The 55210-nt window shown below is 64.5% G+C and carries 59 protein-coding genes and 1 pseudogene (2 of these 60 only partly in view); 26 read left to right on the forward strand and 34 right to left on the reverse strand.

The genetic code is table 11. From position 1 onward, the window contains the following. Window positions 1-212: the final stretch of a pyrimidine 5'-nucleotidase gene (locus tag FJ471_RS02140; protein WP_140801529.1), read on the forward strand. The gene continues 496 nt to the left of window position 1, outside the view; only the last 212 of its 708 coding nucleotides appear in the window; its start codon lies beyond the left edge, outside the window; the stop codon is at window positions 210-212. A 267-nt stretch (window positions 213-479) separates the two neighbouring features. Here the strand turns inward: FJ471_RS02140 and FJ471_RS34695 are convergent, their stop codons facing one another. The 3 genes from FJ471_RS34695 to FJ471_RS02155 form a co-directional block, all read right to left on the reverse strand. Continuing rightward, the gene (locus FJ471_RS34695) at window positions 480-974 is read right to left on the reverse strand and encodes a hypothetical protein (protein WP_181179098.1); all 495 of its coding nucleotides are present in this window, start codon (window positions 972-974) and stop codon (window positions 480-482) included. Next, a complete protein-coding gene (locus FJ471_RS02150) occupies window positions 974-1426 on the reverse strand; it encodes a hypothetical protein (protein ID WP_140801530.1) in 453 nt (150 codons plus the stop codon). The genes FJ471_RS34695 and FJ471_RS02150 overlap by 1 nt, the downstream gene beginning before the upstream one ends. 195 nt (window positions 1427-1621) lie before the next feature. After that, a complete protein-coding gene (locus FJ471_RS02155) occupies window positions 1622-1921 on the reverse strand; it encodes a hypothetical protein (protein WP_181179100.1) in 300 nt (99 codons plus the stop codon). A gap of 295 nt (window positions 1922-2216) precedes the next feature. Here FJ471_RS02155 and FJ471_RS02160 point away from each other — a divergent pair, with 295 nt between their 5' ends. Both FJ471_RS02160 and FJ471_RS02165 read left to right on the forward strand, forming a co-directional pair. Continuing rightward, window positions 2217-2882 (forward strand): sensor histidine kinase, encoded by a 666-nt coding sequence (locus FJ471_RS02160; protein WP_140801531.1) that lies wholly within the window; start codon window positions 2217-2219, stop codon window positions 2880-2882. 296 nt (window positions 2883-3178) lie between these two features. Next, window positions 3179-3802, forward strand: coding sequence for a response regulator transcription factor (locus FJ471_RS02165; protein WP_246684573.1), 624 nt, complete (start codon window positions 3179-3181; stop codon window positions 3800-3802). Window positions 3803-3930: 128 nt separating this feature from the next. Here FJ471_RS02165 and FJ471_RS02170 read toward each other — a convergent pair whose 3' ends face one another. Continuing rightward, entirely contained in the window at window positions 3931-4776 is an 846-nt protein-coding gene (locus FJ471_RS02170) for an LOG family protein (protein ID WP_140801532.1), read from the reverse strand. Between the two features lie 144 nt (window positions 4777-4920). Between FJ471_RS02170 and dapD the strand changes: the two genes are divergently transcribed. The 3 genes from dapD to FJ471_RS02185 all read left to right on the forward strand — a co-directional run bounded on the left by dapD (window position 4921) and on the right by FJ471_RS02185 (window position 6984). Then, window positions 4921-5775, forward strand: coding sequence for a 2,3,4,5-tetrahydropyridine-2,6-dicarboxylate N-succinyltransferase (gene dapD, locus FJ471_RS02175; protein WP_140801533.1), 855 nt, complete (start codon window positions 4921-4923; stop codon window positions 5773-5775). 128 nt (window positions 5776-5903) lie between these two features. Beyond that, entirely contained in the window at window positions 5904-6275 is a 372-nt protein-coding gene (locus FJ471_RS02180) for a DUF805 domain-containing protein (RefSeq protein ID WP_181179101.1), read from the forward strand. A 7-nt stretch (window positions 6276-6282) separates the two neighbouring features. Next, complete coding sequence (locus FJ471_RS02185) at window positions 6283-6984, forward strand: hypothetical protein (RefSeq protein ID WP_140801535.1); 702 nt, start codon at window positions 6283-6285, stop codon at window positions 6982-6984. A gap of 101 nt (window positions 6985-7085) precedes the next feature. Here FJ471_RS02185 and FJ471_RS02190 read toward each other — a convergent pair whose 3' ends face one another. Next, complete coding sequence (locus tag FJ471_RS02190) at window positions 7086-8120, reverse strand: 2-dehydropantoate 2-reductase (RefSeq protein ID WP_140801536.1); 1035 nt, start codon at window positions 8118-8120, stop codon at window positions 7086-7088. Between the two features lie 177 nt (window positions 8121-8297). On the opposite strand from FJ471_RS02190, the gene dapE reads away from it, so the two are divergent. Continuing rightward, window positions 8298-9497, forward strand: coding sequence for a succinyl-diaminopimelate desuccinylase (gene dapE, locus FJ471_RS02195; protein ID WP_140801537.1), 1200 nt, complete (start codon window positions 8298-8300; stop codon window positions 9495-9497). 2 nt (window positions 9498-9499) lie between these two features. Next, on the forward strand, window positions 9500-10105 hold the full coding sequence (locus tag FJ471_RS02200) for a transporter (RefSeq protein WP_140801619.1): 606 nt from the start codon (window positions 9500-9502) through the stop codon (window positions 10103-10105). Here the strand turns inward: FJ471_RS02200 and truA are convergent. From truA to def, 4 genes are read right to left on the reverse strand one after another with little or no spacing between them, the layout of a single operon-like run. Next, on the reverse strand, window positions 10102-10893 hold the full coding sequence (gene truA / locus FJ471_RS02205) for a tRNA pseudouridine(38-40) synthase TruA (RefSeq protein ID WP_140801538.1): 792 nt from the start codon (window positions 10891-10893) through the stop codon (window positions 10102-10104). The genes FJ471_RS02200 and truA overlap by 4 nt on opposite strands. 24 nt (window positions 10894-10917) lie before the next feature. Beyond that, the gene (locus tag FJ471_RS02210) at window positions 10918-11424 is read right to left on the reverse strand and encodes an N-acetyltransferase (RefSeq protein ID WP_140801539.1); all 507 of its coding nucleotides are present in this window, start codon (window positions 11422-11424) and stop codon (window positions 10918-10920) included. Beyond that, on the reverse strand, window positions 11421-12356 hold the full coding sequence (fmt, locus tag FJ471_RS02215) for a methionyl-tRNA formyltransferase (RefSeq protein ID WP_140801540.1): 936 nt from the start codon (window positions 12354-12356) through the stop codon (window positions 11421-11423). The genes FJ471_RS02210 and fmt overlap by 4 nt, the downstream gene beginning before the upstream one ends. Before the next feature lie 58 nt (window positions 12357-12414). Next, window positions 12415-12945, reverse strand: coding sequence for a peptide deformylase (gene def / locus FJ471_RS02220; RefSeq protein ID WP_140801541.1), 531 nt, complete (start codon window positions 12943-12945; stop codon window positions 12415-12417). A 103-nt stretch (window positions 12946-13048) separates the two neighbouring features. On the opposite strand from def, the gene FJ471_RS02225 reads away from it, so the two are divergent. Continuing rightward, window positions 13049-14302, forward strand: a complete 1254-nt coding sequence (locus FJ471_RS02225) for a DNA recombination protein RmuC (protein ID WP_140801542.1) — start codon at window positions 13049-13051, stop codon at window positions 14300-14302. A 17-nt stretch (window positions 14303-14319) separates the two neighbouring features. Here the strand turns inward: FJ471_RS02225 and FJ471_RS02230 are convergent, their stop codons facing one another. Together FJ471_RS02230 and FJ471_RS02235 are read right to left on the reverse strand one after the other, a co-directional pair. Then, window positions 14320-14724, reverse strand: a complete 405-nt coding sequence (locus FJ471_RS02230) for a GFA family protein (RefSeq protein ID WP_140801543.1) — start codon at window positions 14722-14724, stop codon at window positions 14320-14322. Between the two features lie 35 nt (window positions 14725-14759). Next, window positions 14760-15719: a cation diffusion facilitator family transporter gene (locus FJ471_RS02235; RefSeq protein ID WP_140801544.1), complete on the reverse strand. Its 960-nt coding sequence runs from the start codon at window positions 15717-15719 to the stop codon at window positions 14760-14762. 207 nt (window positions 15720-15926) lie between these two features. Between FJ471_RS02235 and FJ471_RS35495 the strand changes: the two genes are divergently transcribed. Further along, the gene (locus tag FJ471_RS35495; protein WP_095819016.1) at window positions 15927-16052 is read left to right on the forward strand and encodes a hypothetical protein; all 126 of its coding nucleotides are present in this window, start codon (window positions 15927-15929) and stop codon (window positions 16050-16052) included. A gap of 195 nt (window positions 16053-16247) precedes the next feature. Continuing rightward, window positions 16248-16562, forward strand: coding sequence for a quaternary ammonium compound efflux SMR transporter SugE (sugE, locus tag FJ471_RS02245; RefSeq protein WP_140801545.1), 315 nt, complete (start codon window positions 16248-16250; stop codon window positions 16560-16562). A 156-nt stretch (window positions 16563-16718) separates the two neighbouring features. Here the strand turns inward: sugE and FJ471_RS02250 are convergent, their stop codons facing one another. Next, window positions 16719-17147 (reverse strand): DUF6481 family protein, encoded by a 429-nt coding sequence (locus FJ471_RS02250; protein WP_140801546.1) that lies wholly within the window; start codon window positions 17145-17147, stop codon window positions 16719-16721. Between the two features lie 224 nt (window positions 17148-17371). Between FJ471_RS02250 and FJ471_RS02255 the strand changes: the two are divergent. Continuing rightward, window positions 17372-18430, forward strand: a pseudogene (locus FJ471_RS02255) (LLM class flavin-dependent oxidoreductase). 78 nt (window positions 18431-18508) lie between these two features. Here the strand turns inward: FJ471_RS02255 and FJ471_RS02260 are convergent. Both FJ471_RS02260 and FJ471_RS02265 read right to left on the reverse strand, forming a co-directional pair. Then, window positions 18509-19309, reverse strand: a complete 801-nt coding sequence (locus FJ471_RS02260; protein ID WP_140801547.1) for a helix-turn-helix transcriptional regulator — start codon at window positions 19307-19309, stop codon at window positions 18509-18511. A 164-nt stretch (window positions 19310-19473) separates the two neighbouring features. Next, on the reverse strand, window positions 19474-20037 hold the full coding sequence (locus tag FJ471_RS02265) for a carboxymuconolactone decarboxylase family protein (RefSeq protein WP_140801548.1): 564 nt from the start codon (window positions 20035-20037) through the stop codon (window positions 19474-19476). Between the two features lie 251 nt (window positions 20038-20288). Here FJ471_RS02265 and FJ471_RS02270 point away from each other — a divergent pair, with 251 nt between their 5' ends. From FJ471_RS02270 to FJ471_RS02285, 4 genes are all read left to right on the forward strand, one after another. After that, complete coding sequence (locus FJ471_RS02270; RefSeq protein WP_140801549.1) at window positions 20289-21458, forward strand: AI-2E family transporter; 1170 nt, start codon at window positions 20289-20291, stop codon at window positions 21456-21458. A 90-nt stretch (window positions 21459-21548) separates the two neighbouring features. Then, window positions 21549-22370, forward strand: a complete 822-nt coding sequence (locus FJ471_RS02275) for an arylamine N-acetyltransferase (protein ID WP_140801550.1) — start codon at window positions 21549-21551, stop codon at window positions 22368-22370. Between the two features lie 3 nt (window positions 22371-22373). Then, entirely contained in the window at window positions 22374-23372 is a 999-nt protein-coding gene (locus FJ471_RS02280) for an LLM class flavin-dependent oxidoreductase (protein WP_140801551.1), read from the forward strand. A 74-nt stretch (window positions 23373-23446) separates the two neighbouring features. After that, the gene (locus FJ471_RS02285; RefSeq protein WP_140801552.1) at window positions 23447-24247 is read left to right on the forward strand and encodes an inositol monophosphatase family protein; all 801 of its coding nucleotides are present in this window, start codon (window positions 23447-23449) and stop codon (window positions 24245-24247) included. Here FJ471_RS02285 and FJ471_RS02290 read toward each other — a convergent pair. Next, window positions 24237-25256 carry a LacI family DNA-binding transcriptional regulator gene (locus tag FJ471_RS02290; protein WP_140801553.1) on the reverse strand — a complete coding sequence of 340 codons (1020 nt, stop codon included), beginning with the start codon at window positions 25254-25256 and terminating at the stop codon, window positions 24237-24239. The two genes, FJ471_RS02285 and FJ471_RS02290, sit on opposite strands and share 11 nt — an antisense overlap. A gap of 218 nt (window positions 25257-25474) precedes the next feature. On the opposite strand from FJ471_RS02290, the gene FJ471_RS02295 reads away from it, so the two are divergent. The 9 genes from FJ471_RS02295 to FJ471_RS02335 all read left to right on the forward strand — a co-directional run bounded on the left by FJ471_RS02295 (window position 25475) and on the right by FJ471_RS02335 (window position 36048). Next, window positions 25475-27085, forward strand: coding sequence for a sugar ABC transporter ATP-binding protein (locus FJ471_RS02295; RefSeq protein ID WP_140801554.1), 1611 nt, complete (start codon window positions 25475-25477; stop codon window positions 27083-27085). After that, the gene (locus FJ471_RS02300) at window positions 27082-28377 is read left to right on the forward strand and encodes an ABC transporter permease (protein WP_140801555.1); all 1296 of its coding nucleotides are present in this window, start codon (window positions 27082-27084) and stop codon (window positions 28375-28377) included. The genes FJ471_RS02295 and FJ471_RS02300 overlap by 4 nt, the downstream gene beginning before the upstream one ends. A gap of 18 nt (window positions 28378-28395) precedes the next feature. After that, a complete protein-coding gene (locus tag FJ471_RS02305; protein ID WP_140801556.1) occupies window positions 28396-29364 on the forward strand; it encodes a substrate-binding domain-containing protein in 969 nt (322 codons plus the stop codon). 522 nt (window positions 29365-29886) lie between these two features. After that, window positions 29887-31803 carry a molecular chaperone DnaK gene (dnaK, locus tag FJ471_RS02310; protein WP_140801557.1) on the forward strand — a complete coding sequence of 639 codons (1917 nt, stop codon included), beginning with the start codon at window positions 29887-29889 and terminating at the stop codon, window positions 31801-31803. 223 nt (window positions 31804-32026) lie between these two features. Beyond that, on the forward strand, window positions 32027-33157 hold the full coding sequence (gene dnaJ, locus FJ471_RS02315; protein ID WP_140801558.1) for a molecular chaperone DnaJ: 1131 nt from the start codon (window positions 32027-32029) through the stop codon (window positions 33155-33157). Window positions 33158-33346: 189 nt separating this feature from the next. Then, window positions 33347-33952, forward strand: coding sequence for a phospholipid N-methyltransferase PmtA (pmtA, locus tag FJ471_RS02320; protein ID WP_140801559.1), 606 nt, complete (start codon window positions 33347-33349; stop codon window positions 33950-33952). Window positions 33953-34184: 232 nt separating this feature from the next. Beyond that, window positions 34185-34781, forward strand: a complete 597-nt coding sequence (locus FJ471_RS02325) for an NADPH-dependent FMN reductase (protein ID WP_140801560.1) — start codon at window positions 34185-34187, stop codon at window positions 34779-34781. Next, complete coding sequence (gene pyrF / locus FJ471_RS02330; RefSeq protein WP_140801561.1) at window positions 34778-35488, forward strand: orotidine-5'-phosphate decarboxylase; 711 nt, start codon at window positions 34778-34780, stop codon at window positions 35486-35488. Before FJ471_RS02325 ends, pyrF begins: the two co-directional genes overlap by 4 nt. A 272-nt stretch (window positions 35489-35760) precedes the next feature. Further along, entirely contained in the window at window positions 35761-36048 is a 288-nt protein-coding gene (locus tag FJ471_RS02335; RefSeq protein WP_040986451.1) for a DUF1330 domain-containing protein, read from the forward strand. A gap of 14 nt (window positions 36049-36062) precedes the next feature. Here the strand turns inward: FJ471_RS02335 and FJ471_RS02340 are convergent, their stop codons facing one another. The 10 genes from FJ471_RS02340 to FJ471_RS02385 all read right to left on the reverse strand — a co-directional run bounded on the left by FJ471_RS02340 (window position 36063) and on the right by FJ471_RS02385 (window position 46357). Further along, window positions 36063-37331 carry a low temperature requirement protein A gene (locus tag FJ471_RS02340; protein WP_210241991.1) on the reverse strand — a complete coding sequence of 423 codons (1269 nt, stop codon included), beginning with the start codon at window positions 37329-37331 and terminating at the stop codon, window positions 36063-36065. 515 nt (window positions 37332-37846) lie between these two features. After that, complete coding sequence (locus FJ471_RS02345; protein ID WP_210241992.1) at window positions 37847-38497, reverse strand: Pr6Pr family membrane protein; 651 nt, start codon at window positions 38495-38497, stop codon at window positions 37847-37849. A gap of 101 nt (window positions 38498-38598) precedes the next feature. Then, window positions 38599-39495: an RNA polymerase sigma factor gene (locus FJ471_RS02350; RefSeq protein ID WP_140801562.1), complete on the reverse strand. Its 897-nt coding sequence runs from the start codon at window positions 39493-39495 to the stop codon at window positions 38599-38601. Window positions 39496-39543: 48 nt separating this feature from the next. Continuing rightward, entirely contained in the window at window positions 39544-39864 is a 321-nt protein-coding gene (locus tag FJ471_RS02355; RefSeq protein ID WP_224669360.1) for a hypothetical protein, read from the reverse strand. Between the two features lie 93 nt (window positions 39865-39957). Beyond that, window positions 39958-40923: a 2-dehydropantoate 2-reductase N-terminal domain-containing protein gene (locus FJ471_RS02360; RefSeq protein WP_140801563.1), complete on the reverse strand. Its 966-nt coding sequence runs from the start codon at window positions 40921-40923 to the stop codon at window positions 39958-39960. Between the two features lie 95 nt (window positions 40924-41018). Continuing rightward, on the reverse strand, window positions 41019-42674 hold the full coding sequence (locus FJ471_RS02365; RefSeq protein ID WP_140801564.1) for an FAD-binding dehydrogenase: 1656 nt from the start codon (window positions 42672-42674) through the stop codon (window positions 41019-41021). Window positions 42675-42714: 40 nt separating this feature from the next. Next, on the reverse strand, window positions 42715-43701 hold the full coding sequence (locus FJ471_RS02370) for a Gfo/Idh/MocA family oxidoreductase (protein WP_140801565.1): 987 nt from the start codon (window positions 43699-43701) through the stop codon (window positions 42715-42717). Between the two features lie 297 nt (window positions 43702-43998). Next, window positions 43999-44574: a YceI family protein gene (locus FJ471_RS02375; protein ID WP_140801566.1), complete on the reverse strand. Its 576-nt coding sequence runs from the start codon at window positions 44572-44574 to the stop codon at window positions 43999-44001. 67 nt (window positions 44575-44641) lie between these two features. Further along, on the reverse strand, window positions 44642-45211 hold the full coding sequence (locus FJ471_RS02380; protein WP_140801567.1) for a cytochrome b: 570 nt from the start codon (window positions 45209-45211) through the stop codon (window positions 44642-44644). 255 nt (window positions 45212-45466) lie between these two features. Further along, window positions 45467-46357 carry a LysR family transcriptional regulator gene (locus tag FJ471_RS02385; protein WP_140801568.1) on the reverse strand — a complete coding sequence of 297 codons (891 nt, stop codon included), beginning with the start codon at window positions 46355-46357 and terminating at the stop codon, window positions 45467-45469. A gap of 97 nt (window positions 46358-46454) precedes the next feature. Here FJ471_RS02385 and FJ471_RS02390 point away from each other — a divergent pair, with 97 nt between their 5' ends. Then, entirely contained in the window at window positions 46455-47450 is a 996-nt protein-coding gene (locus FJ471_RS02390; protein WP_140801569.1) for an aldo/keto reductase, read from the forward strand. Window positions 47451-47684: 234 nt separating this feature from the next. On the opposite strand, the gene FJ471_RS02395 is transcribed toward FJ471_RS02390, so the two are convergent. The 9 genes from FJ471_RS02395 to infC form a co-directional block, all read right to left on the reverse strand. Next, the gene (locus FJ471_RS02395) at window positions 47685-48287 is read right to left on the reverse strand and encodes a nucleotidyltransferase family protein (protein ID WP_140801570.1); all 603 of its coding nucleotides are present in this window, start codon (window positions 48285-48287) and stop codon (window positions 47685-47687) included. Between the two features lie 47 nt (window positions 48288-48334). Beyond that, the gene (gene pheT, locus FJ471_RS02400) at window positions 48335-50743 is read right to left on the reverse strand and encodes a phenylalanine--tRNA ligase subunit beta (protein ID WP_140801571.1); all 2409 of its coding nucleotides are present in this window, start codon (window positions 50741-50743) and stop codon (window positions 48335-48337) included. A 4-nt stretch (window positions 50744-50747) separates the two neighbouring features. Beyond that, window positions 50748-51170: an ASCH domain-containing protein gene (locus tag FJ471_RS02405; protein WP_140801572.1), complete on the reverse strand. Its 423-nt coding sequence runs from the start codon at window positions 51168-51170 to the stop codon at window positions 50748-50750. A gap of 4 nt (window positions 51171-51174) precedes the next feature. Further along, complete coding sequence (locus FJ471_RS02410) at window positions 51175-51606, reverse strand: GFA family protein (RefSeq protein ID WP_140801573.1); 432 nt, start codon at window positions 51604-51606, stop codon at window positions 51175-51177. Then, the gene (gene pheS, locus FJ471_RS02415) at window positions 51603-52655 is read right to left on the reverse strand and encodes a phenylalanine--tRNA ligase subunit alpha (protein ID WP_224669373.1); all 1053 of its coding nucleotides are present in this window, start codon (window positions 52653-52655) and stop codon (window positions 51603-51605) included. The genes FJ471_RS02410 and pheS overlap by 4 nt, the downstream gene beginning before the upstream one ends. 201 nt (window positions 52656-52856) lie before the next feature. Beyond that, window positions 52857-53258, reverse strand: a complete 402-nt coding sequence (gene rplT / locus FJ471_RS02420; protein WP_042637600.1) for a 50S ribosomal protein L20 — start codon at window positions 53256-53258, stop codon at window positions 52857-52859. A gap of 40 nt (window positions 53259-53298) precedes the next feature. Continuing rightward, the gene (rpmI, locus tag FJ471_RS02425) at window positions 53299-53502 is read right to left on the reverse strand and encodes a 50S ribosomal protein L35 (RefSeq protein ID WP_027166935.1); all 204 of its coding nucleotides are present in this window, start codon (window positions 53500-53502) and stop codon (window positions 53299-53301) included. Between the two features lie 329 nt (window positions 53503-53831). Then, entirely contained in the window at window positions 53832-54479 is a 648-nt protein-coding gene (locus tag FJ471_RS02430; RefSeq protein WP_140801575.1) for an isoprenylcysteine carboxylmethyltransferase family protein, read from the reverse strand. Window positions 54480-54742: 263 nt separating this feature from the next. After that, window positions 54743-55210, reverse strand: the 3' portion of a protein-coding gene (infC, locus tag FJ471_RS02435; RefSeq protein ID WP_010912915.1) for a translation initiation factor IF-3. It continues 69 nt past the right edge of the window; the window shows 468 of its 537 coding nt (coding positions 70-537); the start codon falls outside the window, past its right edge; the stop codon is at window positions 54743-54745.

The following is a 55210-nucleotide window of genomic DNA, read 5'->3' on the forward strand; positions in this document are numbered from 1 at the left end:
CCGGACATAATGCGGTGATGTTCGAAGATCTGGCGCGCAATCTGGCCGTGCCGAAAACGCTCGGCATGACGACCGTGCTGGTGGTGCCGCGCAATTTCGAGCCGACCTTTTCGGAGATCTGGGAACGCGACCCGGCAAATGAGGACGACGTCGATTTCGTCACCGACGACCTCGCGGGCTTCCTGACCGCGATCGTCGACGTCGTGGCCTGAACTATGTTTGCATAGGCACGCCTTAGCGATGGGCCGAAACGCCCATCGCGATCGTCATCCACGGGCGGAGCAAGGAGCGAAGCGACGCGCATAGACCCGAGGATCCATTCCGTGACTTCCGGGCGTTGCCGCAGTGCAGAATTCTGCTCCGTTGCATTCCACGGCCTAAGAGCAATTCCAGGAAAAGTGTGAGCGGTTTTCCGTCCGGAATTGCGTCAAAACAAAGAGATAGAGCGGGTCGCCGTTTCCGTGAAACGGTGAACCGCTCTAGTCGAAACCCGGAATCGTGCCGGGGGGCAGTCCCAGTCGGCCGTTCAGCTCCTTCAAAAACCGGCACAAGCCCGGATTGCCCGCGGCTCCCGTACCGTTGCCATTGCCGTCGGACGAGTAGCCGTTGCCGTGGCCATTGCCACAATTGGCGTTGCCGTTGAAGCTGCCGCCATTGAAGTTGCCGCTGAAACTTCCGGCATTGCCGTTGCCGTTGAAATTGCCGCTGTTGCCATTGCCGTTGAAGTTGCCGGTATTCCCATTGCCATTGAAGTTGCCAGTATTCCCATGGCCGTTGAAATTGCCGGTGTTGCCAAGGCCGTTGGCGATGCCGACGCCGATCGGAAGGTCGGAAATCCTGACCAGGGTCGAGGCGTCGGCGGCCAGGAACGCGGCAAGCAGCGTGCCTAGCGCGAGGCCGTTGCCATCAAACAGCTTCGCCGCCGCCCGGCGCTTCCGAGGCCGAACGGACGCGGATGATCTCAAGCCGGTCATCAGTGGTTTCCCCGGCCGTTGTGGTTGCCGTTGAAGCCGCCGACATTGCCGTTGCCGTTGAACGAGCCGCCGTTGAAGTTGCCGTTGCCGGCACCGATGTTGCTGTTGCCGTTATATTGGCCGGTGTTGGAGTTGCCGTTGAAGGCGCCAATGTTGCCATTGCCGCTTGTCGGCGAGGTGTTGCTGTTGCCGTTGAAAGCGCCGACATTGCCGGTGCCGCTGTTGAAGGCGCCGACATTTCCGGTGCCGCTGTTCTTGTAGCCGAGATTGCCGCCGAAGCTGCCGAGCGGGTTCATGCTGCGTACGTTCGAACCGATGGCTTGGCCGTATTTGCCGACCGCCCCCTGGACAGCCGACATGCCGAAGGCCTGGCTGCCGGTCGTGGGGTCAGCCTTCGCCGCGGTTGCACTCAACAACCCCAGGCATAGCGCAGGTATGACGTAACGTTTCATCTGCGAGCTCCTTCCATGGCTTAGCTTTTGAAATTGGGACCTGTTTCGAAAAGAACCGGGCTTCAAAAAAGGACTGGGACCGCCGGCGACATGTCGCGATAGCCTTGCGCGGGGGACGGGCGCGTGGCTCGGCGATCCCAGAGACCTCAGCGTCTTTCCAAGTCAAGGCTTGGCGACGCTGCGGTTTGGACGGCGCTAGTGGTTCGCGTTGCCGTTTCCGTTGCCGTTGCCGGCGCCCCGGTTGCCGTTGCCGTTGGCATTGCCGTTGCTGATGCCGAAGTTGCCGTTGCCGTTGATGTTGCCGTTTCCGAGGCCGAAGTTGCCGTTGCCGTTGAAGTTGCCGTTGAAGGCGCCGGTATTGGCGTTGCCGTTGCCGTTGCCGTTGCCGACACCGACATTGCCATTGCCGTTGCCATTGCCGCTACCGACCGAAAATGCGGATGCCGAACCGGTCAGAGCCGACAGGACGGCCGCGGCCAGAATGAGCTTTCTCATGACGTTCTCCTTGGTTTGCGTTGAGCTTCCCGGCCAGTTCAAGATGACCGGGAGGACGCTTGAAGGATGCACGCAGAAATAGCGTCGATACATTCGGGCTGATCGGCAGGCTTCGTCGGTTTTTGTGCTGATCCCATGTCAGGAAAAGTTGAAGTAATCGGGAAAAAACTGACAGGCACAACCGCATCTGGCGGGTGTATATTATACGGACATTCATGCCTTTTCTCGCCGACCCGCAGGTGACTTGCGACCCCCCGCGACGGCAATGGGAAGAGAAGGTTGATGTGGGTGGGGTATGACTACTACAGGCAAGGACGATACGGCCCTGCGCCGTAGGCTGGCGCGGCGTTTGATTGTCGTGCAGGAAGAGCAGCGCCTGCGCCTGTCGCGCGAGCTGCACGATGATCTGGGCCAGATGCTGGCCAGCATCGCGCTCGAATTGCACATCGTTCGCGCCGACTCGCGGGACATGGACGCCCGCCTCGAACGCGCGGCGATGCTTGTCGACCGGCTTAGCGCCCGGGTGCATGACGCCGCCTGGAGCCTTAGACCCGCGGATCTCGATCGTCTCGGCCTGCAAGCCTCGGTCGAGGACCTGGCCAGCGTGCTTTGCGGCCAGCTCGGCATTCAATGCGAGATGGACCTCGAAGCCCTTTCAAGCCCGCTGCCCGCCGAGATCGCGCTCACGCTTTACCGGATTGCGCAGGAGGCTCTCACCAATATCGGCAAGCATGCCGCGCCAAGCCGCGTAAGCGTCACGGCGCATATCCAGGACGATCGGATGCGCCTGACGATCGAGGACGATGGCCACGGCTTTGACGCCGGCGCCGAGCCCGGACCCGGCCATCTGGGGCTTGCCGGAATGAGAGAGCGCCTTGCGCTGGTGGGCGGCAAATTGTCGGTTGAAACCGCCAAGGGCAGGGGGACCACCCTCTACGCCGATGCGCCCCTCGCCGGCTGATGGACAGTTTTCGCATCGATGTGATCAAGCCGGAAATGGCTTCTTCCGTGGACGTAAGGATTACGTGAAGCGCCGCACATCCCGGACTTTAGTCCCGGCTTATAGTCCAGGCATCATGGGTTAGGCGGGGATGGCTTTACCCGCAGCGGCCGCCTCCGCGGCTTGCCGAGACAGACGGGCGTCCCGCATGAGGCGGGGCAGTTGCCTAGACCATCAAGAACAAGAGGGCCTCTTCCAGGTGAAGGACCCTTTCATCGACTGATGGAGGTTTTAAGGTGTGCTGCAGGCGGATATTTGTGGTCGACGACCACCCGATCATCTTGTCCGGGGTCGGCGCGATGATCAACAGCCAGGACGATCTGACGATCGTCGGGCTGGCCGGAAATGCCGAGGATGCCCTCGAAGGGATCGGCAAGGCGCTGCCCGATGTCGCCGTGGTCGACATATCGCTTCCGGGCGTCAACGGAGTCACGCTCATCGAACGGCTCGGCGAGCGTTTTCCCGAGGTCAGCTGCATAGCGCTGACGGCGCATGAGGACCCCGGCTGCCTGCGCCAGGTGCTTGCGGCCGGCGGGCGCGGCTTCGTGGTCAAGCGCTCGACGGCGACGGATCTGCTGCAGGCCATCCGATGCGTGTTGGCGGGCGACAACTATGTCGATCCGGCACTCGCGGCGCGGCTGCTCAGCCCGCGCAGCGTCCCGCAGGGCGATCCTGGCAATCTCAGCGACCGGGAGCGGTCGGTCATCCAGCTGGTGGCGCTCGGCTACAGCAACAAGGAAATCTCGTCCCGGCTCAACCTCAGCATAAAGACGATCGAGACCTACCGCACGCGGGCAACCGAGAAGCTCGAGCTCCGCTCACGGGCGGCCATCGTGCGCTTCGCGCACTCGAATGGCTGGCTGGTCGAGCTGCCGGTGTGAGCAGACCGAGCCGGGATGCCGTCCCGGGTAGAGGAATTGGAGAACTGAGGAATTGAAGAACCGGAGAACAGACGAACGATCCGAACGTCCTTTTTCCTCAATTCTTCAGTTCTTCAATTCATCAGTTCCTACTCCCCCAACTTGTAGAAGCGGCGGATGATGTCCCAGGCTTCGTCGGCCGTGTCGACGAAATCGATGATGTCCTGATCGCCGGGCGAGATCGTGCCCTGCTCGGCGAGGAAGTCGAGATCGATAGCCCTTTGCCAGAACGCCTTGCCGAACAGGATGACCGGGACGCGTTCCATGCGCCCCGTCTGGATTAGCGTCAGCGTCTCGAAGAACTCGTCCATCGTGCCGAAACCGCCCGGAAACACCGCGACGGCCTTGGCGCGCATGACGAAATGCATCTTGCGGATGGCGAAGTAGTGGAAGTTGAAGCAGAGCTCGGGCGTGACATAGACGTTTGGCGCCTGCTCGTGCGGCAGCACGATGTTCAAGCCGATCGACGGCGCGCCGACATCGTCGGCGCCGCGGTTGCCGGCCTCCATGACGCCAGGTCCGCCGCCGGTCACGACGACATACTCACGATAATAGGAGGTGGCCGACTGCTGCGAGCACAGACGGGCGAATTTGCGCGCCTCCTCGTAATATTTGCTGTTCGCCTCGAGGTTCTTCTTCTGCGTCTCGTTCTTCGCCGCCCAGGCCTCGCCGCCCGGTTCCGGCAGGCGGGCGCCGCCGAACAGGATGACGGTCGAGCGGATGCCGCGTTCGGCCAGGATCATTTCGGGCTTCAGCAGCTCGAGCTGCAGCCGCACCGCGCGCAATTCGCGCCGCGTCATGAAGTCGGGATCGTTCCAGGCCAGCCGGTAGGTTTCGGCACGTGTCTGCGGGGTATCCGGCACGCTTTTCGAGCGTTCCAGGTCCTCGTCCGAATGCGGCAGCGGCGTCCATCCCGCCTTTTCCATGGGAGTCATCGAATCCACCCGTCCAATTCCTTTACTTGCGCCGTCCCGTGACGCAGGCGCGATTGACCCCCATTGAGCCTTAACATAGGGTCCGCGCGACTTTTAAACAGGTTAAGGCGCAGCCCCTTAACAGCTTGGTAATGGAGCGAAATCATGTCGAAGCCCGATCTGGCGAGCCTCGAGAAGACCATCGAAAAGGCCTTCGAGGAGCGCGACACGATTTCGACCGCGACGCGCGGCGAGACGCGCGACGCCATCCAGGCGGCGCTCGACCTGCTCGATCGCGGTGTTGCCCGCGTCGCCGAGCGGCGGGACGACGGCAAGTGGCACGTCAACCAGTGGCTGAAGAAGGCGGTGCTGCTCTCCTTCCGGCTGAACCCGATGGAGATCATCAAGGGCGGTCCCGGCCAGGCGGTGTGGTGGGACAAGGTGCCGTCCAAGTTCGACGGCTGGAGCGCCGTCGACTTCGAGAAGGCCGGCTTCCGCGCCGTGCCGTCCTCGATCGTGCGCCGCTCGGCCTATGTCGCGCCGGGCGCGGTGCTGATGCCGTCCTTCGTCAATGTCGGGGCCTATGTGGATTCGGGCACCATGGTCGACACCTGGGCCTCGGTCGGCTCCTGCGCCCAGATCGGCAAGAACGTGCATCTTTCGGGCGGCGTCGGCATAGGCGGCGTGCTGGAGCCGATGCAGGCCGGCCCAACCATCATCGAGGACAATTGCTTCATCGGCGCGCGCTCGGAAGTGGTCGAAGGCTGCATCGTGCGCGAAGGCTCGGTGCTCGGCATGGGCGTGTTCATCGGCCAGTCGACCAAGATCGTCGACCGCGCCACCGGCGAGGTCTTTTACGGCGAGGTGCCGCCGAATTCGGTGGTGGTCGCCGGATCGCTGCCCGGCAAGCCTTTCCCGAACAACGAGCCGGGCCCGAGCCTCTACTGCGCCGTCATCGTCAAGCGCGTCGACGCAAGGACCCGTTCCAAGACCTCGATCAACGAATTGCTGCGCGATTGATCCTGCCTAAAGCGCGTCGCGATCTTTCAGATTCGCTCCCTGCGCTTTAGGTTTTTGATCTTGCGCATGTCTTTGTCCCGAAACCGGTTCCCACTTTCGGGAGACATGCTTTGACGGAGCGGACGCGGTTGTCTGAAAGATCGCAATTCCTCTGGCTGTTCTTCAGCCTTTCAGGGCGGCTGAGCCCGGTCGCCTATGCGCTGGCCGGGGTTTTGCTGGTGCTTGTCCAGTTTTTCCCGTTCTACCAGTTCGCGCGGGTGGAGCTGAACACCACCGCCAGCCAGAATTGGGCCATGATATGCTGGGGCGTGCTGCTGATCTCGGCCTGGGCCACCTTCGCCGTGACGGCCAAGCGCTTCCATGATTTCGGCAAGCCGACCTATTTTGCGCTGATCTCGCTCATCATCGGTCCGATCCTGCTGATCATCCTGGCCTGCTTCCGCGGCGATCCCGGACCGAACCGCTACGGCAGGCGCACCAACGCGCCGGGCGATAGCTGAGGTCGCCATGCGCTATCGCACGCTCGACCCGGCGCGGATCATCGAGACAGCCCAAAGGCTGGAGGAGCGCGTCGCCGAGCGTTTCCCGGAAAGGGGCCTCAGCGCCGTGGCAGCCGAACTGGTGTCGCTGTCGGGAGACCTCGCCAAGGCCGCCAGGGAGCTGGAAGCGCCGATCTGGTGGCTGCGCGGCGTCATCGTCGCGGCCTTCATCGCCGGCGTGGCGATGTTCCTGTTCGTCGGCACCATCCTGCCGCTCGACCGCATTTCGGGCGCCGACGATGCCGTGCAGTCGATGCAGGGCATCGAAGCGACGATCAACACGGTGATCCTGGCGGTGCTTGGGCTTTTGGCGCTGATCCGCACCGAGGAGCGGATCAAGCGCAAGAAAGTGTTCCGGCAGCTGCACGGGCTGCGCTCGCTGATCCATGTCATCGACATGCATCAATTGACCAAGGATCCGGCGACCTTGTCGGCCGATTTCAAGCCGACCTCGCATTCGCCCGCCCGCATCACCAACGCCGGCGACCTGGCGCGCTATCTCGACTATTGCTCGGAAATGCTGTCGATCACCGGTAAGATCGCGGCGCTGTTCGCGCAGTCGGTCAACGACGACGTCGTCGTCAATGCGGTCAACGACATCGAGAACCTGTCCTCCAACCTGTCGCGCAAGATCTGGCAGAAGATCACGCTGATCGAGGACCGACGATAGAGCGTTTCGCTGTTTCATGGAAACGGTGAAACGCTCCATCTCTTTTGTTGTGACGCAATTCCGGACGGAAGGTTACGGCGAAGGCGCCGAACTTAACCGCTTCACACTTTTCCTGGAATTGCTCGGACCTTCTCCGGCGTCAGTCCCGGCGGACCGCGCTTTTCCGCTTCCGCCTGACGCACCAACGCCGCGACGCGTTCGTTGACCGGCGTCGGGATGCCCCTTTGCTTCGCCAGGCGAATGACCGCGCCCTGCAATTCGCCGATCTCGGTCGGACGGCTGCGTTTCAGGTCGTCCCACATCGAAGAGCGCGCCCGGGGGTCGATCGCCAGCATGCGGCGCGCCAGGAGGCCGAACAGCCAGTCGGGCAGCCGCAGCGCTTTCGGCAGCAGCGACGGCGGCAGGCCGGTGATGCGCGCCGGCGCTATGCCCGCCGCCCGCATCGCCGCGAGCGCCTCGTCGATCTGGGCGGCGAGGATGGCGCGCCAGCTTCGGTCGGCCAGTTGCCTTGCCAGCGGCAGGTCGGAGAGCGCCACCAGGGCATTGTTGAGGTTCATCAGCAATTTGCCCCATTGCACCGCCTTCATGTCGGCGCGCGCTTCGACGGCAAGCCCATCGACGTCGAGCAGGCCGGCAAGGCCATCGACGCCGTCGCCGATCATCACCTCGCCCTGGCTGGCGCGATGCGCACGCAGCGGCGCCTCGCCATCGGGCGACAGGACGACATTGAACATGACCATGCCGGTCAGCACCCGCCGTCCGGGGAGCGCGGCGCGCAACCTGTCGGCATTGTCGACGCCATTCTGCAGGCTGACCACCACGGCATCCGGGCGCGCGTGGGCGGCGATCAGCCCGGCCATCTCCGCGGTTGCGCCGCTCTTCACCGTCACCAGGACGATTTCCGCGCCGGACAGTGCCGCCGCCGGATCGCCGGTGGCCGAAAGCGCTTGCGCCGCGACGCGGCGGTCGCGGCCGTCGAGATCGCTGACGCGCAGCCCGCTTTCGCGCATGGCCTCGACGACGCGGCCGCGGCCAAGGAAGACGACCTTGCGTCCGGCGAGCGCCAGGCAGCCGCCGACATACAAGCCGATGCTGCCGGCGCCAGCTATCGCGATGGCGCTTGTTTCACTGGCCATGCATTCGTCCTCGCTTGGCCCACGACTTGCCATGATGATGCATGTCGTTCTCCCGGAACCGCCGCACACTTCCGGGCGACATGCATTTATACGCCATGAAAACCATATTGTCGGCGGCATGACCGGCGATCATCTGCCACCGTGACACGACAAACGCTTTCGACTATCGCTTTGCCCATGACATTGCCGACCGATCCCGCCGCGAATCTTGCCGCCCTGATCCGCTGCCCGTCCGTGACGCCCGCCGAAGGCGGGGCGCTCGCCGCGCTGGAGGACATGCTGAAGCCGCTCGGCTTCTCGGTCGAACGTCCCGTCTTCTCGGAAGACGGCACGCCGGACATCGAGAACCTCTATGCGCGCCGCTCGGGCAACGGCCCGCATCTGATGTTCGCCGGCCATACCGACGTGGTGCCGGTGGGCGACGAGGCGGCCTGGACGCATCCGCCCTTCGCCGCCGAAATCGCCAATGGCGAGATGTATGGACGGGGCGCCGTCGACATGAAGGGCGGCATCGCCTGCTTCATCGCCGCGGTGGCGCGCCATGTCGCGAAGAATGGCGGGCCGAAGGGCTCGGTCTCCCTGCTGATCACCGGCGACGAGGAAGGCCCGGCCATCAACGGCACCACCAAGCTGCTCGACTGGGCGGCGGCCAAGGGCGAGAAGTGGGACGCCTCGATCGTCGGCGAACCGACCAACCCGGATGCGCTCGGCGACATGATCAAGATCGGCCGGCGCGGCTCGCTGTCGGGCAGCGTCACCGTCAACGGACGCCAGGGCCATGCCGCCTACCCGCAGCTTGCCGACAACCCCTTGCGCGGGCTGATGAGCCTGGTCGATGCGCTGCTCCATCCGGTGTTCGACAAGGGCACGAAGGATTTCCAGGCGACCAACCTCGAAGTGACGTCGGTCGATGTCGGCAATCCGGCGACCAACGTCATCCCGGCCAAGGCGACGGCGATTTTCAACATCCGCTTCAACGACACCTGGGACGCCGAAACGGTCCAGGCCGAGATCCACAACCGGCTCGACCAGGCAGCGGGCCGCAAGAAATACCGGCCGGGCAAGAAGACGCCGGTCGACTACGAGCTCGTCTGGCGCGACCGGCCGAGCCATGTCTTCCTCACCCGCGACGACAGGCTGATCGACACGCTGGCGGGCTCGGTCAAGGCGGTGGTCGGCAAGACGCCGGCGCTTTCCACTTCCGGCGGCACGTCGGATGCGCGCTTCATCAAGGATTATTGCCCGGTGGTCGAGTTCGGCCTGGTCGGCAAGACCATGCATATGGTGGACGAGCGCGTCGCCCTTGCCGACCTCGAGACACTGACGCAGATCTACGAACGCTTCATCGAAGACTGGTTCGGACAAGGCCTTTCGTGACCATGCTTTCGGCGGACGAAACCTACGCTTCGCTGGCCGGCGCCTGGCGACTGATGTTCGGCAAGGCCGACGGCTTGCGCCTGCTCGACCTTTCGGCCGACGGTTTCTGGAATTCCTTCTTCGCCATCATCGTGGCTGCGCCGGCGCTGATCGTCGGCTGGGTCGGCATCGCCAATGAGATCGGCGACCCCGACGCCTTCGCCGGACGTCTCGGCATGCTGATAAGGCTGGCGACCGTCGATCTCGGCTCCTGGGTGCTGCCGCTGGTGGCGCTTGCGCTGGTCGCGCCGCGTGCCGGCATCGGCGGCCGCTTCGTCCACTATGTCGTCGCCTCCAACTGGGCGTCGGCGATCATCGCCTGGCTGATGCTGCCCTCGGCGCTGCTCAGGCTCTTCCTGCCCTCGACCAGCGACGTCAACAGCCTTGTGTCGCTGTTCCTGTTCGCGCTGTCGATGGTGCTGACCTGGCGCATGACCAACGCAACGATCGGCAAGGGCGCCGCTGTTGGTACCGCCGTGTTCGTCGGCATGTTCATTGCCTCGCTGCTCGTCCTGTTCGGCCTGCAAGCGCTGCTCGGCATCGACATACCGGACGGCACGACGGGCTAACTCGCGGTATCCTCGATCACGGCGGCGGGCTCTTTGGTCGCTTCCTGATAATCTACGCCGACGAGAAACAGCCCGTCCGGCGGCGCTACCTGGCCGCAGGCGGCGCGGTCGCGCGCTTCGAGGGCCGCCTTGAGATCGGCGGCGCCCCAGGAGCCGTCGCCGACGCGTCGCAAGGACCCCACCATCGAGCGCACCTGATTGTGCAGGAAAGAGCGGGCCGAGCTTCGGACCTCGATGAAATTGCCGCTGCGGCTGACGTCGAGGCGGTCGAGCGTGCGGACCGGGCTTTCGGCCTGACACTGGGTGGAGCGGAAGGTGGTGAAGTCATGCTTTCCAAGCAGCACTTTCGCCGCCTCATGCATGGCCTCGGCGTCGAGGCGCTTCGGCACCCACCAGACCTTGCCCTTTTCCAGCGCCGCCGGTGCCCGGCGGTTGAGGATGCGATAGAGATAGTGGCGGCCGATGGCGGAAAAGCGCGCGTCGAAATCGCCGGCGACGACGTCGGCTTTCAGGACGGCGACGCGCGCGCCAGCCGCCTGCAGATGGGCATTCACCGCATCGCGCACCTTGTCGCCCGGCCACGCTTTGGCGAGATCGACATGCGCCACCTGGGCGGTGGCGTGCACGCCGGCATCGGTGCGGCCGGCGGCACGTATTCTTACGTCCTGGCCGCAGAACTTTTCGATCGCCTGCTCGATCGCCTGCTGCACCGAGGGCTGGTCGGCCTGATGCTGCCAGCCGGCGAACCGGCTGCCGTCATATTCGATATCGAGCCGAAAACGCGGCATATTCTGCGGTCGATCCGCGCTCGCCTAAGCAGCGAGCGCGGTGAAAGCCGAAGCGTAGACCAGTCCGCCGGTCTCGGGCGCGTCGCCCCAGGCCAAAGCCTGCAGCGCCTCGCCCTGATACTCGCTCTCGAATCCGGCAGCGCGGGCATGGGTATAACCGAAGCGGCCGTAATAGACCGGATCGCCCAGAACCACGGCCAGCGTCTCGCCGGCCTCCTTGAGGCGGACATGCGCCTCGCGGATCAGCGCGCCGCCGATGCCGGTGCCATGGAAGGAGGGTTCGACCGCCAGCGGCGCCAGCGCGACGGCCGCGAAACGCTTGCCGCCATTCTGCACGTAGAGCCTGGAAAACAGGATGTGGCCGACGACCTGGCCGTCTTCCTCGGCGACCAGTTCGACGACGGCATCGCCGCCGGTGACAAGGGCATCGACCAGGCCGGCTTCCGCCTGCTGGCCAAAGGCATGCTCTTCGACGAGGCGGATCGCCTCGCGATCCCGCGGCGTCGCCGCGCGTATCGACATCATGCTCATGTGAGTTTCATTCCTTTTTCGATCTTGGCTCCGCGCAAAAACTCCTGCGCGGCGGCAGGCTTTCCGCCCGCCCGTTGAACTTCGACCAGCCTGACCGCGCCTGCCCCGCAGGCGACCGTCAGCCGGTCATCGAGAATTCCTCCCGACTCGCCGACGCCATCCGAGAGCGTCGAGCGAAGCAGTTTCAGCCGCTCCATGCGGCCGCCAATGTCGACCTCGCACCACGCACCCGGAAAGGGCGAGAGGCCGCGAATGTGATTGTGGACTTCGCCAGAAGGCCGCGTCCAGTCTACGCGTGTCTCCAATTTATCGATCTTTCGGGCGTAGGTCACCCCTGCGATCGCCTGCGGGGTAAATGTCAGACAATTTATCCCCAACTGCGCGAGCGCCTCGACCATCAGCGAAGCGCCTTGAGCCATCAGGCGGTCATGCAACTCGCCGGCCGTCATATCGGGTGCGATGGCGACTTTTTCAACCATTGCCACCGGTCCGGTGTCCAGACCCTCTTCCATCTTCATGATCATCATGCCGGTTTCGGCATCGCCGGCCATGATGGCGCGCTGGATGGGAGCAGCACCACGCCAGCGTGGCAAAAGCGAGGCATGGCCGTTGAGACAGCCAAGCCTGGTCGCCTCCAAAACGGCCTTCGGCAGCAGCAACCCATAGGCGACGGCCACCGCGACATCGGCCCGGAGAGCCGCGAAGGCCGCCTGCTCTGCCTCGCCCTTCAGCGACGTGGGCGTGCGCACTTCGACCCCCAGCCGCTCGGCCTCGCGCTGCACCGGCGAGGGCGTCAGTTCCAGCCCGCGCCGGCCGGCGGCGCGCGGCGGCTGCGTGTAGACGGCCACGATCTCATGGCCGGCCTCGGCGATGGCGCGCAAGGTCGGCACGGAAAAATCCGGCGTGCCCATGAAGATGACGCGAAGCGGCATGAGGTCCTGCGATCCTGTCTTGCGGTAGGCTCAGGTGCTCGCGCGGCCGAAACGGCCCTTAGCCCACCATCTTGCCCGGCACCTTGTCCTTGGCGAGCTTCTTGAACTTCCGCACCACCATGTCGCGCTTCAATTTCGAGATGTGGTCGATGAACAGCACGCCGTTGAGATGGTCGATCTCGTGCTGCAGGCAGGTGGCCATCAGCCCTTCCGCCTGCAGCTCCTGCAGCTTGCCGTCACGGTCGAGATATTTCACCCGCACGAAAGCCGGGCGCTCGACCTCGGCATAGTAGTCGGGGATCGACAGGCAGCCTTCCTCATAGACGGAACGCTGGTCGGAACTCTCGAGCACTTCCGGATTGATGAAGACATGCGGCTGAGGCTCCTCGCCTTCCTTGGCGAGGTCGATGACCAACAGCCGCCGCGGCTCGCCGACCTGGATCGCCGCAAGGCCGATGCCCGGCGCGTCATACATGGTCTCCAGCATGTCGTCGGCGAGCCTGCGCAGGTCGCCGTCGACGCGTTCCACCGGCTTGGAAACCTGGCGCAGTATGGGATCGGGAAGAATGATGAGCGGCTTGATCGACATGGCGTCTCACCTAAGACGTCGTTGGAAAAGCGTCAACCGGTGCGTCTCTGGCCTGTTCACGTTTTGATCTGTGCCAGCGGAGCGAATCGGTTATGCTGGCCACATGAACGACATGACCTCCCTCCTTTCGCAGCCGGTCGCGCGGCTCGGCGCCTCCACGATCACGCTCGGCCACGCGCTTGGTTTCGCCGTCGTCTTGTTTGTCGTGCTTTTCGCGGCGCTTGTCATCGCGCTGTGGCGCGCGGCCAAGGCGCGCGCGGTTGCCGCGGCCGAGGCGGCAGACCATGCCCGCGACACCGAGGCGCGCATAGCCGACGTCCTGCAGGCGCAGGCCGAGATGCAGGGCCGCATGGGGGCGATCGCCGAGGTGTTCGGAGCGCGGCAGGCCGAGCTCACCCAGTCGCTCGGACAACGGCTCGACGCCATGACCGGCCGCCTCGGCCAGACCATGACCGAGCAGACCAAGTCGACGCATGAAAGCCTGGCCAAGCTGCAGGAGCGGCTGGCGGTGATCGACACCGCGCAAGGCAACATCCAGTCACTCGCCGGCCAGGTCGTGCAGCTGCAGGCGATCCTCTCCAACAAGCAGACGCGCGGCGCCTTCGGCCAGTCGCGCATGGAGGCGATCGTCGCCGATGGCCTGCCGCATGGCGCTTACGAGTTCCAGGCTAGCCTTAGCAACGGCAGCCGGCCCGACTGCCTGGTGCGGATGCCGAACGGCGCGCCGATGCTCGCCATCGACGCCAAGTTCCCGCTGGAGGCCTGGAACGCCATCCGCGCCGCCGAGGGCGAGAGCATGCAGAAGGCGGCTGCGCAGGCGTTCCGGCGCGACATCGAGGTGCATATCCGCGATATCGCGGAAAAATACCTGATCCGTGGGGAGACGCAGGATACGGCTTTCATGTTCGTGCCGTCGGAATCGGTGTTCGCCGAGATCCACGAGAATTTCGAAGCGGTGGTGCAGAAGGCGCACCGCGCCCGCGTCGTCATCGTCTCGCCCTCGCTGCTGATGCTGTCGATTCAGGTCACCCAGTCGATCCTGAAGGATGCGCGGATGCGCGAGCAGGCGCACCTCATCCAAGATGAGGTCATCCGGCTGATGGAGGATGTGGCGCGGGTTGATGAGCGCGTGCGCCGGCTGCAGACGCATTTCGGTCAGGCGACGCGGGATATCGACGACATTCTCGTATCGACGTCGAAGGTGACCAGGCGCGGCCAGAAGATCGAGGCGCTGGAATTCGCGGAGGGCGAGACCGAGGCCGCGCGAAGTGCGGCGCCAAAGGCCGAAGCCGGCCCGCGGGTCGCCGATTCCAAGACAGGCCAGCTCAGGCTGCGGGTCGTCGAAGGCGACGAGTAGAGATCTTCGTTGACGCGCTACTGCTCTTCGACGATCCTCGTGCCCTCGAACTCCGGCAGCCAGTGCAGCGCCGAGCGGTGCCAGTATTGCGTCCTGGGCACCAGCTGGTCGCGCTGGCGCGACGTGCCGGCCCTGATGCCGTAGATTTTCGGACCATCGCCAACCGAGGTGGCATAGAGATGCGAGCCGCAATCGCCGCAGAAGCCCTGCGCCCGTTTTGCGCCGCTCGATCCGGTCTTGATGTAGACTTTCGGCTCGCCCCTCGTGATGCGGTAATCCTCCTCCGGCACGCGCACCGAGACGCGGAACGCAGTCCCGGTCAGCTGCTGGCAATCGATACAGTGGCAGATCGAGGTCTTTTCCGGATCGACCTCCGCCTCATAGGTGATCGCGCCGCAATGGCAGCCGCCGTCGATCTTCATCGGCTTTTCTCCTGACAAATTCGCTTCATCAAAACCTAACCCTCTTCCGAAGCCTCGGCGATGGCCTTGCGCCGCTGCTCCCATGTGCCAGTCGTTTGCGGCTTGACGAAGAGCCTGGAGATTTGCGGCATTTCCTCCTTGAGCCTCGCTTCCAGGCGCTCGACGCAGGCTTCGATCTCGGGCGCGGTGAGATGATCCTCGAATTCGATGCTGAGGCCCGCGACGATTTCTTCCGGACCGATATGGACGCTCAGGATCCCGTTCGCCCTCTGCACGGCGGGATCCTCCTGGGCGATCGCCAGAACCTTGCGCTGCACCTCGAGCGAAGCTGGCTCGCCGAGCAGCAGGCCCTTGCTCTCGCGCGCCAGGAAGATCGCCGTGGCGCCGAGGATGATGGCGATGCCGATCGAGCCGACGCCGTCGAGCGCCGGCATTTCCAGAAGTTGCGCCGACAGGATGCCGGCGAAAGCGACGATCAGCCCGAGCAGAGCGGCGCTGTCTTCGAACAGCACCGTGTAGACGCTCGGGTCCTTGCTCGATTGCACGGCCTGCAGCCAGTCCTGCTTACCCTTCTGCTGGCGGAACTCCTTCAGCGCCACCAGCCATGAGCTGCCCTCGAACAGGAAGGAGAGGCCAAGCACGACATAGTTGAGCTTGGCGTTGACCACCGGTTCGGGCGCCATGATGTGGATGACGCCCTCATAGAAGGAGACGCCGGCGCCAAGCGCGAACACCAGGAGCGCCACGATGAAGCTCCAGAAATAGAGCTCGCGGCCGTGGCCGAGCGGGTGGGTGCGATCGGGCGGCCGCGCGGCCCGGTGCATGCCGTAGAGCAGCAGCGCGCCATTGCCGGTATCGACCAGCGAATGCACGCCTTCCGACAGCATGGCGGACGACCCGGTGAAGGCCGCCGCCGCGAATTTGGTGAGGGCGATCGCCAGGTTGCCGGCGAGCGCGGCGTAGATCACTCGTCTTGACCCGCTATGTCCTGCCATCCGATCTCCCGGCGCGCCGCCCGCTGAAACTTCCCAGACAATGCGCCAGGCAATCGGAAGTTCAAGCCACCGCAGCGCGATCGAGCGAGCATGGCATCGGGAAATCGGTTGACATCCGGCTGGACGGCTTCGCAAGCGAGACGCCGCCTCTTGCGGTCCAGCATTTCTCTTGTTTCACTTGCACGTCCACAATCGGAGGAGCGAATCATGGCTAAAGGTGCGATGAAGGCAGGCAAGGAAGCCCGCAAGCCGAAGAAGGACGCCAAGAAGCCCGCAGCGGCTCCGGCTCCGAAGGCGCCGCCGGTCAAGGCGATGCGCATCAAGGAAAAGTAGGCGGCCGAATTCGGTCGACCCGGCTCAATGCAGAATTTGAACCGGCGGCATGAGAATGCTGCCGGTGTTTTGTTGATCGGGGGACAGGACACCCCATATGCAAGGGCGAGGACGACCTCGCTTCCCCGAAAACCGGCCGGGACGACCCGCCAAACCGAGCATCCCAACCGATGCCGGAATGACGGAGTGTTTGCGATGTCCTGGATTTTTCTTTTCTTCGCCGGCCTGTTCGAGATCGGCTGGGCGATCGGCCTCAAATATACCGACGGCTTCTCGAAGCCGCTGCCGACCGTTCTCACCATAGCCTCGATGATCGTCAGCCTCGGCCTGCTCGGCCTGGCGCTGAAGACGCTGCCTGTCGGCACGGCCTATGCGGTATGGACCGGCATCGGCACCGTCGGCACGGCGCTGCTCGGCATCTGGCTGCTTGGCGAACCGGCGACCGTCGTCCGGCTCGCCTGCATCGGCCTGATCGTCTGCGGCATCGTCGGCCTGAAGCTGGTCGCCTGAATACAAACACGTTCAGGGCCGCTTTCGGCGACCCTGAACATTTTCCATCGAACCCGAACTTGGAGCGGTTCAGCGTTCACACGCCGAACCGCTCCAAGTCTTTGTTTTTGCGCAATTCCGAACGGAAAACCGCTACGCACTTTTCCTGGAATTGCTTTAGCGGGCGGAGAAGCCCGGAGGCGTCCGGCCGACACGCGCCTTGCGGGCGGCGTAGCGTGCGTCACGCTTGGCCTTGCGCGAGGCCTCGTCGGCAAGCTCGAACGCGATGCGCTCGGATTCTTCGGCCTGGCGGCGCTCAGCCTCTTCGGCTGCCACTGCTTCCGCCGCAAGACGCGCCGCTTCAGCCATCGCTTGGCGCTCGGCCTTCTCGGCCGCCTCGCGCGCCAGCTTTTCCTGCTTCAGCCTTGCCTTTTCCGCCTCGCGGATGGCGCGGGCATCAAGGATCGCCTTGCGTTCGGCCTGACGCGCCAGCACGGCAGGATCGTCCGCCGCCGGCTTTGCCTTGAAGCGCTCGAGCAGCGCCTTCTTTGCCTCGTTCGCGGCATTGCGCCGCTCGAAAATGTCTTTTTCCCTGTAGATAGCCAAGTGCACTTCCCTGCAGTCTATTCGCGACGCTTACATACGCGCGAACGCGGCGAGTTCAAGCGCCAAAACGGTATGCCAGCCATGAAAAATTGAGCTGTTGCCGCGAGGATACGGCTCGACATCGCGATGGACTGTTCACAATCCGTGCCACTGGCGGGCGGCAAGGCCGATCGCTACCTCTAGCGCCGAAAACCCAATCCCAGACGACAGCGCAGGACAGCAACATGGAACTCGGTCTCTACACTTTCGCCGATGTCAGCCCGGAGCCGGGTCCCGGCGCCATTGGCCCGCAAGAGCGGTTGCGCAACCTCATCGAGGAAATCGAGCTGGCCGACCAGGTCGGCCTCGACGTGTTCGGTCTCGGCGAGCATCACCGCCCCGACTATGCCGCCTCGGCGCCGGTCGTGGCGCTGGCCGCGGCGGTCGAGCGCACGAAGCGCATCCGCCTCACCAGCGCGGTCACCGTGCTTTCCTCCGACGATCCGGTGCGCGTCTTCCAGCAATTCGCGACGCTGGACCTGTTGTCCAACGGCCGCGCCGAGATCATGGCCGGGCGCGGCTCCTTCATCGAATCCTTCCCGCTGTTCGGCTACAATCTGGAGGACTATGACGAGCTCTTCGCCGAGAAGCTCGACCTGCTTTTGGCTATCCGCGACCAGGTGAAGGTGACGTGGCAGGGCAAGCTGCGCGCGCCGATCAACGACCGCGGCGTCTATCCGCGTCCGTCCCAGGAAAAGCTGCCGATCTGGATCGCCATCGGCGGCACGCCGCAATCGGCCGCCCGCGCCGGCGTGCTCGGCCTGCCGCTGGCGCTCGCCATCATCGGCGGCGAGCCGGCGCGTTTTGCGCCGCTGTTCGATATCTATCGCGAGGCGGCGCGGCGCGCCGGCACCGATCCGGCAACGCTTGCCACCAGCATCAACGTGCACGGCTTCATCGCCGAGACGACCGAACAGGCAGCCGACGATTTCTACGGACCGCAGGCCGAGGTGATGAACCGCATCGGCCGCGAGCGCGGCTGGGGTCCGACCTCGCGGGCGCATTTCGACCAGTCGCGTGGCCCGAACGGCGCTCTCTTCGTCGGCAATCCTGAAGCGTGGGCGGGATAGATCGTCCAGCACAAGATTGTCTGCAACGACCGCTTCCTCCTGCAGATGGCGATCGGCACCATGCCACACGCCAAGATCATGAAGGCGATCGAGCTCTACGGCACCAAGGCGGCGCCGATCGTGCGCAAGGAGACGGCCAAGGCAGCGCCCAAGGCGCCGGCGCCGGTCACCTGATCGAAAAGCCCGTTCGCGACACCTGGTCGTCGGACGCTTGGTGCGTTTCACCGTTTCACGGAAACGGCGAAACGCCCTCTAAGGGATGCCGGCGGCCATCATTCCGGCATGAAGCGCTTCTGTTGCCTCGTCGGCCGGGAACATGCATTCGACACGCAGTTCTTGCGCGACGACGGTTTGCGGGGTCCCAACCGTGGTGACCATCGAAAAGTAGTTGAGAACCCTGTCGCCCCTGACAAATCCCAGCGGAATGACGGGCATGAAACCTATGGCGACCGGGTTTTTCCATTCACTTTTCACATCCGGATAGGCGAGCAACTCCGCCAGCAGCGTCTTCGTCTTCTCATCGACGACGCGGCCGATGGATTCGCGGTAGACGCGCTCGAACAGGCTTCTGGCAACATCGGGCCAATTGGCGATGAACGGACGCATGCCTTCCGGATCGAACATCAGGTGCAGCATGTTGCGCGGTGCCTGACGGGCGGACATGTCGATGAAGCAGCCGAAGAAGCGCGGCGCGGATTCATTGGCCATGAGCACGTTCCAGTAGCGGTCCATCACCACTGCCGGAAAGGGCTCATGCTGCCGCAGGATACGCGCCAGGGCATCGGTCACGCTTTTCATTTCCACAGAGTCCCACGCGCTTTCGGAAAACATCGGCGCGTAGCCCGCGGCGAGCAGCAATGTGTTGCGCTCGCGCAACGGTACATCGAGCGCTCGGGCGATGGCCATCAAGGTCTCGCGGTTCGGAACGCTGCGTCCGCTTTCGATGAAGCTGATCTGTCGTTGGGAGATGCCGGTATCAAGCGACAGATCGAGCTGGCTTCTGCTTCGCAAATCGCGCCAGTGGCGCAAGAGCACGCCCAGATCGGGCGTCATTCCTGTCCTGAGGTTCGACGGTTTCATGATCCACAATCCTCGCACATGGCCGCCGCAATACGCTTCAACCCGGACCAAGTTTTGACGGACGGATCGGCGAGCCCATGCCCGTCGATCGCCTGAAGCGCGTTGCAACGCGCTTCAGGCCTTCGTTTTCACGCATGTCAGGCCGCTGCCGCGACCGGCGACCATGCCTGCGCCTGGAAGCGCTCCTCGATCGGCGTGCCGGCCATGTTCGTGGTGGTCGCCGCCATCGTCGAGACGCCGACGCCGGTCACCACTTCCAGAATCTGGGCCTTGGAGTAACCCGCCGCAGTGAACGCCTCGATGTCGGCATCGGTGACGTTTCCCTTCTTCTCGATCAACGCCTTCGTCAGTGCCGAGAGCGCCGCGTATTTCAGGTTGGCCGGCAACCTGCCTTCGCGGATCGCCCGGACTTCGCCTTCGGCGATGCCGTCCTCGATGGCGAATGTCGAATGCGCGGCAACGGTCCAGGGGCATTTGATGGTGACCGCGTTGGTCAGCAGCAGCACCTGCTTCTCGATCTCGTCGAAGCTGCCGCCGTGAAAGCTGCCGAAGGCAGCGACGAACCCGTTGAGAAGGACCGGACTGTTGGCCATCGTCGCCATGACGTTCGGAAGAAAGCCGAACTTCTCTTCCAGCGCCTTCAGCGCAGGCCTGGATTTTTCGGGCGCCGATTCGATCGTCTGAAGGTTGAACTTCTGCATTGTAACGTCCTCTTGCAAAATCGGATGTGATCGCGCGCACGAGACCTTCGCCGCGCGGCCTTCTCGCTCTGTCGTCGCGAAAGCCTATCCGTACTAGGCCCGGCCGATGCGGCGGCTCAATTACACGTCATGTAATAGCGCGACCGCATGAGCGATGCCGGGAAGCCGGCTCATGGAACCTTGCCCGGAACTCCCGCGTTTCGGGGAAGCCTGCCATGCATTGCGGGGTGGCGGGCTCGCAAGGGGAACCGATGAAAGCCGAACCGATCGCTTCGGGCGCGGGCGTTGCCGAGAGTCCCGATCCACGCGCCGATGCCTGGGCGGACATGCGCCTGATGCGGTCGCTGGTGATCGGGATCTTCATCCTGATGACGGTGGCGGCACTTTATTTCGCGCGTGCCTTCTTCATGCCGGTGATGCTTGCCTTCCTTTTGGCGCTGACGCTGACGCCGATCGTGCGTTTCCTGCGCAAGCGCGGCATTCCGGAGGTGGTTTCGGCGACTTTGCTGGTGCTCTTCTCCATCTTCGTATTCGCCGCCGCGGGCTATTTGCTCAGCGGGCCGATCATCGACCTCATCAACAACAGCTATTCGATCGGCCAGCAGCTCACCGAGCGGCTGGCGCCGTTCAGGCGGCCGCTCGAACGGGTGATGGATGTGGCGCATCAGCTGGAGGCGCTGACCGAGACATCGCAGGAGCCGGGCGTGCAACGGGTGGCGGTGGCCCCTTCCGGCATCCTGTCCACGGCGGCGAGCAACATCCTGGAAGCCGGCACCTCGATCACCATCGTTTTCGTGCTGTCGCTGTTCCTGCTCGCCTCCGGTACGCTGTTTTACGAGAAGATCGTCCAGTCCTTCACCAGCATGACCCAGAAGAAGCGGGCACTGCGCGTCGTTTATGACGTCGAGCGCGAGATTTCGCATTATCTGCTTACGGTCTCCATCATCAATGCCGGTCTCGGCACGGTGATCGGGCTGGGTCTCTGGGGGCTCGGCATGCCCAATCCGCTGGTCTGGGGAGCGGCGGCGGCGCTCCTCAATTTCCTGCCCTATGTCGGCGCGCTGATGACTGTCCTGCTCGTTGCCGTCATCGCGCTGATCAGCTTCGACACGATCGCCTATGCGCTGCTGGCGCCAGCCTTCGTGGTGTTGTGCGATATCGTCGAAGGCCAGTTCGTGACGCCGATGGTGGTCGGGCGGCGCCTCGAGATCAACGCGGTGGCGATCTTCATCGCCATCGCCTTCTGGTCATGGCTGTGGGGCTTCGTCGGCGCGCTGATGGCGGTGCCGCTGCTGGTCGTCATCAAGGTGTTCTGCGATCATTTCGAAAGCCTCAGCCCCGTCGGCAATTTCCTCGCCGCGCAGCAATCCATGGCGGTGGACGAAGAGGCGGCGGACCAGGACCACAAGTCTGCCGCTTGATACGCTGGCCCAATTCCATGTCCTGGCCGATCGTTTGCGGCATCGCCGGCGAGTGCCTATATCGGACCGGTCAAGCCGGACCTGTCCTTAATGAGCGACTTCGATCTCGATGGTTATTTCGCCCGCATCGGTTATGGCGGGCCGACCGGACCTTCTCTCGCTACGCTGCAGGCGCTGCACGCAGCGCACCCGCGGGCGATCCCGTTCGAGAACGTCGACGCCTTGATGGGCGTTTCGGTCGGGCTCGACGTCGCCTCGCTGCAGGACAAGATCTTTCGCCAGGGCCGCGGCGGCTACTGCTTCGAGCACAATCTGATCTTCATGCATGCGCTTGACGCGCCGGGCTTCACGGTCAGCGGGCTTGCCGCCCGCGTGCTCTGGGGCCAGCCGGAAGACGCCATCACCGCGCGCAGCCACATGCTGCTGCGCATCGAGCTTGGCGGCCGCACCTACATTGCCGATGTCGGCTTCGGTGGCCTGACGCTGACGGCGCCGCTGCTTTTGCAACCAGGGCTGGAGCAACGGACGCCGCACGAAACCTTCCGCCTCGGTGAAACCGGCGGCCAATTCCGCCTGCAGGCCGATATCGGCGATAACTGGCGCACGCTCTACCGTTTCGACATGAGCCAGGCCTACGAGGTCGACTACCGGGTCGCCAGCCATTTCCTGTCGACCGACCCGAGCTCGCATTTCCTGTCGACCCTGGTCGCCGCGCTGGCCCTGCCCGACCGGCGCTATGCGCTGCGCAACAACCGGCTGTCGACGCATCATGCCGGCGGCGGCAGCGAGCAGCGCGAGATCGCGGCGGCCGCCGAGCTAGCAGACGTGCTGGAGAACCAGCTCGCCATCGTCATTCCCGACCGCGCCGCCTTCGAGGCAAGGCTGCGGGAAAAACGCATCGTGGAGACCTGACCAATGACCGCCCTTTCGGTTCTCGACCTGTCGCCGATCACGCAAGGCAGCACCGCCACGCAGTCGCTTGCCAATTCGCTCGACCTCGCCCGCCATGCCGAGCGGCTGGGTTATAAGCGCTACTGGCTGGCCGAGCATCACAACATGCCGGGCATTGCGAGCGCGGCGACATCGGTCGTGATCGCGCATGTCGCCGGCGGCACCAAGACGATCCGCGTCGGCGCCGGCGGCATCATGCTGCCCAACCATGCGCCGCTGGTGATCGCCGAGCAGTTCGGCACGCTGGCAGCACTTTTCCCCGGCCGCATCGACCTCGGCCTCGGCCGCGCGCCAGGCACCGACATGCTGACCGCTCGCGCGCTGCGCCGTAACCTCGAAAGCTCCGACAATTTCCCGCAGGACGTGGTCGAGCTGATGGGCTACTTCCAGCCGGCGGAGGAGGGACAGCGCATCCGCGCCGTGCCCGGCGAGGGCCAGACCGTGCCGGTTTGGATCCTCGGCTCCAGCCTCTATGGCGCGCAGCTCGCGGCGCTGCTTGGCCTGCCTTACGCCTTCGCCTCGCATTTCGCGCCGGCCGAGCTCGACCATGCGCTGGAGGTCTACCGTACGCGCTTCCAGCCGTCGGCGCAGCTCGACAAGCCCTATGTGATGCTGGGGCTCAATGTCTTTGCGGCACCCACGGACGCCGAGGCGAAGCTTTTGTTCTCTTCGCTGCAGCAGGCCTTCGTCAACCTGCGCAGCGGCCGGCCCGGCCAGCTGCCGCCGCCGGTCGAGAATTACGACCGCGATCTCGATCCGATGGCGAAGAGCATGCTTGCCCAGGCGCTGTCCTGCGCCGTCGTCGGGTCGCCGGAAACGGTGCGCCAGGGCATCGACGCCTTCATAAGCCGTACCGGCGCCGACGAGTTGATGGTGACCGCGCAGTGCTTCGACCATGCGGCGCGCGTGCGCTCCTTCGAGATCCTCGCCGAGGTGCACAAATCGATGTCGAAGGTTGCCTGATCGCAACGCGGCTTTTGCCTGACATATTGGTCTGCTAAGGGCACGCGGCGTTCTCCATCAGCCGTGAGTTTACCGTGACCCATGATCTCGACGACCGCATGCATTTCGCCATCGACCTGGCGCGGCGCGCCGGCGAGCTGGGCCTGAAGTATTTTCGCGACCTCGACAACCTGACCGTCGAGAGCAAGGGCCACCAGGACCTGGTTTCGGAGGGCGACCGCGAGGTCGAGCTGTTCATCCGCGCGGCGATCGCCGAGGCTTATCCGCAGGACGGCATCGTCGGCGAGGAACACGCGGCGGTGACGGGGAAGACTGATCATGTCTGGGTGATCGACCCGATCGACGGTACCGCCAATTTCGTGCGCGGCATTCCCGCCTGGTGCGTGGTGATCGCGTGCGCCACGAACGGCGAGACGGTGGTCGGGGTGATCCATGAACCCTCCACCGACGAGACGTTCTACGCCCGCCGCGGCGGCGGCGCCTTCGTCAACGGCAAGCCGATCAAGGCCAGCAATGCGGCATCGCTTACCGAGGGCTCGGTCGGAACCGGGCTCTCCAACCGCGCCTCGACCAAGAATGTCGTCGTGCTCCTCACCCTGATATTGGCCGAAGGCGGCGTCTTCTACCGCAATGCCTCGGGGGCGCTGATGCTTGCCTATGCGGCGTCCGGCCGGTTGCTCGGCTATGTCGAGGAGCACATGAACGCCTGGGACTGCCTGGCCGGCATGCTCCTGGTCGAGGAGGCCGGCGGCACGGTGCTGAAAGCGGACCCCAAGACCGTGATCGGCAAAGGCACCCGGGTGATCACCGGCGGCAAGAACATCTTCCCCAGGCTGCAGCTGCTTTGCGAGACCGCCTTTGGATTTACGCGCTGACGCTCTGCGGGAGCGCGCCCAGCGGCCGGCAGGAATTGCGGATCATCAGCCGGCCCTTCAGCACCAGCTTGCGCGGCGGCGCGTCGCGGTTGCCGGCCAGCCGGTCGAGCAGGAGGTTCGCCGCCTGCTCGCCGATCGCCTGCACCGGCTGCGCCACCGTGGTCAGCTGCGGGACGAACACGTCCGACCATGGAAAATCGTCGAAACAGGCGACCGAAATATCCTCGGGGCAGCTGAGGCCGATGTCGCGGATCGCCTTCATGGTGCCGATCACCATGGGGTTGTTGGCTGAGAAGATCGCGCTCGGCCGGTCGTGCAGCGACAACAGCTGCATGGTCGCGTTGTAGCCGTCGATCTCGTGGAAATTGCCGGAGCGTATGAGTTCCTCCGCCATCGGCAGGCCGGCCGCCTGCAGCGCCTCGCGGTAGCCGATCATGCGGTCATGCATGGGGGATATATCGGAGGTGCCGGTGATGTAGCCGATGCGGCGGTGGCCAAGGTGGATCAGATAAGTGACGGCGTCGGACACGGCACGCTGGTTGTCCAGCACCACCGCATCGGTGTCGACGCCTTCGCAGAGACGGTCGAGCAGCACCACCGGCACATTGGCGTCCTCGACGATGCTTTTCAGAATGCCGCCGTCGCCGACGCGCGCCACGATCAGCCCGTCGACCATGCGGTCGAGCAGCAGGCGTATCTGCTCGTCCTGCGTGTTCAAATCCTCGTCGGTGCAGCAAAGCATGACGGCATAGCCGGCGCGGTCGAAGGCCTGCTGGATGACCGAGACGACATCGGTGAAGAACGGGTTGGTGATGTGCGGCACGGTGAGGCCGATGGTGCGCGTGGTGCCCATCTTCAAGCTGCGGGCAATGGCATTGCGCTTGTAGCCGATGTCGCGGATCGCCTGCTCGATGCGTTGCGTAAGCTCGGGACTGACGGTGGCGGTGCCGTTGAGCAATGCCGACACTGTGGCCACCGACACACGCGCCGCTTCCGCCACGTGCAGCATGGTCGGCGCCGTGGATTTCCGCTGTTTTTTCCGCCCTGATACCGTCATTTTCGAAACGTTTAGCCGCCCTTATTTGGCTAAACCTACGTAAACCCGGCGTTTTTCGCAAGAATTGAAATGCATCAATCCTCGGTGACCAGATATGCGCTTGACACGTTCGAAACGTTTAGATTAGCGTTCGGGCAATCGAAGACGACGGAGGGAGGCCGTCCTTTGCCATGCAGCGCGCTGAGTCCATCACGACTGGCAACGCGACCGCCGGCGGTCCCGCCGTCGTTCTGAGCGCGACCGGCATCTCCAAGCGATTCGGCGGCATCACCGCGCTGTCCGACGTGAAGCTGGACCTCAGGCCCGGTGAGGTGCATGCGCTGATGGGCGAGAACGGCGCCGGCAAGTCGACGCTGATGAAAATCCTCTCGGGCGTCTATACCGACTATGAAGGCGCGGTGGCGATCGACGGCCAGACCGTTCAGTTCACCGGTGTCCGCGATGCGGAGGATGCCGGCGTCGCCATCATCCACCAGGAACTCAACCTCGTCCCCGAGCTCAGCGTCGCCGACAACATCTTCCTCGGCCGCGAAAAGCTGATCGCCGGGCTGGTCGTCGACCGCAAGGCGAGCGGCCGCGCGGCAAGCGCGCTGCTGCAACGGCTGGGCATCGAGCTCGATCCGGAAGCGCGGGTCGGCACGCTCAGGGTCGGCGAGCAGCAGCTGGTCGAGATCGCCAAGGCGCTGTCGAAATCGGCGCGCATCCTGATCATGGACGAGCCGACCTCGGCGCTGTCGCCGGCCGAGTGCCAGAGACTGTTCCGCATCATCGGCCAGCTCGCGGCAGGCGGCGTCGCGATCGTCTACATTTCGCATCGCATCGACGAGGTCATGCATCTGGCAAGCCGGGTGACGGTGCTGCGCGACGGACGCCATGTGTTGACGCAGGACATGGCTCGACTGAGCGAAGACGCCATCATCTCCGCCATGGTCGGGCGCGACCTTCTGGCTTCCTCCGACCACGAACGCGGCCCCGGCGGCAGGATAGCGCTCTCGGTCAAGGACCTGTCGCTGTCGAAGCCCGACCGGCATGGCTGGCGCACGGTGATCGAGGGCGTCGGCTTCGACCTTTCGGCCGGCGAGATCCTCGGCATAGGCGGGCTGCTGGGTTCCGGCCGCACCGAAATCCTGGAGGCGATCTTCGGCTCCAGCGGCGGCCGCACCGGCGGCGAGATCCGGCTCGACGGCGCGCCGGTCGAGATCGGCTCGCCGCGCGAGGCCCGCCGGCTCGGCATCGCCCTGGTGACCGAGGACCGCAAGACGCAAGGCCTGCATCTCAAGGCCTCGATCACCGACAATGTCGCGCTGCCTTTGGTCGGCGCGCTGGCGCGCTTCGGCCTGCGCTCGCGCTCGGGCGAGCAGGGCCTGGCACGAGAGGCCGTCAGCGCGCTCGGCATTCGCTGCGAAAGCATCGAGCAGGCCGCCGGCACGCTGTCCGGCGGCAACCAGCAGAAGGTGGTGATCGGCAAGTGGCTGGCGACGCGGCCGCGCGTGCTTCTGCTCGACGAGCCGACGCGCGGCATCGATGTCGGCGCCAAGCGCGAAATCTACGACCTCATCTTCAAGCTGGCCGGCGACGGGCTGGCGATCGCCGTGATCAGCTCCGAACTCCCCGAGCTCCTGCATCTGGCCGACCGCATCCTGGTCATGGCGGAAGGCCGCCAGCGCGGCATCCTGTCCCGCACTGAAGCCAGCGAAGAGGCGATCATGCGGCTTGCCGCGCCCAGACTTGCCACACAAAGACTTGCCTCGCCAAAACGGGCCGCGAGACCTGCCGCATGAACCTCATCAGCCTTCTCTCCCGCACCAAGCTTTACTGGGGGCTGATCGCCATCTTCCTGATCGGCGTGTTCGGCTCGCCGATCAGCTCCAAGGGCAACAACATCTTCCTGTCCTACGGCAACCTGCTCGACGTGCTGCGCCAGGTGTCGACCACCGGCCTGATCGCCACCGGCATGACCGCGGTGATCCTGACCGGCGGGATCGATCTTTCCGTCGGCTCGCTGATGGCGATCTGCTCGGTCGTCTGCGCCATGCTTCTGACCGTGCCCGGCGTCACGCCGTCGGCGGCGCTCGGCGTGCCGACGACCGCGCTGGTCGCCCTGTGCCTCGGCGCGCTCGTCACCCGCTTCATCCTGCTCAACATCGAGAAGACCCGCGCTCGCGCGGACGCCAGCCGCGAGGTTCGGCTGGACAAGGCGCGCGGGCTGATCATCCCGGCTGTGGTCGGCGTGGTGCTCTGCTGCCTTTCGCTGTGGTACCTGCTGCCGCAGGTCGAGACCAAGTTCGGCGTGCTCGGCGTGCTGCTGGTGGCGCCCTGCGTCGGCCTTCTGTTCGGCACCATCAACGGCTTCATCATCGTCGCCGGGCGGCTGCAGCCCTTCATCGTCACGCTGGCGATGATGGTGACGGCGCTCGGCATCGCCAGGCTGACGGCCGGGCAGAACAACGCGGTGCTGCCGGTCTATACCGGCTCCAACGCCACCGAGGACTTCGAGATACTGCGCTCGCTGGTGTTCGGCGTCGTGCCGATGCCCGGCCTGTTCTTCCTCGGCGCGATCGTGATCTACGGCGCGGTGCTGCGCTTCACGCCCTTCGGCCGCTATGTCTATGCCATCGGCGGCAATGAGGAAGCGGCACGGCTTTCGGGCATCGCCGCGGGGCGCGTCAAGATCGCCACCTATGCCGTGTCCGGCCTGCTCGCCGGCATCGCCGCGGTGCTCTACGTGGCGCAGTACCGGCAGGGCAAGCCGGACGCCGGCGCGGGGCTCGAGCTCGACGCCATCGCCGCCGTGGTCATCGGCGGCACCAGCCTGATGGGCGGGCGCGGCAGCCTGATCGGCACCTTTTGCGGCGTGCTGATCTTCGGCCTGCTGTCCAACATCCTGCAGCTTCACAACATCAATTCGAACCTTCAGCTGGTGCTGAAGGGGGCGATCATCATCGGCACCGTGCTCGTGCAGGAGCGCAATGCCGGCGACATCTTAAGCTATCTGCGCCTGCCCGGCGGACGGGCTGCGCAAAAGGAAACGGCTGCAGCCAAGCGGCCGTCACAGGAGACCTCGTCTCTATAATCTGGAGGAAACAGGACCATGAAACGACGTGATATGCTGAAGCTTGCCACTTTCGCGGCGGCACTTCTGACGACCACCGTTCTCTTTTCCAGCAACCATGCCTTTGCCCAGGACAAGAAGTGGAAGATCGGCTTCTCGCAGGTGACGACCATCGAACCCTGGCGTGCCCAGTTCAACAAGGACATCATCGCCGAAGCCGCCAAGCATCCCGAGGTCGAGCTGATCATCACCGACGGCGAGGACAAGACCGAGAAGCAGGTCGCCGATGTCGAGAACCTGATCCGCCAGGAGGTCGACGCGCTGCTGGTGTCGCCGAAGGAATCGGCAGGTCTCACCGGCGTGGTGCAGCAGGCGATCGACGCCAAGATCCCGGTCTTCGTGCTCGACCGCAATGTCGACACCAAGGACTACACGCAGTTCGTCGGCGGCGACAACGCGCTGATCGGCCGGGCGGCGGGCGAATATGCCGTCGAGCTTCTCGGCGGCAAGGGCAAGGCGGCCGGCAACGTCGTCGAGATCTGGGGCGGCATGGGCACGCAGCCCGCGCATGACCGCCATGACGGCTTCCACGAGTTCACCGACAAGGAGCCGGGCATCAAGTACCTGCTCGACCAGCAGTCGGGCGACTGGAAGCAGGACCAGGCATACAACATCATGGCCAACGCGCTGAAGACCAATGAAAAGATCGACCTCGTCTACGGCCACAACGATCCGATGGCCTATGGCGCCTATCTCGCGGCCAAGGATGTCGGGCGCGAAAAGGACATCAAGTTCATCGGCATCGACGGCCTGCCCAACGAAGGCGTGCAGATGGTGAACAAGGGCGAGCTGACGGCGACCTTCACCTACGTCACGCCGGGTGCGGAAGGCCTGCGCCAGGCGATCAAGTTCCTGAATGGCGAGAAGGTCGAAAAGACCATCACGCTGCCGACGGAAAAGGTCACCAAGGACAACGCCGCCAAGATCCTCAAGGACAACGGGCTCTAGGTTTTGTTTGACGCAATTCCGAACGGAAAACCGCTACGCACTTTTCCTGGAATTGCTTGAAGCCCAGCCCCCTGCCGGGCCACGCGCCCGGCAGGGCTTTTGCCAGAGCGCCGAACGCTCTTGAAATCCCGCCGCCAGGCGCCGAAACCGCGACGACGGCACGGATTTCCAGCTCTTTCGCGACCGAAAGTCACGCCCGCCGGGGTAAGCCTTGCCTTTCCCGGAAGGCATAGCCGTGCGCCGTCAACGGCGCCCGTTCCAAAAAAGCAATCCGGAACAATGCGATAGCGCGATCTCGCGCCGGTCGTGCCGCGAAGCGCGGCGGGCCGCTTCGCGCCCCGTGCCGAGACAATGGACAGCTTGCGCAGAATGCTTGCGCCTTGGGTCGCCTGTTCTTATATACGCGCCAGCCGTCCGGCCCCGGAAAACGGGGACCGTGACGGGATTTCTTGTGAACAGGGGCTTTCGTCGGAACGCCTTTTGAAGGGTCCTGAGAGCCTGCTTAGAGGAGAGACTAGAACAATGGCAAAAGTTATCGGTATCGATCTCGGCACCACCAATTCCTGTATCGCCATCATGGATGGCAAGGACCCCAAGGTGATCGAGAACGCTGAAGGCGCGCGCACGACGCCTTCCATCGTCGCCATCTCGAATGACGGCGAACGTCTCGTCGGCCAGCCTGCCAAGCGCCAGGCGGTCACCAATCCGGAAAACACCATCTTCGCGGTCAAGCGCCTGATCGGCCGCCGCTATGACGACCCGGTGACGGAGAAGGACAAGAAGCTTGTCCCTTACAAGATCGTCAAGGGCGACAATGGCGACGCCTGGGTCGAGGCCGGCGGCAAGAAGCAGTCGCCCAGCCAGATCTCGGCCATGATCCTGCAGAAGATGAAGGAGACGGCGGAAGCCTATCTCGGCGAGAAGGTCGAGAAGGCGGTCATCACCGTTCCGGCCTATTTCAACGACGCCCAGCGCCAGGCGACCAAGGATGCCGGCAGGATCGCCGGCCTCGAGGTGCTGCGCATCATCAACGAGCCGACGGCCGCCGCACTTGCCTACGGCCTGGAAAAGAAGGACGGCAAGACCATCGCCGTCTATGACCTTGGCGGCGGTACCTTCGATATTTCGGTGCTCGAAATCGGCGACGGCGTGTTCGAGGTGAAGTCGACCAATGGCGACACCTTCCTCGGCGGCGAGGACTTCGACATGCGGCTCGTCGAGTACCTGGCGGCCGAGTTCAAGAAGGAACAGGGCATCGACCTGAAGAACGACAAGCTCGCGCTTCAGCGTCTGAAGGAAGCGGCCGAGAAGGCCAAGATCGAGCTGTCGTCGACGACGCAGACCGAGATCAACCTGCCCTTCATCACCGCCGACGCAACCGGCCCGAAGCACCTGACGATGAAGCTCACCCGGGCGAAGTTCGAGCAGCTGGTCGACGACCTCGTCCAGCGTACCATCGAGCCCTGCAAGGCGGCGCTCAAGGATGCCGGCCTGAAGGCTGCCGAGATCGACGAAGTGGTTCTGGTCGGCGGCATGACCCGCATGCCCAAGATCCAGGAGATCGTGAAGCAGTTCTTCGGCAAGGAGCCGCACAAGGGCGTCAACCCGGATGAGGTCGTCGCTCTCGGCGCCGCCATCCAGGCCGGCGTGCTGCAGGGCGACGTCAAGGACGTGCTGCTGCTCGACGTGACGCCGCTGTCGCTGGGGATCGAGACGCTGGGTGGCGTGTTCACCCGACTGATCGAGCGCAACACGACGATCCCGACCAAGAAGAGCCAGACCTTCTCGACCGCCGAGGATTCGCAGAGCGCGGTGACGATCCGCGTCTTCCAGGGCGAGCGTGAAATGGCGGCCGACAACAAGATGCTCGGCCAGTTCGACCTGGTCGGTATCCCGCCGGCGCCGCGCGGCGTGCCGCAGATCGAGGTCACCTTCGACATCGACGCCAACGGCATCGTCAACGTCTCGGCCAAGGACAAGGGCACCGGCAAGGAGCACCAGATCCGCATCCAGGCTTCGGGCGGTCTGTCCGACGCCGACATCGAGAAGATGGTGAAGGACGCCGAGGCCAACGCCGATGCGGACAAGAAGCGCCGCGCCCTCGTCGAGGCCCGCAACCAGGCCGAAGCGCTGGTGCATTCGTCCGAGAAGTCGCTCAAGGACTATGGCGACAAGGTTTCGGAGGCCGACCGCACCGCGATCTCCGATGCCATCGCCGCGCTGAAAGCCGCGGCCGAAGGCGACGACCCGGCCGATATCGAGGCCAAGTCGCAGTCGCTCGCCGAAGCGTCGATGAAGCTCGGCCAGGCCATGTACGAGGCCTCGCAGAAGGAAGCGGCCGAAGCCGACGCCAAGGCGGATGCCGCCAAGGATTCGGACGTGGTCGACGCCGACTTCGAGGAAATCGACGAAGACGACGACAAGAAGAAGTCGGCCTGAGCCGGCTGACGGCGAAATAAGTGCAAAAGCCCGGCGAAAGGCCGGGCTTTTTTGCAACCCTGCCTGAAAAAGTGCGGGCCTGCCTGAAAATGTGAAGGAAAAACCTGGAGCGGGCCCGGCTTGGCACTAGCATCCGGGAAACATCGCTCCTAAATCCAAGACCATGCCGGCAAACGTCGCCAACAATGCTTGAAGACATTGAGCATCCGGACAGCGGGAAAAAATGAAAGCTGATTTCTACGAAACGCTGGGCGTGCAAAAAGGCGCCGACGACAAGGAACTCAAGAGCGCTTTCCGTAAGCTCGCCATGCAGTTCCATCCCGACCGCAACCCCGGCGACGGTGCCTGCGAGCACAAGTTCAAGGAAATCAACGAAGCCTACGAGACGCTGAAGGACCCGCAGAAGCGCGCCGCCTATGACCGCTTCGGCCATGCCGCCTTCGAGCAGGGCGGCATGAACGGCGCAGCGCATGGTTTCGGCGCCGGCGGCTTCGCCGACATCTTCGAGGATATTTTCGGCGACATGATGGGCGGCCGGCAGCGCCGTTCCTCCGGCGGCCGCGAACGCGGCGCCGACCTGCGCTACAACATGGAAATCACGCTGGAAGAAGCCTTTGCCGGCAAGACCGCGCAGATCCGCGTGCCGGCTTCGATCTCGTGCTCGGAATGCTCGGGCAGCGGCGCCAAGCCCGGCACGCAGCCGGTGACCTGCGCCATGTGCCACGGCCACGGCAAGGTGCGCGCCACGCAAGGCTTCTTCTCGATCGAACGCACCTGCCCGCAATGCCAGGGCCGCGGCCAGACGATCAAGGACCCCTGCCCGAAATGCGCTGGACAGGGCCGCGTCACCGAGGAGCGCTCGCTGTCGGTCAACATCCCGGCCGGCATCGAGGACGGCACCCGTATCCGGCTGGCCAATGAGGGCGAGGCCGGCCTGCGCGGCGGACCCTCGGGCGACCTCTACATCTTCCTGGCAGTGAAGCCGCACGAATTCTTCCAGCGCGACGGCGCCGATCTCTATTGCAAAGTGCCGATCTCGATGACGACGGCCGCCCTTGGCGGCTCCTTCGAGGTCACCACGCTCGATGGCACCCAGACCAAGGTCAAGGTGACGGAGGGCACCCAGAACGGCCGCCAGTTCCGCTTGAAGGGCAAGGGCATGCCGGTGCTGCGCCAGCCCAATGTCGGCGACCTCTACATCCAGACGGCGGTCGAGACGCCGCAGAACCTGACGCGCCGCCAGCGTGAATTGCTGGAGGAGTTCGAGCAGCTCTCGTCCAAGGACAACTCGCCCCAGTCGAGCGGGTTTTTCGCGCGCATGAAAGACTTCTTCGAGTCGTTCGGCGAAAGCTGATCACAGGATTGTCGGCATCGCTAGAGCATGATCCCAAAAAGTGGTTGCCGGTTTTCGGAAAAGATCATGCTCCAACAAAGAGCAGCCGCTTCCCAAGCGTCATCAACACCTTATGCCAGATGACGCCTTGCCTTGTCCCACCCAACTGCTAAGTAGCGGATCGGGGGCTGAGCATTGAGGAGAGCTCGCATGGCACGTAGTCCCGGGTTGCGCAAAGCGCTGGCCGAAAAATTCGACGACGAGCTCAAGTTCTTCAAAGGCTGGATCGACAAGCCGAAAACGGTCGGCTCGATCGTTCCCACCAGTTCCATCACCGCCCGCAAGATGGCCTCGATCGTCAATCCGAGATCGGGCCTGCCGGTATTGGAAGTCGGGCCCGGCACCGGCGTCATCACCCGCGCCATCCTCGCCCAGGGCGTGAAGCCCGAGAATCTCTACGCGGTCGAATATTCGACCGACTTCGTGCGCCATCTGCGCCGGCTCTATCCCGGCGTCAACGTGATCGAGGGCGACGCCTTCAATCTCAACGCCACGCTCGGCGACAAGCGCGACATGGTGTTCGATTCGGTCGTTTCCGGCGTGCCGCTGCTCAATTTCCCGGTCGCCCAGCGCATCGCCTATATCGAAAGCCTGCTCGACCGCATCCCGCATGGCCGGCCGATCGTGCAGCTGACCTATGGCCCGCTGTCGCCGATCCCGCCCGGCCGCGGCAATTACACGGTCAAGCATTTCGATTTCATCATCCGCAACATCCCGCCGACGCAGCTGTGGATTTATCGCCGGCCGGCGCATTAGGTTCTAACTGCGAAAGTATTCGACCCTAGTCGGTGGTAGCAGCCGTCCTTGGTGATTAGCCTAAACGCCCATCCGTTTGTCATCCACGGGCGGAGCAAGGAGCGTAGCGACGCGCGCAGACCCGAGGATGACGAAGTTCGCAGGCCGCGACCGATCCCTCGAACGTTTTCTGCCACCCGCTCGTTGATTTGAATGCTCCTTGGCTGTACCTGTCCCCGAACAAGGGTGGCCAATGGCAGTGATCCCACGAATCCTCGTCTTCGCCGGCTCGGTCCGGACCGGCGCCTATAGCGGCCGGACCGCCGATGTGGCGCAGAAGGAACTGGCCATGCAGGGCGCGGAGGTGACGCGCATCTCGCTCGGCGATTATCCGCTGCCGATCATAGACGAGGACCTGGAAAAGGAAAAAGGCATTCCCGAAAACGCCATCAAGCTCGGCCGCCAAATCGCGGCGCATGACGGGCTGCTGATCGCGACCCCCGAATATAACGGCTCGATCCCGCCGCTGCTCAAGAACGCGATCGACTGGGTGAGCCGGATACGGCGCGACGGCAGCCGCGCGTTCAGGCCGCTTGCCGGCAAGCCGGTGGGGCTCTGCTCGTCCTCGGAGGGCAAGTTCGCCGGCATACGCTGCATCAACCATCTGCGCGCGGTGCTGGTGCGCTGCCAGATGGAGGTGATCACGCCGGAATGCTCGGTTTCCGAGGCCGGCGAAGCCTTCGCCGAGGACGGACAATTCAGGGACACCAGACTACACCAATCGATGGAGCGCCTATGCCGTACACTGATCGAAACCTCGCGCATGCTGTCGACCCGGATCGAGGCATGATCCATTTCGCGGGGGCCGACACGATGCGGGACAGGCTGATCGTCGGGCTGGACCTGCCGACGCTGAAGGAGGCCGAGAGAGCGGTGCGCGAGCTCGAGGGTGCGGTTTCCTTCTATAAGATCGGCTATCAGCTCGCCTTCGCCGGCGGACTGGACTTCGCGCGCGAGCTCGCCAGCGGCGGCACGAAAGTGTTCCTCGACATGAAGCTGCTCGACATCGACAACACGGTGGCCAAGGGCGTCGAGAACATCGTCAAGATGGGCATGACGATGCTGACGCTGCATGCCTACCCCAGGGCCATGAAAGCGGCGGTCGAGGCAGCCAAGGGCAGCGATCTGTGCCTGCTCGGGGTGACGGTGCTGACCTCGATGGACGAGCAGGATGTGATCGACGCCGGCTATGAATACGACCCGCACACGCTGGTGCTCAGGCGCTCCGAACAGGCACTGCATGCCGGCATGGGCGGCATCGTCTGCTCGGCGGAAGAGGCCGAGGCGGTGCGCCGGATCGTCGGCCCCGACCTGGCGGTGGTGACGCCGGGCATCCGGCCGTCCGGCAGCGACCATGGCGACCAGAAACGCGTGGTGACGCCGGCGCAGGCGATCCGCAACGGCTCCAGCCATCTCGTCGTCGGCCGGCCAATCGTCGCCGCGCCCGACCGGCGTGCGGCAGCCGAGGCGATACTCGCCGAAATGCAATCCGCCTGAGGACGAGTTCCGAAACTCTACTCCGGCGGTCATCCGGCGGCGTTTTCTGCGCTTCTACAGCGCCGCGCGTCCTTAGGACGCGCAAAGGACGCTGTAGCTTTTTTGATTTGCGTATGATCCTTTCCGAAAATCGATTTCAATTTTCGGGGTCATACGCTGCTCACGTACTTTAAGTATGCTCCGCTCCGGTTCTCGAAAACGCCACCAGCTGCCTCACCGGAGCGACTTTCCGACCTGGTCCTCGCTAGGCGACGCAAACAGGAGAAAAAGGAATGCCGAAGGGATATTGGATCGCCCGTGTCGATGTGCGCGACGCCGAGGGCTACAAGGACTATGTCGCCGCCGCCAAGCTCGCCTTCGACCGTTTCGGCGCGAAGTTCCTGGCGCGTGGCGGCGAGCATGAAAAGGCCGAAGGGCCGGGCCGCGCCCGCAACGTGATCATCGAGTTCGAATCGCTTGCGGCGGCGCATGACTGCTACCACTCGCCGGAATACCAGCGCGCCGTCGCCATCCGCCAGAAAGTCGCCGATGGCGAGATCGTGCTGGTCGAAGGCATCTAACCAGCCTGAAATCCTCAGTGCAGCGTGTGCCGCTCGTCGATGGCGAGCGATTCCGCCTGGTGGCGGTGACCGTGGATTTCATAACCGACGACGGTGACCGCCGGCGCCAGCGTCAGGATGATCAGGCAGACCGCCATGTCGACGCCGGCAATGGCGGCGATAACGGCAAGCGCTGCGACCGCCGCCGTGGCCAGCAGCAGCCAGATGTGGAACGGGTCGAAGCGCTGCACGAGATAATAGTAGAGCGCGTAGATCCCGCCGAGGAAAATGGCGAGCGGGATCGCGGCCGAGAGCAAAACCGCAAGCGGCCCGATATGGGCCTTGTGCTCGATGAAATAGGCTGCGACATGCAGGCCCGCGCCGGTGGCGACGATCGCGGCCACGATCAGCATCTGGCCATAGCCCCAGACGAATGAGCGCTCGCGGTGCGCGTGCAGGACCGGTCCCGAAGGCAGCATGTAGTAGCACCACCACATGCCGAAGGTGAGGCCGGTGCCGGCGACGCCGACAAGAGCTGCATCGAGGTTCCAGCCCTGCTCCTCGACCACGGCCGACAGCGAGGCCAGCGTGCCGACAACGCCTTCGCCCAGAGCGATGATGGCGAACAGGCTGTAGCGTTCGGCCATGTGATGCGCGTGCCAGGGCGTGCCGCCATCCCTGCGTTCGGCGATCACCGGCCCGGAGAGCTCGATCAGCAGCAGAATCGCGCCGAAGACCAGGCTGGTCACCACCGAGAAATCGACCAGGATCTGCACCACCCAGCCGATCTGCGCGATGGCGATGGCTGTGACATAGGTGAGGCAGATACCGCGCCGCGCGGGATCCTGCCTGGCCGCGCGCAGCCACTGGACGATCATGGCGACGCGCATGATGACGTAGCCCAGCACCATGATGGAATTGTCGAGATGCTCGCCATGCTCGATCGAGGCGAACATGCGCGGCAGGCCGATGGCCAGCACCAGCACGCCGATCATCTGCACCATGGTGATGAGACGGAAGACCCAGTCGTCGGTGTCATAGGCCGAGGAGAACCAGGAGAAATTGATCCAGGCCCAGCAGATGGCGAAGCCGGCGAAGCCGAAGCCGAGCAGGCCGACCGCATAATGGCCCTCGGCCAGGGCATGCGCCAGCTGCGACGAGGCAAGGCCGAAAGCGGTGACGAAAGTCAGGTCGAAGAGCAGCTCGAGCGGCGTGGCGACGCGATGCTCCTCGTGCGGGTCGCGGCCGCTCATGCGCTTCAAATGATGGTGGAGACTTTGAACGCTGACAGGCGTCGTGTTCATTGCGCGGCTCTCGTTGACACAGCCGCGACAGTAGAGGCGGAGAAAAGGCCGTCAAGGCGCGGCTATCGCGCCGAGCCTGTGCGGAGCGGCTCGTCGTTTCACGGAGTAACCGAGCCGCTCCAGACCCTGGCGGATCGGAGACTGCAGGCGCCTGCTTCGCGGGAGATTGGCCGAAACGCCCATCGCTTCGTCATCCACGGGCGAAGCAAGGAGCGAAGCGACGCGGCGCAGAACCCGAGGAACCATTCCGTGACTTGGAAGCGCCGCCACGGTGCAGAATTCTAGGGTCTTCGCGACGGAGCTTCGCTCCTGCTCCGCCCTGGAATGACGATTCGCGACGGGCGTTTCGGCCAATCGCCAACGCATGCCACCTGCCAATGCAAACAGAGCCGGCCGGTCAAAATCCCGTGCAGTGCCACTAGAGCCGTTCCAGAAAAGTGTGGCGGTTGGGCTCGGCGACCTCGCCGTAGCCTCCGTCCGCACTTGCGTCGGAACAAAGAGCCATGGGCGATTCGCTAAGGTTTCCCTGCTCCACCGAGCCGCCGGTCGAGCCAGACCAGCGCTTCCCCGGCAACGACGAAGCCGAGCGCGATCAGGGCGCTGCTTACAAGGGTCTGCGCCCAGCCGATCTGGGCGACGTCGATGAATGGATAGGGATAACGCCCTTCGAAAGACCCGCGAACCAGGGCGTAGACGAGATAGAAGAGCGGATAGAGCGCCCACAGAAGCGGCGCCTGGCGGGTCAGCGTGCCCTTGGGGACGAAAATTAGCCAGAAAACGATCGTCAGTGCCGGCGTCACCTTGTGAAGCAGGACGTTGGCGAGCTGCGAGCCGCCGGTCAGCTCCTGCAGGCCCTGCAGCAGCAGCGCATAGACGACGCCGACGAGCGCGATGTTGAGGAGGGTCGCGCCGAGCAGCCATGGCGTCGCGAACCGCGCCTTCACCGCGACGCCGGTGAACGCGACCGCGACCAGAAGATTGGTGGTGATCGTGAAATAGCCGAGCAGCCGCCAAAGCACGGCGGGCCACGACGCCGGCCTGTCGGCGAGCGCGTGAAAATGCACGTCCATGCCGGCCCATGCCGCCAGCGCGATAAGCGCCGCCAAGAGCCGCGCCGGTATGCCGTGCGTATCGAGATCAGCCTGTGTCACGACGTGAGTGCCCATTCCAATGCCTGTCCGACAGGGATTTATAGCCGCGTCGATGGCTGGAGGAAACTCGGCCTGGTGAGCGAGAACAGGGAAGCGGTCTTAACGCGGTCTCGGCGTCATGCCCGCTCGCTGGGAACCGGGAGGATATCGGCGTCCACGACGCAATAAGGCGCGTGGCGGAAATCGCGGATGCGCACGACCTCTTCGCCGCACCAGTCGACCAGCACGAAGCCGCGCACGGTATCGTCCGCCTGTGGGTCGCGGATCAGGATCGCCGGCTGGCCATCGACGAAGCCGAGCGACAGCGCCCAGTCGCCGAGGCGGTCGTAATTGCCGAAATAGGTCGAGGCTTCCTTCTTGCCGTTGAGGCGGGCGCGATTGACGACGTCGACCTGGACATCCTCGGCGATCAGCCTCCTGACCCCGTCGAAATCGCGCGCGTTGAACAGGTCGACATAGCGGCGCAGCCGGCGCTCCTCCTCCGGGTCGAGCTTCGGCATGGCCATGTCCTCCGGCAACGCCGCCATCGCCTTCAGTTCCGTCCGGCCGCGATGCAGCGCTGCCTTGGTGGCGGCTAAAGTCGCGCCCGTCACCTCGCAGGTCTCCTGCAGGCTGAGGCCGAGCACGTCGACCAGGATCACGGCGCTGCGTTGCGCCGGCGTCAGCCGCATGAAGCTGCGCAGGCTCGCCGCGGCCGCGAGCCTTCTCTCGGCGCTGGCCGAGAGGTCCTCAATCATCGTCATGTCGGCCTCGGTGATGCGGGAGCGCTCCCGCTGGCTGCGGCGCAGATGATCCTGCGCCGCATTGTGGGCGATGCGGAACAGCCACTGCTCGGGGCGTTCGACGAGAGCGCCGCCGTCATATGCGGCAAGCGCCTTCACCACCGTTTCCTGCACGATGTCCTCGCCCTCGATCGCCGAGCCGGCCATGCGCGCCGCATAGCGGTGCAGCTTCGGCCGCAGGCCGACGAGCATGGCTCCAAGTTCCGCGCGGTCGAACCCTGCTGAGCTCATCGTCCCTTTTCTCGCCTCGCCGATGCCTGTCGCCATACCCAGCCCAGGTCAGGCCGGCACGGCTTCATCGGCCTTGGCCAGCATACGATAGTTGCCGACGATCTTCGCCGGCGCCCTGGCAAGCGGCGTCGAGCGCCGTTCGGCATGATTGGCGCCGAACGCCTTGAACGCGTCGATCTCGGTCAGCGCCGAGCTGTCCTTGTCGTAGCCGACGAGATGCACGAATTCGCCATTCTCCAGTTCGAGCACCAGATAGCGCAGGGTTTGCGGCTGCGTTTCGTCCAGCGCCTCGAACACTTTTGCCACCAGTGCCCGGTTCTCGGCGATGCTGGCGTCCTTCACGCCGTAGCGGATGAGATTGTAGGTCATGGTCGTCTCCTGTTTGTGGGTGCAGGAGGAAGACGTTCCGCAGGCCAGAAAGGATTCTCAGGCCGGGTCCTATTTTTTGATCGCCTCCGGCGATCAGCCGATTCCGCCGATCATGGAGACGATCGTGTCGTCGCCGGCCGATTGCGGTCGCATCCGGCCGCTGGCCAGCTCGATCGACAGTTTGCACAGAGCAGAGTTGACGGGCGTGGCTATGCCGTGCAGTCGTCCGAGAAGGACGATCTCGCCGTTGAGAAAGTCCGTCTCAAGCGAGCCGGTTCCGCGCACGATGCTCTGCAGCGTCGATGACCCGACACGCACCCGGCCCGGGACTGTAGTGATGGTCAGTTGTTCGCGGGCCATGGCGTCGGTTTTGTCCCAGTCGATCCCGGCCGCGCTCATCACCGCCTCGGCTTCGGCCCGTGCCTTCGCATGCCATTTCCGCTGCAACTCAACCTCCCCGAGCGCCGCGTCAATGATGTTTCGAAGGTTGGCCAGCAGCTTGCGATATTTGCTGCTCATCACATTGTCCCTGGGATCGACTATGAAACCGGACGCGCTGAGAACCCCGCCCAGTTTCTCGACAGAGTCGTCGATTCCTGAAGGATAGCGGCCGATATCGAAGGCGCCGATCTTGGGCCCGAAATAGGCGGTGACCTCGCCTGGCGTCTCGTAGTCGGAAGGCAGCATCACTGTCGCGCCATAGACATTGGCGAAGAAGCGCAACGCGAGCGGCTCATTGGCAACGCCGTTCTGGAAGCAGAATACGGGCTGCGCCGCTGCACCGGCGGCTTTGAGCCGCTGCAGCGCGCCGAGTGTATCGGGGGTCTTCATCGTCAGGAGCACGACATCGTCGCCCCTGAAGGAAATCTCCGCCGGGTCGGCATGGACGGGGAAGCGCGCGGTCTTGGTGCCTTGCGGGGTGGAAAGCGTCAGCCCGGAGGCGCGAATGGCGTCGAGCTGACGGCCGCGGGCAATGCCGATGACGTCATTTCCGGAAAAACTCAGCTGGGCCGCGATGGCGCCACCGACCGCGCCGATGCCATAGACGATGATGCGCATGCTACTCCCGTTGTGATTGGAGTTTCGGTCGATAACGATTGGCCGAAAAAGCCTACAGCGTTGTCGCTGAACCGGCGATCACCCGTGCCTTCCGTTCACGCAATCGTGGCCGCCGCCGCCCGCCCCGCGCTGCGCCCCGAAAAGATGCAGCCGCCGAGGAAGGTGCCTTCCAGCGCCGCGTAGCCATGCACGCCGCCGCCGCCGAAGCCAGCCGCCTCGCCGACCGCGTAGAGTCCCGGCACCGGCTGGCCGCCAGCATCGAGCACGCGGCTGTCGAGGTCGGTCTGCAGGCCGCCCAGCGTCTTGCGGGTGAGGATGTTGAGGCGCACCGCGATCAGCGGGCCGTTGGCCGGGTCGAGCATCTTGTGCGGCTTTGCGGTGCGGATCAGCTTGTCGCCGAGATAGGCGCGGGCGCTACGCAGCGCCGTGATCTGCGCATCCTTGGAGAACGGATTGTCGAGCTGCATGTCGCGGGCGCGGATCTCGCGCTCGACCTGCGCCACCTCGAGCAGCGGCTCGCCGCCGGCCAGCGCGTTCATGCGCGCCACCAGCTTCGAAAGATCGGCCTCGACGATGAAGTCCTCGCCCTTGTCCATGAAGGCCTTCACCGGACCGGGAATGCCCGATGTCGCGCGGCCCAGCACCTGCCGCCAGCTTTTGCCCGTCAGATCGGGGTTCTGCTCCGAGCCCGACAGGGCGAACTCCTTCTGGATGATCTTCCTGGTCAGGATGAACCAGGAATAGTCGAAGCCGGTGCTCATGATGTGGCTGAGCGTGGCTAGAGTGTCGAAGCCCGGATAGAGCGGCACCGGCAGCCTTTTGCCGCGCGCGTCAAGCCACAACGAGGACGGGCCCGGCAGGATGCGGATCGCATGCTCGGTCCAGACCGGCGCCCAGTTTTTTATCCCCTCGACATAGTGCCACATCCGGTCGCGGTTGATGATCGAGCCCCCAGCCGCCTCGGTGATCGCCAGCATGCGGCCATCGACGTGATCGGGAACGCCGGTGATCATCCGCTTCGGTGGCGCGCCCAGGCGCTGCGGCCAGTTCTGGCGCACCAGCTCGTGATTGCCGCCGATGCCCCCGGAAGCCACGATCACCGCCTGCGCGTGAAGCTCGAACTCGCCGGTCACTGCGCGCGAGCTCTTGCGGCCGCGCTCGGCGCTGCTCGGCTCCAGCACATCGCCGCGCACGCCCGTCACCGTATTGCCGGTGCGGGTGACCTCGTTGACCCGGTGGCGGAACCTGAACTCGACCAGCCCGCGCTTTTGCGCCTCGCGCACGCGCAGCGCGAACGGCTCCAGCACGCCGGGCCCGGTGCCCCAGGTGATGTGGAAACGCGGTACCGAATTGCCGTGGCCGGTCGCATTGCCGCCGCCGCGCTCGGCCCAGCCGACGACGGGGAAGAATTTCAAGCCGCGCTCGATCAGCCAGGAGCGCTTCTCTCCGGCGGCGAAGTCGACATACGCCTCGGCCCATTTGCGCGGCCAGAAATCCTCCGGACGGTCGAAGGCGGCCGTGCCCATCCAGTCCTCGAGCGCGAGGTCGTGCGAATCGCGGATGCGCATGCGCCGCTGCTCCGGCGAATCGACCAGGAACAACCCGCCGAACGACCAGAAGGCCTGGCCGCCCAGCGACTGCTCCGGCTCCTGGTCGACGATGATGATCTTCCTGCCGGCGTCGGTCAGCTCGGCCGCGGCGGCGAGGCCCGCCAGCCCCGCGCCGACAATGATCGCGTCCGCGTCAGCCATGTTTCCTCCCAGAAGTTAGCCGGCAGCCTATTGCGACGTCTCAGACGTTCTCCCAGCCGTCCTTTTCGCCGGCGCGGAAGATGGCGTCGATGACCTTCTGGTTCAGCACCGATTCCTCCAGCGTGAAGACGCGGTCCTTGCCGCCCTGTGCCGCGCGTACGAAGGCCTCGCATTCCAGCCGATACTGCTGCGTGCCGGGGAAGCGGAACACCTGCGCTTCGGTGTGGTTCTGGTTGTGCAGTTCGATGCGGTGGTGCTCGTAGAGCCCGGCATTGAAGGGGCCGAAGACCTCGATGAAGCCTTTCTCGCCGTGGAACACCATCACCTGCCGCGCCGCCATCTGCGTCGACAGATAGAAAGACAGCTCGAAATCGCCGAAATCGGCGCGGATCGAGGAATAGATGTCGGTGCCGAATGTCTTGTCGCGCTCGATCGTCGCCTGCACGCGAAGCGGCTCCTTGCCGGTCGAAAAGCGCGTCGACACCGTCGGATAGACGCCGATGTCGGGCAGCGCGCCGCCGCCGAGATCGAGCTGGTTGCGCATGTTCTTGGGATCGACATTGTAATAGGAGAACGCACCCTGCACGTGACGCAGCCGGCCGATGGCGCCGCCGGCGATGAGGTCGCGCACCTTGATCCACTGCGGATGGTAGACGACCATGAAGGCTTCGCAGACCTGCACCTTCTTTTGGTCGCGCAGCTTGATCAGCGGCGGGATGTCCTTGGCGTCGAGCGCCAGCGGCTTTTCCACCAGCACATGTTTCCCGGCTTCGATCGCCTTGGCCGTCCATTCGACATGCTGCGAGGTCGGCAACGGGATGTAGACGCCGTCGACCTCCTTGGAGGCAAGCAGTTCCTCATAGGAGCCGAAAGCATGGCGGGCGCCGAAACGCTCACCCAGCGCCTTGGCCTTCGCCAGGTCGCGGCTGGCGATCGCCGACAAGACGCCGTTCTCCGAATCCACGATTGCCGGCAAAAGCTGCTCGCGGCCGATCTTCGCCGTCGACAGAACACCCCATCGGAACATCACGCTTCTCCATGTCGGTTTACAGGCAACGAGGTTTGCCCGAAATCGAGGGAAAAGCCAATGCGGGAAGCTCCGTTCCTCGCCCCACGCAGTGGGGAAGAGGTGGCCCGGCAAAGCCTGGACGGAGAGGGGCCTTCGTAGAGCGCGAGCTGCCGGAGCGGGGCACTTTATAGGGCTCGCCGACCACTTCGATATCAAAGGGCTCTGCCGTCGCGGAGGGCGTCCCCCGCTCCGTCTCGGGCTTCGCCCGAGCCACCTCTCCCCCGCCTTCGCGGGGGCGAGGAAACTAGGTCGTGCTCAGCCCCTCTTGCCCATCAGCGTCATGTCGAAATCGACGATGTTGGAATAGAGCGGCGTGCCGACATCCATGCCGTAGCGCGACCTGAGCACCTTGCCGGTGACGTGGAACCTGATGGTCCCGCCCTTCAATCCGCCGAGCTCGGCCGTGAATTTTTCTGGAAACGTCTTGCCGCGCGCCGTCAGCCTGCCGGTCACCAGCGCCGTCGCGTCGCCGGTGCGGGTCACGCTGGTCGAGCGGAACTGGATTTCCGGATTGTTGGCGGCGTCGAACACCGCGTCGGAGCGCAGGAAGGCGTCGATGCGGCCTTGGCCCGTGCCGACGCTTTCGGGATAGATGGTGAGGTCGACCTTGGAGCGGCCGACATCGCCATTGTCGATGCGGATCGTGCCCTTGAAGCGGCCGAAGGCGCCGTCGAAACCACCGCCGCCGGCCTTGCCGATGGTGAAGCGGATCGACGAGCCCGACGGGCTGATCGTGTAGCTGCCGGCGGCGTCGCTGAGCGCCACCGCGGCAATGGCAGGCACGGCAAGGCAAGCGGCAAAGGCCGCCAATCCGAGGATGCGCGCGTTCATGGGTTTCTTCCTTCCGCAGATACGCTTCTTCTGCGTTCTCGCCCCACCAACGAATGATGGCGCGGTTCTATTCCCTGCCTGACGAAGGTGTGATCATGCGCGTCAGCACGCTGTCGCGCAGCAGGAAATGATGGCGCAGCGCCGCCGCGATGTGCAGCGCCACCAGCGCGATGCCGGCATAGGCGAGGTACCAATGCGCCGCCGACCAGAAGCTTTCCGCCGCATCGGATTCGGCCAGTGGCAGGTTGGGCATCACGAACAGGTCGAACGGCATGGTCGGAATCTCCAGCGTCGAGACCGAGACCAGCGCCCAGCCGGAGAGCGGCAGCGCGATCTGGAAAACATAGAGCGCGAAATGCGCCAGCGGCGCTGTCCTGCGCTCCAGCGTTCCGACCGAAGCCGGCAAGGCTGGCGCCGCATTGCGAAGCCGCCAGGCGATGCGCAGGATGATCAGTCCCAGCAGCAGGAAGCCGAAGGATTTGTGCAACTGGATCAGCTCGAAGGACGCCCGCTGGCTTGTCGTGCGCACCATGACGAAGCCGAGCGCGAACTGGCCGATGAAGACGATGCCGATCAGCCAGTGGAGGATGATCATCGCCCAGCCATAGCGGGCGGAGGTGTTGGTGAGGGATTGCATGGAAGGCGAACGAAGCTGGCGCCGGCTTTCTTCCGCCTTAGCCTGAAGGCGGGCAATAGGGCGCTCCCCTCTTCGTCTCGGCTTTGCCGAGCCACCTCTCGCCACTTTGTGGGGCGAGGAACCTAAACTTGCGAAGGTCGCGACGTCGGCGGTTGGCGTTTCCTCGCCCCGATGAAATGGGAGAGAGGTGGCCGCGCAGCGGACGGAGAGGGGGCCAACGCTGCCATATGCAATTGTACTTTTCGCGGGGACGAGCTACCCGCTCACCTTGAAGAAATCCACGAACGCTCTCAGCGCCGGCCGCATTTGCCGGCGGCCCGGATAGTAGACGAAGAAGCCTTCGAAGGACGGGCACCAGTCCTCCAGCACGTGGACCAGCCTTCCGTCGGCGAGTGGCGCCCGCACATAGGGCTCGAAGACGAAGGCGAGCCCGGCGCCGTCGACAGCCGCCTGGGCGATCAGGTGATCCTCGTCGAGGATCAGCGGCCCTTGCGCGGCGATTTCGATCTCCTCGCCGTCTTTCTCGAACTCCCATCGATAGAGGATGCCGCTGGAGAAACGGAAGCGGATGCAGCGATGGTCGGCCAGCTCGCGCGGATGGCGAGGTTTCGGCATCGCCTCGAAATAGGACGGCGCGCCGACGACGGCGCCGCGAAGATCGGGGCCGATGCGCACCGCGATCATGTCGCGCTGCAGGCTTTCGCCGAGCCGCACGCCGGCGTCGAAACCGCCTTCGACCACGTCGGTGAAGCGGTCCTCGATGACGATCTCCAGCACGATGTCGGGATAGGCGGCGGCAAAGGCGCCGAGCCGAGGCGTCAGCGTCAGATGCGCAGCCGTGCGCGGCACCGTCAGCCGCAGATTGCCGGCTGGCCGGTCACGCGCCTCGACCGCTGTTTCCAGCGCCAGGTCGATCTCGGACAGCGCCGGCCGCAACCGTTCGAGCAATTGCGCGCCCTCCTCGGTCGGCGCGACGCTGCGCGTGCTGCGTGCCAGCAACCGCACGCCGAGCCGCGCCTCCAGGCTCGACACCGCGTGGCTCACCGCTGAGGGCGCGATGCCAAGCTCGCGCGCCGCGCCGCGAAAGCTGGCGCATTGGGCGACGGTTGCAAGCACGGCGAGCTGCGAGAGGTTGGTGCGGTTTATTGTTCTATTTTATAGAGCAAGCCGTGCAAAAGAGACAGAATTATCGAACGCATTGCAAGGCACTATCTCATCGCCATCGCAAACAAGGAGATGCGCCATGCAAACCCGCAAGCTCGGAACTGAACTCGAAGTCTTCCCCGTCGGCCTCGGCTGCATGGGCATGAGCTTCGCCTATGGCGGCCAGTCGGAGGCCGAGGCGATCGCCACGCTGCGCCGCGCCGTCGAGATCGGCGTCACCTTCTTCGATACGGCCGAAGTCTACGGTCCCTTCGAGAACGAGATCCTGCTCGGCAAGGCGCTGAAGCCGGTGCGCGACAAGGTCACCATCGCCACCAAATTCGGCTTCAAGATTTTGGACAAAGGCACGGGCATCGACCGCATGGCCGGCGTCGACAGTCGCCCCGAACACGTCAAGGCGGTGGCCGAAGCCTCGCTGAAGCGGCTCGATACCGATGTCATCGACCTCTACTACCAGCACCGCGTCGACCCGAACGTGCCGATCGAAGACACGGTCGGCGCCATGGCCGAACTCGTGCGCGAGGGCAAGGTCCGCGCGCTCGGCCTGTCGGAAGTGAGCGGCGCGACGCTGCGCCGGGCGCATGCCGTGCACCCGATCGCCGCCGTGCAGAGCGAATATTCGCTGTGGAGCCGCGATCCGGAGGACGAGATATTCGCCGTCTGCCGCGAGCTTGGCATCGGCTTCGTGCCCTACAGCCCGCTCGGCCGCGGCCTGCTCACCGGCACGATCGGCAAGCCGGACGCGCTCGGCGCCGACGACTGGCGCCGCACACTGCCGCGCTTCCAAGCCGAGGCGATGGAAGCCAACAACGCCGTCATCGCGGTGCTGGAGAAGATGGCGGCAGAGAAGGGTGTCACGTCGGCGCAGCTGGCGCTCGCCTGGGTGCTGCACCAGGGCGATTTCATCGTGCCGATCCCGGGTGCGCGTAAGATACGCCACCTTGAGCAGAACACGGCGGCGGCCGGGATTGAGCTCAGCGCTGCGGAGGTGGCGGCGATCGGCGACGCGCTGTCGCCGGATAAGGTGGTCGGCAAGCGCTATACGGAGGAGCTGCTGGCGCTGGTGAATGGGTGAGCAAAAGGGGCGCTTCGGCGTCCCTTTTTCGAAGGTCGGTGCGAGGCCCCCCTCTCTGTCCTGCCTGACATCTCCCCCTCAAGGGGGGAGATTGGCAGCTTCGGCGCGGGCGCGCTTCCTTTGCAACGTTGGCGATTAGCGAAAGCGGGCGTGACATCTAATCCCCCCTTGAGGGGGAGATGCCCGGCAGGGCAGAGAGGGGGGCCTCGCGCCGGCTCATCTTATCTCTGCGCCCTACCAGGCCACCACCTCAATCTCCGGCCAATACTCCTTGGCGCGCTTCCCCTTCACCTCATGCGTCCGCTGATTGTCCAGCGCCCGGTTCGGCGTGATGCGAAACGAAAAAACATCATCCAGCCCGAACGGCGCAACCAAATCCAGGCACCCCTCGGCATCGTACCGCACCCCGACAGCATGCGTCTTCGACGCAAAATAGCTCACCGACTCGCTGGCGCTCGCATACCTCGGACACGCCTGCCCAAACTTCACCGGATACCACAGATGCACCCGCGCCTGGTTGCGCACCTCGACCGGGAGCGGCAATCCCTGGAAATGCTGCGCCGCCCGGCGGATCACCGCATCCTCGGCCTCGTAGGAGAGGTCGGCGTCGTCGAAATAGAACAGGTCGACATCCTTGATGCCGTATCCAGGCGGCTTGCCGGTCAGATGGTTCCACACGCTGTTGTAGAGCGCGCCGGAAACCACCAGCCAATCCGGCAGCGCGAGCTGGCGTACACGCGCCAGTGTTTCATCGAGCAGCGGGTCGGCCGCGACGATGGCGAGGAAGGCCTCGCGCTGCGCTTCGAAGGAAAGGCCGGAATAGCGGAGATGGTCCATCGCTCTTTGGAGGGCGATTCGCCATGCTCCGACAATCCCTGAAAGCGTTAGGCCCGCAGCACGCCGCCCGTTTGCTTGTTGACGTTCTCGACGATGCGCTTGGCCAGCGCCTCGAAATCCTCGTCGGTCAGCGTCTTTTCGACCGGCTGGATCGACACCTCGATGGCGATCGACTTCTTGGCAGCGCCCAGCGACGCGCCCTCGAAGACGTCGAACACCGAAACGCCGGTGACCAGCTTCTTGTCGGCGGCAAGGGCGGCCCGTACCAGCGTGCCGGCCTCCACCGACCGGTCGACGACGAAGGCGAAGTCGCGCTTCACCGCCTGGAAGGGTGAAAGCTCCAGCTTTGGCTTGGTGCGCGTCGGCTTGGCCTTCGGCTCCGGCACGGCGTCGACGAAAACCTCGAAGCCGCAGAGCGGACCCGACACGTCGAGCCCGTCCAGCGTCTTCGGATGGAATTCGCCGAAGGTGCCGAGCACGGTCTTCGGCCCGAGCTTGATCGTGCCGGAGCGTCCCGGATGATACCAGGCCGGGCCGCCGGGCTCGATCTGCAGCCGGTCGACCGGCGCGCCGCAGGCTTCGAGCGCCGCGATCGCGTCCGCCTTGGCGTCGAACACGCCGACCGGTCCGGCATTGCCGGCCCAGCTGCGCCCCGAACCGTCGAGCTTGGCCGTGCCGCGCCTGACGCCAGCGGCCACGCGCCGCTGCTGGTCGGCGGCATCGCCCTCATAGGTGCCCGAGACCTCGAACAGCGCCACGTCGCCGATGCCCTTGTCGGCATTGCGCTGCGCGGCCGCGATCAGCCCCGGCAGCAGCGAAGGCCGCATGTCGGACATGTCGGCGGCGATCGGGTTGGCGAGCTTCAGCGCCGTCTGGCCGCCGCCGAAGAGCTCGGCGTGCTTGGCCGGGATGAACGACCAGGTGACGGCCTCCATCATGCCGCGCACGGCCAGCGCGCGCTTGGCCGCCCGCGTGCGAACCTGCAGCGTCGTCAGGATCTTGCCGTTGACCGCGTCATGTGAGGTGAGCGGCTGCGGTGCGATGTTGTCGACGCCGTGGATGCGCATCACCTCCTCGACGAGATCGGCCTTGCCGTCGACGTCCGGACGCCAGGACGGCACCTTCACCTTGACCGTGTCACCCGATCCCTGCGGCTCGAAGCCGAGGCGGGTCAGGATGCCGAGAGCTTCCTCCCTCGGCACCTCGATGCCGGTCAGCCGCTTCACTTCCGAGAGCGGGAAGGTGACGACTTTCGCCTTGTGGCCGGCATAGCCCGCCACCTCGATCTCCGACGGCGTGCCACCGCAGAAGTCGAGCACCAGCTTGGTCGCGAGCTCGACGCCCGGCACCATGAATTCCGGGTCGACGCCGCGCTCGAAGCGGTAGCGCGCGTCGGTGATGATGCCGAGCGCGCGGCCGGTGCGGGCCGTGGTGATCGGATCCCAGAGCGCCGACTCGATCAGCACGTCGGTGGTGTTCTCGTCGCAGCCGGAATGCTCGCCGCCCATGATGCCGGCGATCGACTCGACGCCATTGTCGTCGGCGATCACGCACATTTCGGGCGTCAGCGTGTATTCGCGCCCGTCCAGCGCCAGCACCGTCTCGCCTTCCCTGGCGCGGCGCACCACGAGGTTGCCGGCGACCTTCTTCGCGTCGAACACATGCAGCGGCCGGCCGCGATCGAAGGTGACGTAGTTGGTGATGTCGACCAGCGCGCTGATCGGTCGGAGCCCGATGGCGATCAGCCGCTGCTGCAGCCATTTCGGCGACGGGCCGTTCTTGACGCCCTTCACCAGCGCCAGCGCGAAGCCCGGGCAGAGCTCCGGCGCCTCGATCGTGACCTTGACCGGGCAGAGGCCGTCACCGGCATGCGGCATGATCCCGCCGCCAGTCAATCGGCCGAGACCGCTTGCCGCGAGGTCGCGCGCAATGCCGTAGACGCTGGTCGCGTCCGGCCGGTTCGGCGTCAGGTTGATCTCGATGACCGGATCGTCGAGATGCGCGTAGGCGGCGAAGCTGGTGCCGACCGGCGCGTCCTGCGGCAAATCGATGATGCCGTTATGCTCGTCGGAGATTTCCAGCTCGCGTTCGGAGCACATCATGCCGTGGCTTTCGACGCCGCGGATCTTGCCGACCGACAGCGTCACGTCGATGCCCGGAACATAGGTGCCGGGCGCCGCGAAGGCGCCGATCAGGCCCGCGCGGGCGTTGGGCGCGCCGCACACCACCTGCACCGGCGGCTTGCCGTCGCCGGTGTCGACGGTCAGCACCCGAAGCCGGTCGGCGTCGGGATGCTGCACTGCCGTCAGCACCTTGGCGATGACGAAGGGCTTCAGGCCCGCCTTGTCGTCGACATGTTCGACTTCCAGGCCGATCGCGGTCAGCCGCTCGACGATCTCGGCAAGCGAGGCGTCGGTCTCGAGATGATCCTTGAGCCAGGAGAGGGTGAATTTCATCGTTTCACACTTTCGTATCTTCTTGAGCGAGCACTTCGACCAGCCTGAAGCGTTCGCAAACCAATTTCATGTCAGGCGAAAACCCGCCATTGCGTTCGAAGTAGGCGCGATGGGCGTCGCGCCAGTATGCGTAGCTCAAATCGCCTTCGCCTTCGTCACGGGCAAAGTCGGTGTCGACCTCGTCAAAGCGCCGGACTATGGCTTCGACGGTCTCGATGACGGCGGCGCGCCGGCCGTGTCCGTCGAGCACGACATCGCGACGACCCACCTCCGGCACCGGCTCGGCGCCGCCATAGTCGCGCAGCGCGCCACAGGTCGCGGTCTTGCGGCCCGACAGCACCAGCGCCAGCAGCTCGTCGGCGAGTTCGGGACTGTCGCCGAAGCGGAAGGTCACCGCGTTCGCATAGGGATCGGCAATTGGGCTCACGCGCTCATGCCCCGGCTAGTCCTTCGCCATCGGGCCGGGCTACGCTGGTCTTCAGATGCCTGGGCAGATCGTCCGGCATATGCAGGAAGGGCAGTTGCTCACGTACATAGGCATGCAGCGTCGGCTTGAAATAAGCCGGCATGTCCATGGCGCCGAGCATGAAACAGATCTGGTTGTCGAGCCGCTTGTCGACATAGGCGATCGGCGAGCCGCAGATACCGCAGAACGAGCGCTCCACCGGGCCGTTGCGGTAGCTTTTCAGCGATTTGCCGTTGAGCGCGACCTGGTCGGCCAGGAAGCCGACAAAGGCCGACACCGGCGCGCCGCTGGCACGCCGGCAATCGCCGCAATGGCAATAGCTGATGTGGTGCGGCTCGGCTGACGCCTCGAACCGCACCGCGCCGCAGCGGCAGCCGCCGGTGTGAGGTGCCGTCATGCAGAGAGGCCTCCGAACAGCGTCGGCAGGTCGAGCGGCCGGAAGCCGTAATGCGACAGCCAGCGCACATCGGCGTCGAAGAAGGCGCGCAGGTCCGGCATGCCGTATTTCAGCATGGCGATGCGGTCGATGCCCATGCCCCAGGCAAAACCCTGGTATTCGTTGGGATCGAGCCCGCCGGCGCGCAGCACATTCGGGTGCACCATGCCGCAGCCCAGGATCTCCATCCAGTCGGAGCCTTCGCCGAAGCGCACTTCGCCTGGACGCGAGCGGTCGCACTGGATGTCGACCTCGAGGCTGGGTTCGGTGAACGGGAAGAAGGACGGCCGGAAGCGCATCTTGACCGACGGCACCTCGAAGAAGGCCTTGCAGAACTCCTCCAGCACCCATTTCATGTTGGCGACATTGGCCGACTTGTCGACCACCAGCCCCTCGACCTGATGGAACATCGGCGAGTGCGTGGCGTCCGAATCCTGCCGGTAGGTCTTGCCGGGGATGACGATGCGGATCGGCGGCTTCTGCTTCTCCATGGTGCGGATCTGCACGGGCGAGGTGTGCGTGCGCAGCAGCTTGCGCTCGCCCTTCTCATCCGGCTGGAAGAAGAAGGTGTCGTGCATCTCGCGCGCCGGATGTCCCTCGGGGAAGTTCAGCGCGGTGAAATTGTAATAGTCGGTCTCGATATCCGGACCTTCGGCGATGGCGAAGCCGAGATCGCCGAAGATCGCCGCGATCTCGTCGATCACCTGGCTGATCGGATGGATGCGGCCGCGCTCGGCCGGCGACTGGCGCACCGGCAGCGTGACGTCGACCGTCTCGGCGGCGAGCCTGGCTGCGACCGCCACGTCCTTGAGCTCCGCCTTGCGCGCGGTGAGCGCTTCGGTGACTCGGTTCTTCAAGCCGTTGATCGCCGGACCTTTCACCTGGCGCTCCTCGGCGCTCATCGCGCCCAGCGTCTTCAGCATTTCGGAGACCGAGCCCTTCTTGCCCAGCGCCGAGACGCGCACCGCCTCGATCGCGGCCTCGTCCGAAGCCGCCGCGATGTCGGCCATCAGCGAAGCTTCAAGGGTTTCAAGATTTCCAGCGGTGGCGTTCACGGCGAATTCTTTCTATCGGTGGCTGTCATCAGCGTGCGTCACGATTTTCGTTTCGCGGTACGATTCTTGTTGCATCGGGCATAAGAAAAACCCGCGCCAGCCGTGCCAGCGCGGGTTCCCCAAATCAGTCCTAAAAAATGCTTGGGAAGCGCTGGCTTAGGCGACAGCGCTCTCAAAAGCATTCGGCGTGGTGTTCTTCAGATATTCGAGCGCGACCTTGGCCTTGGCGACGAGCGCGGCGAAAGCCTGCGGCTCGTGGATGGCCATGTCCGAAAGGACCTTGCGGTCGATCTCGATGCCGGCCTTGTTGAGGCCGTCGATGAAGCGGCCATAGGTCAGGCCGTGCTCGTGGGTCGCTGCGTTGATGCGCTGGATCCACAGCGCGCGGAACGAGCGCTTGCGGTTCTTGCGGTCGCGGTAAGCGTACTGCAGCGACTTCTCCACCGCCTGCTTGGCGATGCGGATGGTGTTCTTGCGGCGGCCGTAGAAGCCCTTGGCGGCTTTCAGGACCTTCTTGTGCTTGGCGTGGGCGGTAACGCCTCTCTTTACGCGTGCCATGTCATGATCTCCTTAAATACTGTTCCTGAAACCGAAATGCTCAGAGGCCGTTCGGCAGAAAATTCTTGATGACCTTCTTGCCGTCCGGTTCAGCCAGAACCATCGTGCCGCGGGCATCGCGAATGAACTTGTTGGAACGCTTGATCATGCCGTGGCGCTTGCCGGCGGCAGCCGACAGCACCTTGCCGGTGGCAGTAATCTTGAACCGCTTCTTGGCGGCCGATTTGGTCTTCATCTTGGGCATTTTGCTACTCCGTATTGGTGGCGCACCATCGCGCTTCTTTTTTCGCTTCGGGCCGACCAAAGCCCGAAAAGCAAATGAAACCGCCACGGCATGCCCTGCCGGGCGGTTTTCTTGGAACGGCGGTCCTATAGATCAAAGACGGCCTGGGTGCAACACCTCAAGCCATGCGACGCGGTGTCTCTGCAGGGTAGGGTGGCTGAGATTGAGGTCAGGCCGAGTCGAGAAAGGTGGATTCCGAGAACCGGAGCGGAGCGTACTTAATGTACGTGAGCACCGGAAGCGCAGGAAGTCGCCGTTCGCAGGCCGGCCTCACCTCAATATCAGTCACCCTAGGGCAGGGTGAACCACACCGGCAGCATCCCCGACTGCTGCAAGCCGTCGATCAGCTCGAAGGCCGGCAGCGCCACCAGGAACACCAGCCCGTCGAGCAACGTGTTCAGCAAGAGGCGCGGCTTGAAGCTGCCAGTATCGCCTTCCTGGTAGAGCGAAAGGTTCGGGAAGAAGCGCGGCACCTTGGCGAGATAGGCCTGGTAAGGCGCGCCGAGCACCTCCTTCAAATACCGCTCCTCGCGCAGGATGACGATGTGGAAGGCGCCGGCGCAGAGCAGCGAAAACAGGATGATGCCGCTGAACGAGCCGATCTGCGCGCCGACGCCGGCCGCCGCCACCGTCGAGAACACATAGAGCGGGTTGCGGGTGATCGAATAGGGACCGCCGGTGACCACTTCGGCCGATTTGCGACCGCCTATATAGAGCGTCGACCACAGCCGCCCGACAATGCCGAGGAAGATCAGGAGCACGCCGAACATCTCGATCGACTCATGCACGGGCGTGTCCGGCGGGAAGGAAGACTGGCCGAACAGCAGCGCGCAGAACAGCACCACGATCAGCACCGCCAGCACGATCCGGCGCATGTGCTGGTAGCCGCCCAAGCCTTCATTCTGGTTGTCGGCCTGGACCTTCACTTCATCGACCATGACCCATCCGATCGTCGATTTGCTCGCGATCGAGGAACTCGATCATCGATTTGTTCGCGACCGGCAAAAGCCGATCGCCGATTTGCTCGCGATCGCGAAGTGATCGTCGAGGTAACCGGCGATCGGATTGAAAACAGGCGCCCCGCCGATCGTCGGGACGCCGTGCCCGGCAATTCGGGCGGATTTTAGAGCGGGACGGAAAGAGCCCGGCTGCTCTCGAAACCGTGATGGACGCGACGCTTTGGCGGCCGCGCCATCCTTGGTCAGCGCGGCGCCAGCACCATCATCATCTGGCGGCCTTCGAGCTTCGGCTCCGCCTCGACCTTGGCGATCGTCGCAACTTCCTCGCGCACCTTGTTCAGAAGCTGCATGCCGAGTTCCATATGCGCCATCTCGCGGCCGCGGAAGCGCAGCGTCAGCTTGACCTTGTCGCCTTCCTCGAAGAAGCGCCGCACGGCCTTCATCTTGGTCTCGTAGTCGTGGCTGTCGATGTTCGGGCGCATCTTGATCTCCTTGATCTCGATGACCTTCTGGTTCTTGCGCGCTTCGGCCGCCTTCTTCTGGTTGGCGTATTTCAGCTTGCCGAGATCGAGGATCTTGACGACGGGCGGCACGGCATTGGGCGATATCTCGACCAGATCGAGCCCTGCCTCTTCGGCGAGCAGCAATGCGTCGTTGATGGAAACATCGCCTCGGTTCTGGCCTTCGGCGTCGATAAGCTGGACCCGGGG

It is taken from the genome of Mesorhizobium sp. B2-7-1, assembly GCF_006440735.1.
Taxonomy (GTDB): domain Bacteria; phylum Pseudomonadota; class Alphaproteobacteria; order Rhizobiales; family Rhizobiaceae; genus Mesorhizobium.

Coding starts and splice junctions, on each gene's coding strand:
- FJ471_RS02280 (WP_140801551.1), top strand. CDS start 22,374: ATGACCGCCCTTTCGGTTCTCGACCTGTCGCCGATCACGCAAGGCAGC.
- FJ471_RS02265 (WP_140801548.1), bottom strand. CDS start 20,037: ATGCAGAAGTTCAACCTTCAGACGATCGAATCGGCGCCCGAAAAATCC.
- truA (WP_140801538.1), bottom strand. CDS start 10,893: ATGCCGCGTTTTCGGCTCGATATCGAATATGACGGCAGCCGGTTCGCC.
- dnaJ (WP_140801558.1), top strand. CDS start 32,027: ATGAAAGCTGATTTCTACGAAACGCTGGGCGTGCAAAAAGGCGCCGAC.
- FJ471_RS02350 (WP_140801562.1), bottom strand. CDS start 39,495: ATGAGCTCAGCAGGGTTCGACCGCGCGGAACTTGGAGCCATGCTCGTC.
- FJ471_RS02340 (WP_210241991.1), bottom strand. CDS start 37,331: ATGAACACGACGCCTGTCAGCGTTCAAAGTCTCCACCATCATTTGAAG.
- FJ471_RS02375 (WP_140801566.1), bottom strand. CDS start 44,574: ATGAACGCGCGCATCCTCGGATTGGCGGCCTTTGCCGCTTGCCTTGCC.
- FJ471_RS35495 (WP_095819016.1), top strand. CDS start 15,927: ATGGCTAAAGGTGCGATGAAGGCAGGCAAGGAAGCCCGCAAGCCGAAG.
- sugE (WP_140801545.1), top strand. CDS start 16,248: ATGTCCTGGATTTTTCTTTTCTTCGCCGGCCTGTTCGAGATCGGCTGG.
- FJ471_RS02370 (WP_140801565.1), bottom strand. CDS start 43,701: ATGTTCCGATGGGGTGTTCTGTCGACGGCGAAGATCGGCCGCGAGCAG.
- FJ471_RS02300 (WP_140801555.1), top strand. CDS start 27,082: ATGAACCTCATCAGCCTTCTCTCCCGCACCAAGCTTTACTGGGGGCTG.
- pyrF (WP_140801561.1), top strand. CDS start 34,778: ATGATCCATTTCGCGGGGGCCGACACGATGCGGGACAGGCTGATCGTC.
- FJ471_RS02260 (WP_140801547.1), bottom strand. CDS start 19,309: ATGACGCCCGATCTGGGCGTGCTCTTGCGCCACTGGCGCGATTTGCGA.
- dapE (WP_140801537.1), top strand. CDS start 8,298: ATGACATTGCCGACCGATCCCGCCGCGAATCTTGCCGCCCTGATCCGC.
- FJ471_RS02275 (WP_140801550.1), top strand. CDS start 21,549: ATGAGCGACTTCGATCTCGATGGTTATTTCGCCCGCATCGGTTATGGC.
- def (WP_140801541.1), bottom strand. CDS start 12,945: ATGTCGATCAAGCCGCTCATCATTCTTCCCGATCCCATACTGCGCCAG.
- FJ471_RS02270 (WP_140801549.1), top strand. CDS start 20,289: ATGAAAGCCGAACCGATCGCTTCGGGCGCGGGCGTTGCCGAGAGTCCC.
- dnaK (WP_140801557.1), top strand. CDS start 29,887: ATGGCAAAAGTTATCGGTATCGATCTCGGCACCACCAATTCCTGTATC.
- FJ471_RS02325 (WP_140801560.1), top strand. CDS start 34,185: ATGGCAGTGATCCCACGAATCCTCGTCTTCGCCGGCTCGGTCCGGACC.
- FJ471_RS02155 (WP_181179100.1), bottom strand. CDS start 1,921: ATGAGAAAGCTCATTCTGGCCGCGGCCGTCCTGTCGGCTCTGACCGGT.
- FJ471_RS02185 (WP_140801535.1), top strand. CDS start 6,283: ATGCGCTATCGCACGCTCGACCCGGCGCGGATCATCGAGACAGCCCAA.
- FJ471_RS02230 (WP_140801543.1), bottom strand. CDS start 14,724: ATGAAGATCGACGGCGGCTGCCATTGCGGCGCGATCACCTATGAGGCG.
- FJ471_RS02355 (WP_224669360.1), bottom strand. CDS start 39,864: ATGACCTACAATCTCATCCGCTACGGCGTGAAGGACGCCAGCATCGCC.
- FJ471_RS02200 (WP_140801619.1), top strand. CDS start 9,500: ATGCTTTCGGCGGACGAAACCTACGCTTCGCTGGCCGGCGCCTGGCGA.
- pheS (WP_224669373.1), bottom strand. CDS start 52,655: ATGGCCGACATCGCGGCGGCTTCGGACGAGGCCGCGATCGAGGCGGTG.
- FJ471_RS02395 (WP_140801570.1), bottom strand. CDS start 48,287: ATGGACCATCTCCGCTATTCCGGCCTTTCCTTCGAAGCGCAGCGCGAG.
- FJ471_RS02430 (WP_140801575.1), bottom strand. CDS start 54,479: ATGGTCGATGAAGTGAAGGTCCAGGCCGACAACCAGAATGAAGGCTTG.
- FJ471_RS02365 (WP_140801564.1), bottom strand. CDS start 42,674: ATGGCTGACGCGGACGCGATCATTGTCGGCGCGGGGCTGGCGGGCCTC.
- FJ471_RS02335 (WP_040986451.1), top strand. CDS start 35,761: ATGCCGAAGGGATATTGGATCGCCCGTGTCGATGTGCGCGACGCCGAG.
- rplT (WP_042637600.1), bottom strand. CDS start 53,258: ATGGCACGCGTAAAGAGAGGCGTTACCGCCCACGCCAAGCACAAGAAG.
- FJ471_RS02150 (WP_140801530.1), bottom strand. CDS start 1,426: ATGAAACGTTACGTCATACCTGCGCTATGCCTGGGGTTGTTGAGTGCA.
- FJ471_RS02360 (WP_140801563.1), bottom strand. CDS start 40,923: ATGCGCATCATCGTCTATGGCATCGGCGCGGTCGGTGGCGCCATCGCG.
- dapD (WP_140801533.1), top strand. CDS start 4,921: ATGTCGAAGCCCGATCTGGCGAGCCTCGAGAAGACCATCGAAAAGGCC.
- FJ471_RS02290 (WP_140801553.1), bottom strand. CDS start 25,256: ATGCTGCACGTGGCGGAAGCGGCGCGTGTGTCGGTGGCCACAGTGTCG.
- FJ471_RS02170 (WP_140801532.1), bottom strand. CDS start 4,776: ATGACTCCCATGGAAAAGGCGGGATGGACGCCGCTGCCGCATTCGGAC.
- FJ471_RS02235 (WP_140801544.1), bottom strand. CDS start 15,719: ATGGCAGGACATAGCGGGTCAAGACGAGTGATCTACGCCGCGCTCGCC.
- FJ471_RS02295 (WP_140801554.1), top strand. CDS start 25,475: ATGCAGCGCGCTGAGTCCATCACGACTGGCAACGCGACCGCCGGCGGT.
- fmt (WP_140801540.1), bottom strand. CDS start 12,356: ATGCCGCTTCGCGTCATCTTCATGGGCACGCCGGATTTTTCCGTGCCG.
- pheT (WP_140801571.1), bottom strand. CDS start 50,743: ATGAAATTCACCCTCTCCTGGCTCAAGGATCATCTCGAGACCGACGCC.
- FJ471_RS02190 (WP_140801536.1), bottom strand. CDS start 8,120: ATGGCCAGTGAAACAAGCGCCATCGCGATAGCTGGCGCCGGCAGCATC.
- FJ471_RS02345 (WP_210241992.1), bottom strand. CDS start 38,497: ATGGGCACTCACGTCGTGACACAGGCTGATCTCGATACGCACGGCATA.
- FJ471_RS02160 (WP_140801531.1), top strand. CDS start 2,217: ATGACTACTACAGGCAAGGACGATACGGCCCTGCGCCGTAGGCTGGCG.
- FJ471_RS34695 (WP_181179098.1), bottom strand. CDS start 974: ATGACCGGCTTGAGATCATCCGCGTCCGTTCGGCCTCGGAAGCGCCGG.
- FJ471_RS02305 (WP_140801556.1), top strand. CDS start 28,396: ATGAAACGACGTGATATGCTGAAGCTTGCCACTTTCGCGGCGGCACTT.
- FJ471_RS02380 (WP_140801567.1), bottom strand. CDS start 45,211: ATGCAATCCCTCACCAACACCTCCGCCCGCTATGGCTGGGCGATGATC.
- pmtA (WP_140801559.1), top strand. CDS start 33,347: ATGGCACGTAGTCCCGGGTTGCGCAAAGCGCTGGCCGAAAAATTCGAC.
- FJ471_RS02410 (WP_140801573.1), bottom strand. CDS start 51,606: ATGACGGCACCTCACACCGGCGGCTGCCGCTGCGGCGCGGTGCGGTTC.
- FJ471_RS02390 (WP_140801569.1), top strand. CDS start 46,455: ATGCAAACCCGCAAGCTCGGAACTGAACTCGAAGTCTTCCCCGTCGGC.
- FJ471_RS02210 (WP_140801539.1), bottom strand. CDS start 11,424: ATGAGCATGATGTCGATACGCGCGGCGACGCCGCGGGATCGCGAGGCG.
- rpmI (WP_027166935.1), bottom strand. CDS start 53,502: ATGCCCAAGATGAAGACCAAATCGGCCGCCAAGAAGCGGTTCAAGATT.
- FJ471_RS02225 (WP_140801542.1), top strand. CDS start 13,049: ATGAACGACATGACCTCCCTCCTTTCGCAGCCGGTCGCGCGGCTCGGC.